Origin of the sequence: Bartonella sp. AU18XJBT (assembly GCF_028618595.1) — a bacterium.
Classification (GTDB): domain Bacteria; phylum Pseudomonadota; class Alphaproteobacteria; order Rhizobiales; family Rhizobiaceae; genus Bartonella.
This window is the reverse complement of record NZ_JAQITE010000011.1, coordinates 1-57,671: the sequence shown is the minus strand read 5'-3', so window position 1 is coordinate 57,671 and position 57,671 is coordinate 1. Positions and strand designations below refer to the sequence as shown.

51 protein-coding genes, 1 tRNA gene, 1 other RNA gene and 3 pseudogenes (2 of these 56 only partly in view) are annotated in these 57,671 nt (G+C 39.2%); 21 read left to right on the top strand and 35 right to left on the bottom strand.

From position 1 onward, the window contains the following. A protein-coding gene (locus PVV60_RS04870; protein WP_273723529.1) for a hypothetical protein crosses the window boundary here: on the bottom strand, position 1 shows a 1-nt sliver of it. It extends 674 nt beyond the left edge of the window; a 1-nt sliver of its 675-nt coding sequence is all that appears in the window; its start codon straddles the left edge of the window (only 1 of its three bases is visible, at position 1); the stop codon falls past the left edge of the window. Further along, on the bottom strand, positions 1–438 hold the 5' portion of the coding sequence (locus PVV60_RS04865; protein WP_273723528.1) for a hypothetical protein. The gene continues 15 nt to the left of window position 1, outside the view; 438 of the gene's 453 nt are visible here — the first part of the coding sequence; it begins with the start codon at positions 436–438; its stop codon lies off the left edge, out of view. Before PVV60_RS04865 ends, PVV60_RS04870 begins: the two co-directional genes overlap by 16 nt. An 856-nt stretch (positions 439–1,294) precedes the next feature. Beyond that, complete coding sequence (gene clpB, locus PVV60_RS04860) at positions 1,295–3,874, bottom strand: ATP-dependent chaperone ClpB (RefSeq protein WP_273723526.1); 2,580 nt, start codon at positions 3,872–3,874, stop codon at positions 1,295–1,297. A gap of 199 nt (positions 3,875–4,073) precedes the next feature. After that, the gene (locus tag PVV60_RS04855; protein WP_273723525.1) at positions 4,074–4,313 is read right to left on the bottom strand and encodes a hypothetical protein; all 240 of its coding nucleotides are present in this window, start codon (positions 4,311–4,313) and stop codon (positions 4,074–4,076) included. A 1,601-nt stretch (positions 4,314–5,914) separates the two neighbouring features. Next, on the bottom strand, positions 5,915–6,082 hold the full coding sequence (locus tag PVV60_RS04850; protein WP_273723524.1) for a hypothetical protein: 168 nt from the start codon (positions 6,080–6,082) through the stop codon (positions 5,915–5,917). A gap of 235 nt (positions 6,083–6,317) precedes the next feature. Next, positions 6,318–6,554 carry a hypothetical protein gene (locus PVV60_RS04845; protein WP_273723522.1) on the bottom strand — a complete coding sequence of 79 codons (237 nt, stop codon included), beginning with the start codon at positions 6,552–6,554 and terminating at the stop codon, positions 6,318–6,320. Positions 6,555–7,292: 738 nt separating this feature from the next. On the opposite strand from PVV60_RS04845, the gene PVV60_RS04840 reads away from it, so the two are divergent. The 4 genes and pseudogenes from PVV60_RS04840 to PVV60_RS04825 all read left to right on the top strand — a co-directional run bounded on the left by PVV60_RS04840 (position 7,293) and on the right by PVV60_RS04825 (position 9,959). Next, positions 7,293–7,664, top strand: coding sequence for a helix-turn-helix transcriptional regulator (locus tag PVV60_RS04840; protein WP_273723536.1), 372 nt, complete (start codon positions 7,293–7,295; stop codon positions 7,662–7,664). A gap of 381 nt (positions 7,665–8,045) precedes the next feature. After that, positions 8,046–8,417, top strand: coding sequence for a helix-turn-helix transcriptional regulator (locus tag PVV60_RS04835; RefSeq protein ID WP_273723534.1), 372 nt, complete (start codon positions 8,046–8,048; stop codon positions 8,415–8,417). Positions 8,418–8,757: 340 nt separating this feature from the next. Continuing rightward, a pseudogene (locus PVV60_RS04830) lies at positions 8,758–9,128 on the top strand (helix-turn-helix domain-containing protein). 441 nt (positions 9,129–9,569) lie between these two features. Next, positions 9,570–9,959 carry a helix-turn-helix transcriptional regulator gene (locus PVV60_RS04825; protein ID WP_273723532.1) on the top strand — a complete coding sequence of 130 codons (390 nt, stop codon included), beginning with the start codon at positions 9,570–9,572 and terminating at the stop codon, positions 9,957–9,959. 428 nt (positions 9,960–10,387) lie between these two features. Here PVV60_RS04825 and PVV60_RS04820 read toward each other — a convergent pair whose 3' ends face one another. Beyond that, positions 10,388–11,596 (bottom strand): MFS transporter, encoded by a 1,209-nt coding sequence (locus tag PVV60_RS04820; RefSeq protein WP_273723530.1) that lies wholly within the window; start codon positions 11,594–11,596, stop codon positions 10,388–10,390. Between the two features lie 252 nt (positions 11,597–11,848). Between PVV60_RS04820 and PVV60_RS04815 the strand changes: the two genes are divergently transcribed. Beyond that, positions 11,849–12,115, top strand: coding sequence for a hypothetical protein (locus tag PVV60_RS04815; RefSeq protein WP_273723521.1), 267 nt, complete (start codon positions 11,849–11,851; stop codon positions 12,113–12,115). Positions 12,116–12,255: 140 nt separating this feature from the next. On the opposite strand, the gene yacG is transcribed toward PVV60_RS04815, so the two are convergent. From yacG to PVV60_RS04785, 6 genes are all read right to left on the bottom strand, one after another. Continuing rightward, complete coding sequence (gene yacG / locus PVV60_RS04810; RefSeq protein WP_273723520.1) at positions 12,256–12,540, bottom strand: DNA gyrase inhibitor YacG; 285 nt, start codon at positions 12,538–12,540, stop codon at positions 12,256–12,258. Positions 12,541–12,561: 21 nt separating this feature from the next. After that, positions 12,562–13,254 carry a Maf family nucleotide pyrophosphatase gene (locus tag PVV60_RS04805; RefSeq protein WP_273723519.1) on the bottom strand — a complete coding sequence of 231 codons (693 nt, stop codon included), beginning with the start codon at positions 13,252–13,254 and terminating at the stop codon, positions 12,562–12,564. 219 nt (positions 13,255–13,473) lie between these two features. Then, positions 13,474–13,692: a translation initiation factor IF-1 gene (gene infA / locus PVV60_RS04800; RefSeq protein ID WP_004857577.1), complete on the bottom strand. Its 219-nt coding sequence runs from the start codon at positions 13,690–13,692 to the stop codon at positions 13,474–13,476. 437 nt (positions 13,693–14,129) lie between these two features. Further along, positions 14,130–14,252 (bottom strand): hypothetical protein, encoded by a 123-nt coding sequence (locus PVV60_RS04795; protein WP_273723517.1) that lies wholly within the window; start codon positions 14,250–14,252, stop codon positions 14,130–14,132. Between the two features lie 1,507 nt (positions 14,253–15,759). After that, positions 15,760–16,341, bottom strand: a complete 582-nt coding sequence (locus PVV60_RS04790; protein WP_273723515.1) for a disulfide bond formation protein B — start codon at positions 16,339–16,341, stop codon at positions 15,760–15,762. Positions 16,342–16,351: 10 nt separating this feature from the next. Next, on the bottom strand, positions 16,352–16,504 hold the full coding sequence (locus PVV60_RS04785) for a DUF5993 family protein (RefSeq protein WP_273723514.1): 153 nt from the start codon (positions 16,502–16,504) through the stop codon (positions 16,352–16,354). Between the two features lie 714 nt (positions 16,505–17,218). Between PVV60_RS04785 and purE the strand changes: the two genes are divergently transcribed. From purE to PVV60_RS04765, 4 genes are all read left to right on the top strand, one after another. Next, a complete protein-coding gene (purE, locus tag PVV60_RS04780) occupies positions 17,219–17,716 on the top strand; it encodes a 5-(carboxyamino)imidazole ribonucleotide mutase (RefSeq protein ID WP_273723512.1) in 498 nt (165 codons plus the stop codon). A 1-nt stretch (position 17,717) separates the two neighbouring features. Next, complete coding sequence (locus PVV60_RS04775; RefSeq protein ID WP_273723510.1) at positions 17,718–18,854, top strand: 5-(carboxyamino)imidazole ribonucleotide synthase; 1,137 nt, start codon at positions 17,718–17,720, stop codon at positions 18,852–18,854. 2,921 nt (positions 18,855–21,775) lie between these two features. Continuing rightward, on the top strand, positions 21,776–21,901 hold the full coding sequence (ykgO, locus tag PVV60_RS04770; RefSeq protein ID WP_013545486.1) for a type B 50S ribosomal protein L36: 126 nt from the start codon (positions 21,776–21,778) through the stop codon (positions 21,899–21,901). Between the two features lie 154 nt (positions 21,902–22,055). After that, positions 22,056–22,841 carry a tetratricopeptide repeat protein gene (locus PVV60_RS04765; protein WP_273723506.1) on the top strand — a complete coding sequence of 262 codons (786 nt, stop codon included), beginning with the start codon at positions 22,056–22,058 and terminating at the stop codon, positions 22,839–22,841. Positions 22,842–23,755: 914 nt separating this feature from the next. Here the strand turns inward: PVV60_RS04765 and PVV60_RS04760 are convergent. Beyond that, positions 23,756–24,430 carry a DNA polymerase gene (locus PVV60_RS04760; protein ID WP_273723505.1) on the bottom strand — a complete coding sequence of 225 codons (675 nt, stop codon included), beginning with the start codon at positions 24,428–24,430 and terminating at the stop codon, positions 23,756–23,758. A gap of 1 nt (position 24,431) precedes the next feature. Next, positions 24,432–25,454, bottom strand: coding sequence for a DNA polymerase (locus PVV60_RS04755; RefSeq protein ID WP_273723504.1), 1,023 nt, complete (start codon positions 25,452–25,454; stop codon positions 24,432–24,434). A 550-nt stretch (positions 25,455–26,004) separates the two neighbouring features. On the opposite strand from PVV60_RS04755, the gene ssrS reads away from it, so the two are divergent. The 3 genes from ssrS (at position 26,005) to PVV60_RS04740 (ending at position 28,418) form a co-directional block, all read left to right on the top strand. Next, positions 26,005–26,165: non-coding RNA, 6S RNA (gene ssrS, locus PVV60_RS04750), on the top strand. A gap of 807 nt (positions 26,166–26,972) precedes the next feature. Next, positions 26,973–27,578, top strand: coding sequence for a 5-formyltetrahydrofolate cyclo-ligase (locus PVV60_RS04745; RefSeq protein ID WP_273723503.1), 606 nt, complete (start codon positions 26,973–26,975; stop codon positions 27,576–27,578). Positions 27,579–27,596: 18 nt separating this feature from the next. After that, complete coding sequence (locus PVV60_RS04740) at positions 27,597–28,418, top strand: TIGR00282 family metallophosphoesterase (RefSeq protein ID WP_273723502.1); 822 nt, start codon at positions 27,597–27,599, stop codon at positions 28,416–28,418. Positions 28,419–28,788: 370 nt separating this feature from the next. Here PVV60_RS04740 and PVV60_RS04735 read toward each other — a convergent pair. The 8 genes and pseudogenes from PVV60_RS04735 to PVV60_RS04700 all read right to left on the bottom strand — a co-directional run bounded on the left by PVV60_RS04735 (position 28,789) and on the right by PVV60_RS04700 (position 37,608). Further along, positions 28,789–29,165, bottom strand: a pseudogene (locus tag PVV60_RS04735) (helix-turn-helix domain-containing protein). Between the two features lie 237 nt (positions 29,166–29,402). Next, on the bottom strand, positions 29,403–29,768 hold the full coding sequence (locus PVV60_RS04730; RefSeq protein WP_273723501.1) for a helix-turn-helix domain-containing protein: 366 nt from the start codon (positions 29,766–29,768) through the stop codon (positions 29,403–29,405). Between the two features lie 242 nt (positions 29,769–30,010). Next, positions 30,011–30,403 carry a helix-turn-helix domain-containing protein gene (locus PVV60_RS04725; RefSeq protein WP_273723500.1) on the bottom strand — a complete coding sequence of 131 codons (393 nt, stop codon included), beginning with the start codon at positions 30,401–30,403 and terminating at the stop codon, positions 30,011–30,013. An 871-nt stretch (positions 30,404–31,274) separates the two neighbouring features. After that, on the bottom strand, positions 31,275–33,158 hold the full coding sequence (gene traG / locus PVV60_RS04720) for a Ti-type conjugative transfer system protein TraG (RefSeq protein ID WP_404977293.1): 1,884 nt from the start codon (positions 33,156–33,158) through the stop codon (positions 31,275–31,277). A 61-nt stretch (positions 33,159–33,219) separates the two neighbouring features. Further along, entirely contained in the window at positions 33,220–33,387 is a 168-nt protein-coding gene (traD, locus tag PVV60_RS10745; RefSeq protein WP_273723498.1) for a conjugal transfer protein TraD, read from the bottom strand. Between the two features lie 1,252 nt (positions 33,388–34,639). After that, positions 34,640–34,906, bottom strand: a complete 267-nt coding sequence (locus tag PVV60_RS04710) for a hypothetical protein (protein WP_273723497.1) — start codon at positions 34,904–34,906, stop codon at positions 34,640–34,642. Between the two features lie 1,076 nt (positions 34,907–35,982). Beyond that, positions 35,983–37,278, bottom strand: coding sequence for a UDP-N-acetylglucosamine 1-carboxyvinyltransferase (gene murA / locus PVV60_RS04705; protein ID WP_273723496.1), 1,296 nt, complete (start codon positions 37,276–37,278; stop codon positions 35,983–35,985). A gap of 177 nt (positions 37,279–37,455) precedes the next feature. Then, entirely contained in the window at positions 37,456–37,608 is a 153-nt protein-coding gene (locus PVV60_RS04700; protein WP_015856869.1) for a hypothetical protein, read from the bottom strand. A 177-nt stretch (positions 37,609–37,785) separates the two neighbouring features. Here PVV60_RS04700 and PVV60_RS04695 point away from each other — a divergent pair. Further along, a tRNA-Thr gene (locus PVV60_RS04695) sits at positions 37,786–37,860 on the top strand. Positions 37,861–38,519: 659 nt separating this feature from the next. Here the strand turns inward: PVV60_RS04695 and PVV60_RS04690 are convergent. Further along, positions 38,520–38,705, bottom strand: a complete 186-nt coding sequence (locus tag PVV60_RS04690) for a hypothetical protein (protein WP_273723495.1) — start codon at positions 38,703–38,705, stop codon at positions 38,520–38,522. An 837-nt stretch (positions 38,706–39,542) separates the two neighbouring features. On the opposite strand from PVV60_RS04690, the gene PVV60_RS04685 reads away from it, so the two are divergent. From PVV60_RS04685 to PVV60_RS04675, 3 genes and pseudogenes are all read left to right on the top strand, one after another. Beyond that, positions 39,543–40,238 (top strand): hypothetical protein, encoded by a 696-nt coding sequence (locus PVV60_RS04685; RefSeq protein ID WP_273723494.1) that lies wholly within the window; start codon positions 39,543–39,545, stop codon positions 40,236–40,238. 187 nt (positions 40,239–40,425) lie between these two features. Beyond that, positions 40,426–40,848 carry a hypothetical protein gene (locus PVV60_RS04680; protein WP_273723493.1) on the top strand — a complete coding sequence of 141 codons (423 nt, stop codon included), beginning with the start codon at positions 40,426–40,428 and terminating at the stop codon, positions 40,846–40,848. A gap of 955 nt (positions 40,849–41,803) precedes the next feature. Next, a pseudogene (locus tag PVV60_RS04675) lies at positions 41,804–42,037 on the top strand (DnaJ domain-containing protein); the annotation flags it as partial. Between the two features lie 804 nt (positions 42,038–42,841). Here PVV60_RS04675 and PVV60_RS04670 read toward each other — a convergent pair. The 5 genes from PVV60_RS04670 to PVV60_RS04650 form a co-directional block, all read right to left on the bottom strand. Then, a complete protein-coding gene (locus PVV60_RS04670) occupies positions 42,842–43,606 on the bottom strand; it encodes a YqaJ viral recombinase family protein (protein WP_273723492.1) in 765 nt (254 codons plus the stop codon). Between the two features lie 804 nt (positions 43,607–44,410). Then, positions 44,411–44,587 (bottom strand): hypothetical protein, encoded by a 177-nt coding sequence (locus PVV60_RS04665; RefSeq protein ID WP_273723491.1) that lies wholly within the window; start codon positions 44,585–44,587, stop codon positions 44,411–44,413. A 23-nt stretch (positions 44,588–44,610) separates the two neighbouring features. Continuing rightward, positions 44,611–44,799 carry a hypothetical protein gene (locus PVV60_RS04660; protein ID WP_273723490.1) on the bottom strand — a complete coding sequence of 63 codons (189 nt, stop codon included), beginning with the start codon at positions 44,797–44,799 and terminating at the stop codon, positions 44,611–44,613. A gap of 2 nt (positions 44,800–44,801) precedes the next feature. After that, positions 44,802–45,191 (bottom strand): hypothetical protein, encoded by a 390-nt coding sequence (locus tag PVV60_RS04655; RefSeq protein ID WP_273723489.1) that lies wholly within the window; start codon positions 45,189–45,191, stop codon positions 44,802–44,804. Positions 45,192–45,503: 312 nt separating this feature from the next. Then, complete coding sequence (locus tag PVV60_RS04650; protein ID WP_273723488.1) at positions 45,504–45,821, bottom strand: XRE family transcriptional regulator; 318 nt, start codon at positions 45,819–45,821, stop codon at positions 45,504–45,506. Between the two features lie 417 nt (positions 45,822–46,238). On the opposite strand from PVV60_RS04650, the gene PVV60_RS04645 reads away from it, so the two are divergent. Beyond that, the gene (locus tag PVV60_RS04645; protein ID WP_273723487.1) at positions 46,239–47,309 is read left to right on the top strand and encodes a DUF1376 domain-containing protein; all 1,071 of its coding nucleotides are present in this window, start codon (positions 46,239–46,241) and stop codon (positions 47,307–47,309) included. A 125-nt stretch (positions 47,310–47,434) separates the two neighbouring features. Here the strand turns inward: PVV60_RS04645 and PVV60_RS04640 are convergent, their stop codons facing one another. Both PVV60_RS04640 and PVV60_RS04635 read right to left on the bottom strand, forming a co-directional pair. Beyond that, positions 47,435–47,596: a hypothetical protein gene (locus tag PVV60_RS04640; RefSeq protein ID WP_273723486.1), complete on the bottom strand. Its 162-nt coding sequence runs from the start codon at positions 47,594–47,596 to the stop codon at positions 47,435–47,437. A gap of 473 nt (positions 47,597–48,069) precedes the next feature. After that, complete coding sequence (locus PVV60_RS04635) at positions 48,070–48,213, bottom strand: hypothetical protein (protein ID WP_273723537.1); 144 nt, start codon at positions 48,211–48,213, stop codon at positions 48,070–48,072. A 113-nt stretch (positions 48,214–48,326) separates the two neighbouring features. Here PVV60_RS04635 and PVV60_RS04630 point away from each other — a divergent pair, with 113 nt between their 5' ends. Continuing rightward, positions 48,327–50,612 (top strand): toprim domain-containing protein, encoded by a 2,286-nt coding sequence (locus PVV60_RS04630; RefSeq protein ID WP_273723484.1) that lies wholly within the window; start codon positions 48,327–48,329, stop codon positions 50,610–50,612. Here PVV60_RS04630 and PVV60_RS04625 read toward each other — a convergent pair. The 4 genes from PVV60_RS04625 to PVV60_RS04610 are packed head-to-tail and all read right to left on the bottom strand — an operon-like array spanning position 50,603 to position 53,035. Beyond that, positions 50,603–51,163 carry a hypothetical protein gene (locus tag PVV60_RS04625; protein ID WP_273723482.1) on the bottom strand — a complete coding sequence of 187 codons (561 nt, stop codon included), beginning with the start codon at positions 51,161–51,163 and terminating at the stop codon, positions 50,603–50,605. The genes PVV60_RS04630 and PVV60_RS04625 overlap by 10 nt on opposite strands. Positions 51,164–51,222: 59 nt before the next feature. Then, a complete protein-coding gene (locus tag PVV60_RS04620; protein WP_273723480.1) occupies positions 51,223–51,906 on the bottom strand; it encodes a hypothetical protein in 684 nt (227 codons plus the stop codon). A 24-nt stretch (positions 51,907–51,930) separates the two neighbouring features. Beyond that, complete coding sequence (locus PVV60_RS04615; protein WP_273723479.1) at positions 51,931–52,557, bottom strand: hypothetical protein; 627 nt, start codon at positions 52,555–52,557, stop codon at positions 51,931–51,933. Positions 52,558–52,615: 58 nt separating this feature from the next. Next, on the bottom strand, positions 52,616–53,035 hold the full coding sequence (locus tag PVV60_RS04610) for a hypothetical protein (protein ID WP_273723477.1): 420 nt from the start codon (positions 53,033–53,035) through the stop codon (positions 52,616–52,618). A 237-nt stretch (positions 53,036–53,272) separates the two neighbouring features. On the opposite strand from PVV60_RS04610, the gene PVV60_RS04605 reads away from it, so the two are divergent. The 3 genes from PVV60_RS04605 to PVV60_RS04595 form a co-directional block, all read left to right on the top strand. Next, positions 53,273–53,842 (top strand): hypothetical protein, encoded by a 570-nt coding sequence (locus PVV60_RS04605; protein WP_273723475.1) that lies wholly within the window; start codon positions 53,273–53,275, stop codon positions 53,840–53,842. A 2,761-nt stretch (positions 53,843–56,603) separates the two neighbouring features. Continuing rightward, complete coding sequence (locus tag PVV60_RS04600) at positions 56,604–56,927, top strand: hypothetical protein (RefSeq protein ID WP_273723473.1); 324 nt, start codon at positions 56,604–56,606, stop codon at positions 56,925–56,927. 542 nt (positions 56,928–57,469) lie between these two features. Continuing rightward, on the top strand, positions 57,470–57,671 hold a 202-nt coding region (locus PVV60_RS04595; protein ID WP_273723472.1), incomplete at its 3' end, for a hypothetical protein.

Below are 57,671 nucleotides of genomic sequence, written 5' to 3'. Positions count from 1 at the left end.
CAGCCCATACTCTTCTCTAAAAGCACGCTCTCTTCGATCACACGTCATCGTAAATTTATGGGTATTTTCTCGTTTGTCCGGTATAGATGATGCTTCAATTTTTGGATCATTCACTTTAAATTGATCAACGCTTTCTCCACTTTTAACAGGTATCGAATGCTCACCTCTAATAGTATCAAAAACTCTCCTCTCTTGCTCCTCACTAAAAGAAATGCCTTGTTCAAGAAACATCTTTAATGGATTGGAATCATCCGGTGTTAACGACATATCCCGTATTAAAGACTCCAAAATTTCCTGTTGAAGATTATCATCACTTATTAACGAATCTTTCCTATCCTCATAGAAATCCTTTAAGCTTTCTGGAATATGCCGATTGTAACTCTTAACGTCCTTTGCGAACCAGCTGTTAATTATTTCCTTGTTTGTGGCTAATTTCATGAGATTATACCCCCGCTTAAATTTCAAATGATCCTTTTTATCAATAAATTCCAATACAGTTTTTATTAAAATTCTTGAAAAAAGTTCATTATCTGTTTCTCTTACTTACCTTAATATTTACCGCATTTTAGCTTATTGGTAAAAATAGACTAAATTAAGATATAGTGATATTTTTAATATACACCTCCACTTAAACTTGGCTTTATAACACGAATAGCGAAATTTTAACAAAAAACAGGTTAGAGCTCTTGTTTTTAAAGTCTTTATCTTGATTAAAAACAGCAAAGGAGCAAACTTGATTGTGCAGATAATCATGCTCCATTATCTACTCGCCACCAACATAGAGTTGCAATCAATCAAACAGTTTAAAAAAGCTTTTAGCAAAATTTTAAAGCAGAAACACGCACATCACCGAAAAAATGAGAGAGCCGTGCATTTTACGCATCCCCCACCCTTTGCTTAAACAGCAAAATTCCAATCCATCGTCAAAATATCTTCGTCTAAAATTCCCCATGCCACAGATCAGCCCCCTCAAAGAGCAATGTTTTACGGCGAATAAACGGCATTTCTCTTTAACGCTTTTACGCACAAAGCAATAAAGAAATAAAGCAATCCCGCTTGTGACTTCACTCATTACATTGCAAGAAAATAGTTTTCACGACAATCAGAAGTAAAAGAATCCTACGATATTCGAGAACGCTCATTTAACATGCAAAAACACCGACCACTCCCTTTGCTTTGCAATAAAACACCGCTGCCTCATCGTGAATTTTTCTAAATCAGCACGCCTCAAAGAGCGGTGTTTTATCGCATAATAGGATTATCACCGCCCTTTATAGCGTGAATTTCTCCACACTTAATCTTCAGGCAAAAATTCCAACCGATCTCCTTGTTTTGTAATTTTCACCGTTGTTTCATCGTGAACTTTTCCAAATAAGATATTTTCCGCCAGTGGATCTTGAATTTCTTTTTGGATAATCCGTTTAAGCGGACGTGCACCATAGAGAGGATCATAGCCCTTATCGGCAAGAAATTTTCTCACCTCTGGCTCAATTTGCAAAGTTATTTTGCGTTCATTGAGCAAATTTTGCAAATGTTCTATCTGGATATCGACGATCGCTTCCATATCGTGACGTTGCAGCCTTTGAAAGAGAATAATCTCATCAATACGGTTTAAAAATTCAGGACGAAAAGCCGCTTTCACGACATTCATGACATCATTTTTTGCTTGGTCAACGGTTTGCCCTTCAGGCAAAGCGGTTAAAAATTCAGCACCAAGATTAGAAGTCATAATCAGCAAGGTATTGCGAAAATCAACAGTACGTCCTTGACTATCGGTCAAACGTCCCTCATCAAGCACTTGCAACAAGAGATTAAAAATATCAGGATGAGCTTTTTCAATTTCGTCGAACAGAATGACCTGGTAAGGTCTTCTTCGTACAGCCTCCGTCAGCACGCCGCCTTCTTCATATCCAACATATCCAGGCGGCGCCCCAATCAGCCGCGCCCCAGCATGTTTTTCCATATATTCAGACATATCGATGCGCAACATAGCATTGGAGTCTTGGAAAAGGAAAGCCGCAAGAGCTTTAGTTAATTCGGTTTTCCCCACACCAGTAGGACCCAAAAACATGAAAGAGCCAAGCGGACGATTGGGATCTTGCAACCCAGCGCGCGCACGGCGTACAGCGCGAGAAACAGCTTGAACAGCTTCCCCCTGCCCAATCACACGTTTGCTAATTTCATCTTCCATACGCAACAGAGACTCCCGATCTGCCTCCAGCATTCGATCAACAGGAATACCGGTCCAGCGTGAAACAATCCGTGCCACATGTTCAGCAGTGACCGTTTCTTCAACGAGATGATTTTGTTGATCATCATTTTCAGCGATGCTCAATTGCTTTTCGAGTTCAGGGATAACACTATAAGCTAGCTCTCCAGCGCGTTGGAATTGTCCATCACGCTGTGCAATAGCCAAAGCATTACGTGCTTCTTCGAGTTGTTTTTTCAAATCGGCAGCATGCCCTAATTTCTGCTTTTCAGCCTGCCAAGCCGTTGTCATCTCAGCGGACTGTTGCTCCAATGTTTTCAGTTCTTCCTGCACATTTTTCAAACGTTCTTTTGCTGTTGGCTCGACATCTGTTTTCAAAGCTTCGCGTTCAATCTTCAACTGTAAAATACGCCGATCAACAGCATCGAGTTCTTCCGGCTTTGAATCAACCTGCATCCGCAACCGCGCCGCTGCTTCATCAATAAGATCAATAGCTTTATCCGGCAAGAAGCGATCCGTAATATAGCGGTTAGACAAACGCGCCGCCGCAATCAAAGCACTATCTGCCAAGCGCACTTTGTGATGTTGTTCATATTTTTCTTTAATACCGCGCAAAATAGAGATAGTATCCTCTAAAGAGGGTTCTGGCACAAAGACAGGCTGGAAACGGCGTGCAAGAGCAGCATCTTTTTCAACATATTTTCGATATTCATCCAAAGTCGTAGCGCCCACACAATGGAGCTCTCCACGTGCAAGTGCTGGTTTTAACAAGTTAGAAGCATCCATAGGCCCATCGGATTTTCCAGCCCCCACGAGATTATGCAATTCATCGATAAACAAAATGATCTGACCATTTTCAGCTTGCACCTCTGCCAGCACCGCTTTAAGACGCTCTTCGAATTCCCCACGATACTTTGCACCCGCGATAAGCGCTCCCATATCCAGCGCATGAAGCTGTTTATCACGCAAAGTTTCAGGCACATCACCATTAACAATGCGCAATGCCAACCCTTCCACGATAGCTGTTTTCCCCACCCCTGGTTCACCGATCAGCACAGGATTATTTTTGGTACGCCGTGAAAGCACCTGAATAGTGCGGCGGATTTCCTCTTCCCGCCCAATAACAGGGTCAAGTTTTCCCTCACGGGCATCTTTTGTCAAATCACAAGCATATTTTTGTAAAGCATCATATTGGCTTTCGGCATGGGGGCTTGTTGCTGTTTTTCCCTTCCGCAAATCATTAATAGTCTGATTAAGCGCCTGCGCTGTCAACCCTCCGCTTGTAAGAATATCAGCGGTTTTTGCGGTCTTTTCCATGATCAGTGCTTGCAACACACGCTCCACAGTCACAAATTGATCACCAGCTTTTTTCGCCAGATCTTCCGCCATATTAAAGACTTTTGCCAATGGCTGAGACAGATAGAGCTGCCCATTGCCCCCTTGCACTTTAGGCAAAGCCTCAAGAGCTTCGTTAAGCGCCTTTCGAATAAGCGTAAGATCACCTCCCGCTTTTTGGATCAGTGATGCTGCCAACCCTTGAGAATCGTCTAACAACACTTTCAACAGATGCTCCGGCAAGAACTGCTGATGATCAGAAGAGAGGGCACCACTTTGTGCTGATTGTAAAAAACCTTGCAACCGTTCGCTATATTTTTCCAAATTCATTTTTTTTCCTTAAATCTCAAGCCACCACCGCACTTTAAATTCCCCCAACATTCCAAAAAAAGAGACATCTTCAAAGGACCAACCACCCCCCACAAAACACCGCAAATGATGCCACATGAAGAAGAACCGTAGTGCTAAAAAGAATATGGGTTTTCACAAGCCCCATAGCAAGAGGGAAAGAAAGACACACTGTCATTATTTAAATAAAAACTGCAACTCCCCCATACCCCCACCCCACTCTTATCCACCCCCTCCCCTTGTCCATACGCATTCTCTTCACCCTCCATTCCACGCCCCCCTCTCTCCCCGTCACACACTTACAACTTAACACCCCTTTTACTCCCAACGTCCCCCTCCATTCACGAAAACTCTTCCCCCACCCCTTCTCACCACATTCCATACCATGACAAAAGCCCAACAAGCCCCCAAGCCTACACAACGCATAAATCCTCCACGACCTTGAACTTCCACTTCACTTTTACAGATTCACATTTTTACGCTTTTACACATTCACAGAATAAGCCAAATGAAAGCCCCCCCGCTGCTCTATAAACATGGGTCTGTAAAAACAATCCAGCCTCTTACATGACCACTCTATGAAGCGTTTCTAAAAAGCCCCAACTGATTACTTCGTATAGTTATCACCCACTCCTCAAACGAGCCGGTTTCACCAGACCAGACAGATAAGCCCACCCTCCTTAAACCAGACATTCTTCACGCATCTCTTCGCACCACCGCCTCTTAGACACACTCTTCTCTTATCCACCCCCTCCCCCCTTGTCCATAAGCATTCTCTCCAACCTCCACGCCCCCCTCTCTCCCCGTCACACACTTACAACTTAACACCCCTTTTACTCCCAACGTCCCCCTCCATTCACGAAAACACTTCCCTAATCCGTCTCACCACATTCCATACCATGAAAAAAGCCCAACGTGACAAAAAACACGCACAATATGAATTTGTGAATATTTCGTCTTTTTTGTAGATAGAATTACTTATAGATAACAATTTTGGCATCTAGGTAACAATTTTGGCATCACAGCTGAGTACATACTGTTAACATCATACACTTCAATTCCATTATATATATGTCCCCATTTCTTGATTAAAAAAACAAAGCCCACCTTTATATGCATTTCTTAATATCTCATCATCATTTAATTCTAAAGTAGGTGTTAAAAAAGTTGCTTTTGTAATTTCCGATAAATTGTTCATTACAGGGCTTGGTAAAGTATCGTATTTTTTTAAAGTATCCTTTTTTTAATAAAATGTCTTTTAACCATATCTTTTATGTTATCATCTTTAGCTTTTGAGAAATTATTTTTTTTAATCAGTCTTTTAGAACTTCTATCTTTAACAATATTTCTTTTTAATTTAGTTATTATATTTATTGTAGTGAATTAACTGATTTTCAGTTTCTGGATACGCTTTAAAATGAAAAGCACTATTTGAAATTAATTCATTATATTTATGGGCACGAACAGCAAAGTTTTCTTTTTTTGTTTAAACTTTTTTTTCTGCTTGCCATTTTTTTAATTCTCTGCTAGCTTCACACACATTCTTAGTAGTGACGGTTTCCGAAGGTGCGATTTCCTCCATCGCCCTTATACCTAATGAATTACTAAGATATGAACATGCATAATTTATATGTGGTTTTAAGTTTTGCATATCAGTTTTTTTGACATTGTTTCCCCAATGTTGAGAATTTTTTCCACTATTGAAGCCCTCTGTTCCCGCAGAGGGCTTATTTTATAATAATGTGACAAGTATAACTGTATCATCTATTTTTTCTTGTAATAAATTAATAAATTTTTCACCATTAAAACATCTGTTTAAAATTTCCATATCTTTAAACTCATAAGTTTTTTGTTTCTGGATTAGAAAATTGAACTTACATTCTTATTTTAAAGTCAAATCTCATTAGCAATACCGTGTATTTTATTACATAGTAAGCTCTATTATTGTTACTAGATTTAGTTAATTTTACTGATAAAATTAGACCCATATTTTGACTGGGGATTTCAAATTTAGAGACAATATCAAAAAAAATCTCGAATAGCTGTTCTTGCTATGACAAATAGAACTTTTTTATCATCAAAATATAGAACTGTTTGTACAGTATTAGTCTTTTTGTCTAAACGAGGAAATTCTGCTTTACCAGCTGAACAACCTGGTACTTTAAATTTAAAATCATCTTGACTATACATAAAGCACAAATCCCCGTTTTGCTTTTACAGATTCACATTTTTACGCTTTTACACATTCACAGAAAGAAGCCAAATAAAACTTCCACATCACCACTCCACACTGCTCTGCAAACAAGGGGCTGCAAACGAACAAAGCTTTTTTCCCAGTACCTTACAGTCTTCAGACATCCCCCTCAAACGACAGCACTTCATCAGGCTCAACAAACCAAACCCTGCCTCCTTAAACCGCCATCCTTCATCCCTTCGCACCACCACCTCTTAGACACACTCTTCTCTTATCCACCCCCTCCCCTTGTCCATACGCATTCTCTTCACCCTCCATTCCACGCACCCCTCCATTCACGAAAACAACTTCCCCAATCCATCTCACTACATTCCATGCCATGCCAAAAGCCCAACAACCCCCCAAGCCTACACAACGCATAAATCCTCCACGACCTTGAACTTCCACTTCACTTTTACAGATCCACATTTTCACGCTTTTACACATTCACAGAAAGAAGCCAAATGAAACTTCCACCCCACCCCGCGCTGCTCTGAAAACAATACTCAACAACCCAGCTTCTTACCCAACACCCCCACGCTCTTCAGGTCCCCCCCTCAAACGAGACTGTTTCACCAGACCAGACAAGGAAATCCAGCCTAAATATTCATCACATACTCTCACAAAAAACACCTTGATAAATTGATATGCCTGATATCCCCCCCCTATAAGCTTCCCTTCTAATCATGATTTCGGAGCCGCGTGAGAGAGACAAAACAAGCCGTTAGGTTCTTTTTGTCAAGGACGCCGTTAGGCGCCCGTAAGGGTCTCCTTGACACTAAGAACCAAGGCTTGTTTTGTCTCTCTCATTAAACGCGGGTCTGATCTCATGATTTTGGTGAGCGTTCCGGAGAGTTTGAGAGGCGGAAAGCCTCTCATTAAAAAATAAAGTTTATAAATAAAAACTATTTTTATTTGCCAATCTCCTGAAATTACTTTATCACTTAAAGTATAATCATGGTCGTCTACGCAGCGACCAATAGGGAAGACAAGCCCTAAGCTCTAGCGTAAAAATAAACCCGCTTTACGGATATCTTGAGATTCCGGGAGATTTTGCTATGTCCAAGTGCTTACCAGCACTAAAAGCAAAAAGCTGACTAGGGTTCAGTACCTTTAACTCCCGGAATACCAATGCGAGGGCGCTCGCAACCGGAGGGGGGGCTTGAAGTGCAAACCAAAAATCCAAATTTTATCGACATTTTGATAGGCAAAAGAATCCGTCACAGACGCATTGCAATAGGACTTTCCCAAAAAGCATTAGGAAGCCATTTAGGTGTCAGTTTTCAACAAATCCAGAAATACGAAAAAGGCTTCAATCGTGTAAGCGCAGGGTGTTTGCTAAAAATCGCCCAAAAACTAGATGTTCCCATGAACTTTTTTTATGCAGACATTGCTACAAAAGAAGATATCTCAACAAAAGACAATCACTCACACCATGATCAAGAAACATACAGCGAAAAAGAACACACCCTTTTAAAAAACTTTAGAGAACTCAAATCGAAAAAACAAAAAGCAATCTTGTGGTTAATTTCTGATTAAGCAAAAGCGCAACGATCAACGTTATTCCATTCATATCCCCCCCTTAAGTAAAATTCAAACCAGCACTCCACACCCCTTCAAAGAGCAATGTTCTACAGCATAATAGAATAGAAAATTTTTGATTTTTCTTGCCAATTTTCTGAAATTCCTTTATCACTTAAAGTGTAATTTTGATCGTCTACGCAGCGATCAAGAGGGAAGACAAGCCCTAAGTCCGAGCGTACAATTGAGCCCACTTTTGTGGGTATCCCGGGATTCCGGGAGATTTTGTTATGTCCAAGTGCTTACCAGCACTAAAAGCAAAATGCTGACTCGGACTCAGTACTTGTTACTCCCGGAATACCAATGCGAGGGCGCTCGCAACCGGAGGGGGGGCTTGAAGTGCCAACTAAAAATCCAAATTTTATCGACATTTTGATAGGCAAAAGAATCCGTCACAGACGCATTTCAATAGGACTTTCCCAAAAAGCATTAGGAAGCCATTTAGGTGTCAGTTTTCAACAAATCCAGAAATACGAAAAAGGCTTTAATCGTGTAAGCGCAGGGTGTTTGCTAAAAATCGCTCAAAAACTAGATGTTCCCATGAGCTTTTTTTATGCAGACATTGCTACAAAAGAAGATATCTCAACAAAAGACAATCACTCACACCACGATCAAGAAACCTACAGCGAAAAAGAACACACCCTTTTGAAAAATTTTAGAGACCTCCAGCCGAAAAAACAAAAAGCAATCTTATGGTTAATTTCTGATTAAGCAAAAAACGCGATTTATAATCCATATTTCGCACTTTTTTAAAAAGTACCCAATTTTATAGTCTTTGAGATTATTTTGATTTTTCTTGCCAATTTTCTGAAACTACTTTATTACTTAAAGGGTGAGTTTGGTCGTATACGCGACGATCAATAGGGAACTGAAAGCCCGAAACCTCGATACATAAGAATGAACCCACTTTTGTGGGTGTCCCGGGATTCCGGGAGATTTTGCTATGTCCAGGTGCGATGAGCACTAAAAGCAAAATGCTGATTCGAGGTCAGTGCTTTCAGGCTCCCGGAATACCAATGCGAGGGCGCTCGCAACCGGAGGGAGGCTTGAAGTGCCAACTAAAAATCCACATTTTTCGACATTTTGATAGGCAAAAGAATCCGTCACAGACGCATTGCAATAGGGCTTTCCCAAAAAGAATTAGGAAGCCATTTAGGCGTCAGTTTCCAACAAATCCAGAAATACGAAAAAGGCTTTAATCGTGTAAGCGCAGGGTGTTTGCTAAAAATCGCCCAAAAACTAGATGTTCCCATGAACTTTTTTTATGCAGACATTGCTACAAAAGAAGATATCTCAACAAAAGACAATCACTCACACCATGATCAAGAAACATACAGCGAAAAAGAACACACCCTTTTAAAAAACTTTAGAGAACTCAAATCGAAAAAACAAAAAGCAATCTTGTGGTTAATTTCTGATTAAGCAAAAGCGCAACGATCAACGTTATTCCATTCATATCCCCCCCTTAAGTAAAATTCAAACCAGCTTCCCCTCAAACAACAGCACTTCATCAGGCTCAATAACTCAAGCCCTGCCCTCAAATATTCTAGCACACCACGCCCCCTCAAAAAGCAATGTTTTACGGCACAATAGAATCGAAATTTTTGATTTTTCTTGCTAATCTTCTGAAATTACTTTATCACTTAAAGTGTAATTTTGGTCGTCTACGCAACGATCAATAGGGATTAAAAACCCGAAGACTTGACACATAAATTTATCCCGCTTTGCGGGTATCCCGGGATTCCGGGAGATTTTGCTATGTCCAGGTGCTTTAGCACTAAAAGCAAAAAGCTGAGTCAAGTCAGTGTTTTTAACTCCCGGAATACCAATGCGAGGGCGCTCGCAACCGGAGGGGGGCTTGAAGTGCAAACCAAAAATCCAAATTTTATCGACATTCTGATAGGCAAAAGAATCCGTCACAGACGCATTTCAATAGGACTTTCCCAAAAAGCATTAGGAAGCCATTTAGGTGTCAGTTTTCAACAAATCCAGAAATACGAAAAAGGCTTTAATCGTGTAAGTGCAGGGTGTTTGCTAAAAATCTCTCAAAAACTAGATGTTCCCATGAGCTTTTTTTATGCAGACATTGCTACAAAAGCAGACATTGCTACAAAAGAAGATATCTCAACAAAAGACAATCACTCACACCACGATCAAGAAACCTACAGCGAAAAAGAACACACCCTTTTAAAAAATTTTAGAGACCTCCAGCCGAAAAAACAAAAAGCAATCTTATGGTTAATTTCTGATTAAGCAAAAACGCAACGATCAATATATCCCCCCCTGCGTAAAATTTCCCATACCTGATATCCCCCCCCAAAGAGTGATGTTTTACAGCATGATAGGATAATTCACGCGATAGTTCGTTTTCTGTTTCCTTTATCACTTTAAGTCAAGCTGCTTGAGGATCAGCAGCTGGGGTTTAAAGTGTGACTATTCGTAGCAAAGCGGAGTTAAACAAAAATGACATCGTTACTCAAAACCATGCCCCCGATTGCGTTTACGAGACAATGGAACAGTATCGAGAAGGCAAAGACTAGACAGAACAAACATATGAGCGGTTAAGTAAAAATCAAAAGATTGAGCTTATAACGTTGAAAAAGCGCCCGATGCTGGATTATCTCCACGCCCCCTGAATCTCAGAAAAATGATTTAAAACACATGTTTCGTTGATGAGCCAATCATTGAGAATGAATAATGGACAAAGAACGGTTCACAAATATCCTGATACCCAATAAACAGAATAATCCACTCAATCCAGAAAAAAGGAACAACTGCCCAGCCGAAGTGTGACCTAAAACAAACGCTCCAACAAAGGGAGCCACCAACATAGCTAAATTTTGTATAGACTGAACCCATCCAGAAGCCAACCCAATCTGTTCATTGAAATTGGTGACCAGATAAACATTAGAAGATATGGAAAAGTAAGCACTCACCATTCCAATAAGGAAAAAACAGAACAATAAAGTCTCAATACGGAGTAAATCCAAGTAAAAAAAGCACACAGAGATCAAGACAAAACAAACCATTGTCGACATTGCAGGCATTAACAATTCCGATATTTTTCCTGTAAGGGGTTTATGCTTTGATTGTTTCACACTCCAAAACCCATAGAGAAAATTACCGATTGCCGAAGCCGATACCAGCATCCCAAGAGCTTGTTTATTCATTTTCATTGCACTAAGAATAACGGGCAACTGATTATTCACCATAAAGACCATGGCAAAATACACAAACATTACCGCCACATAGGCATACCAAGTTGTCCCATAAAGCCTCTGCTGTGCTTGCGTGGTATTCGCTTTTTTTATTCTTCGCGACGAGACAAGTTGTGCACCAAGACAACAAAACACGATAAAGCCTAGCAATGTCAGAAATCCAGAAAACAATAAAGTATATGTATCTGACAAAAACACAGAAAGCGTACTCCCCAAAGCAGGTCCTATCATCTTCGCCATGCTATTGATCATATTAAGCACAGAATAGTAACGAGTCCGTCCGTTTTTAGGCACAGAATTTGCACTGAGAACGGAAATTGCAGGCATAGCAACACTATTGAATGTCGCTCGAACAACTGCCAGTATAATAAATCCTTGCAGACTCGTCACCATCAATAAAGCAACAGTGCATAACGCCCGTAACAACAACGATGCACGCAACCAATGTATCATATAACGGCTACCTACCAACATTCCAATTGGCTTAGACAAAATGATACCAGGTAATAATGTTGCCGCTCCAATAAAAGCGACATCATATTGATTAGCTTTCCAGATGAACACAGATACGGTTAAAATCACGATATAATCAATCCAGCCCCCAAATGACACCATGCCATTACCCAGCAAAAGCACCAACAAGCGATTTTTTATTGCCCCGTCTATTTGCACCAAAACACGCCCCCCTCTTTTCCCTTAGAAATACTTTAGCAAGACTAATGAGATGATCAATTCTTGCCTCACACCCTCAAAGCATTATCGACCTTTCTGCAACAAAGCACCAGCAAGCGATTGTTTGTTGCCCCGCCTATTTGCACCAAAACAAGCGCACCTCTTTTTCCTTAGCAATATTGAGGAGATGATCGATTCTTGCCTCATATCCTCTAACCAAGCCGCTAATAATCCAGCCCTTGGAATCCATTTATGTTAATCCCACGCGCCTCCCCTTCAGCTCCCACACAAAAAACACTTGAGCGTTCTCTCCTAAAGAGAACTCTTTATTCTTCTTCATCACTTTTCTGTGTTAGCAAGACTGATGAGATAATCAATCTTCCCTCACACCCTCAAAGCATTATCGACCTTTCTGCAACAAAGCACCAACAAGCGATTGTTTGTTGCCCCGTCTATTTGCACCAAAACACGCCCCCCTTCTTTTCCCTTAGCAATACTTTAGCAATATTGATCGGATGATCAATTCTTCCCTCATATCCTTTAACCAAGCCGCTAATAATCCAACCCTTGAATCCATTTACGTTAATCCCACGCGCCCCCCCTTAAGCTCCCACACAAAAAACGCTTTAGCGTTCTCTTTTCAAGAAGAACTGCTCCCTTTATTCTTCTTCATCACTTACTTGTGGTGGGGGTGGTAAAATATAAGCGCCTGAAAGCCAACGATTAAGATCAATGGCTCGGCATCGTGTGGAACAAAAAGGATAAGAAGACTTTTGTGACATTTGACCACAAATAGGACAAGGATGCGGAGGACGAGTCTCTTTTTGAAAATTTGGCTCTTTTTTTTCTTGGCGCCCCTTTGTCATCTGCTCCTTCATTAATTTTTCTTCTGTTCCTTTTTTTTCATTTTGGCTTTTCTCTTTTTGTTGCTTTTCACCTTGCATTAATCTTGCCTTAAAGTTTTTCTAATGCGTTTCTTCAGCCCAGTGCGTGAAAAGTGGATAGTGATAAGCAGTCAAGAGATCTGCTGTTTCAGCCAAAGGCAAACCCACAACATTAGAATAAGAACCAGTCATATGGACGACGAAAGCACCGGCTTTTCCCTGAATAGCGTAGCCACCTGCTTTCCCTTCCCATTCACCAGAAGCAAGGTAAGCCTTCATCACGGCAGGGGTTAAGCGTCTAAAACGGACACGACTTTCAACCAATTTTACGGTTATTTTTCCACGTTCATTGAGCGCACAAACGGCGCCATAAACCTTATGCGCCCGCCCAGAAAGGTATCGTAAACATTCATAAGCCTCGTCTTCACCCTCTGGTTTGGGAAGAATGGTGCGCCCCACAGCCACCACCGTATCAGCAGCCAAGATAATGATTTTCTGTTGAGGTAATTCTTCTTGACCATTCTGATTGTACCAGCGCAAAATTTCTTGGGCTTTCAGCGCTTTTTCTTTTGCCAAACGTTTGGCAAGATTTGCAGGATGTTCTTTTAATTTTGGCGTTTCATCAATATCGCTTGCACAAACCTGCTGCGGATCAATCCCTATTTGTGCCAAGAGCGCCAAACGCCTTGGCGAAGCGGAAGCAAGCACCAAATGAATTTCTTCTGTAAGAGCATCTGCCAAACGTTTTTCCCCCCACTCTCTTATATTTTTCATTTCCACCCCTTCACAATCGACTTCCCTCTCGCCCCCCTTTAAGCGCCCCCTTTTTAAACGCCATTAATCTCCTTTATTTTTTCCGCATTGATTTTACAGTTTTTCAAAGCCACCCAAACACTCACTTTTTTCACTCATGAAAAGCAAGCTAAAGAACTATTAAAAAATAACAGAAATAATATGATGCTTTTAGAAAAAAGTGCAAGCCACCCCCTTAGGCTACTTATAGCGATATGTAATGCGCCCTTTTGTCAAATCATAAGGTGTCATTTCCACCATGATTTTATCACCTGCCAACACCCGAATACGATTTTTCCGCATTCTACCAGCGGTATGCGCAATAATTTCATGATCATTTTCTAATTTTACACGAAACATTGCGTTCGGTAAGAGTTCAGTAACGATACCAGAAAATTCTAAAACTTCTTCTTTTGACATAAACAAACATTTCCTTTAAAGTGCACATTTTTGTTAAGCTGTGCGTTATTTCCAGCGTTCATACCTTATTTTCTTAAGTTTGTGAATAAAAATTCCACAAAAAGGGAAAGGTTTTTAAAGTTTACTCTCTCATGTTCTCAAAAAACATCACCCACCCATTGAGACTGAAAACTTTCTCTCTTCAAATTTTACCCGCCCATTTTCTCTTTTACCCGCTAATTTTCTCCAATTTTTATGATGATCTTGGTTTCAGAGTGACAAGAAATTGCGCTCAATTTTCTCGCCCTCAAGCGTTTTTCCCAACGCCTCTGACGGATCCCTCTCCACGACTTACAAACAATCATCATCCATCCAACTTTCCCTCACCTTCCGCCTTCCACATCCTAAACATACGCTCCACACCTTAAACATACGCCATTTAGATAAATGCAAACACCTCACCCACCCCACAAGCCCCCTCCTTTTTTCAAAAACATCCTCCATTCTTCACGCGGCCATCCACGACATCCTTCACCACCCCACACGCCACCTCTATGCATTTCCCATACAACCTGCCCCATTTTTCCTCTCTCCACACATTTCCTCTAAGCCACTCCTTCCATTTATATTACTCTTCACCTTGAAAACGCGATCCCTATACATTCCGTCTCATGAACCACAACGCCCCTAACGACATAAACCCTTTTCCTTTTTCACGAATATACGTTTTCACGCTTTTACATATTTACAGAAAGCAGAAAATCTGTAAAAAATGCATTACACAATAACGTTTTCAACAACTGTCATTAAAATCTTGCCCCTTATTTTCATTTAAATTCCCCTATTTTCACCTAAATCATAGATATACCCCCCCTATTATTGCATTGACCAGCATAAATTTTTTCGACAAATGCTAGCGATCAAAAAAGTTCATAAGAAGCATTTTACGACTTTTAAAAGAATCTTGCCCCAAATCCAGTGCTTTCTTGTAACGGACAAGAGTACATTTAATTAATTGACTATAAGAAAATTTGAAATGAGAAAACCTTTTCGTTTTTCTCTTTCACTATCTACAATGATAACTCATCCTTATAAGTCAGTATTTTTTCGTAATACAAAACGCGCCAAAAGGAATATACTTGCGTTACATATTTACACGCTTGTTTTAAAGACAGCTCTCACAACGCTCATCACACCCATTTCGAGAACACTATCCGTAAAGGAATAGCCGCCATGAAGGGTATAATATCCATTCAGCCTCCCTTTACGTTTATGAAGGAACACACCGGCACCATCACAAAAACTCTGCCCACTCCCAATGTTGCGGACAACCTTCTATTCGAGAGATAATTCATTAAAGGCATGCCTTTCTTATACAGTTTTGCCCCACATGGTCCTCCAGCTCATGATGTGCAAGTAAGTAATTTTAATAATTCAATATGAGAGAACTGATGATGAGAAATTTTTATTATATTCAGCGTTGTGATTCATGTTTAAAAAGATGTTTTATCATTATAAATCAATATACTAACAAAAAAGAGGGTCGCATCAAAACACTTACCTTTTTTTAAAAAAGGCTTCACACTGAAAGAAATTATCTAAAAATTAGATAAAAAAAAAGGTTTGCTTCTAACAAACAAACCTTTGTAGAAAATTATTTAGATAATTTTCAAAATTTTATATTAATCCCTCTCGAAGCAGTCAAGACGCTTTAGAAGCACCAAAATGAATACAAAGACTTATTTAATACAACGTTAAGAAAAATCAAGAATAAAAAATTTTTATAGTTAATGCCCCATAAAAAACGAGGTTTCTTAACCCACGCAGCTCAACAATCTGGGGCTATTCTACAAACGCCTCCGACCAATCCCCTCATCTCCCTCAAAAGACAGTATAAAAGGTTCACAGAGCAAGTCTTAGCTAGAAAATATCAATCGCCAGCGTTCATAAAAGCCAGTGTTGGTATAAAGATCAAATTATCGAAACTCTTGCTGAAATGTCTTCCCAATCAATAAAAAAGAAGCGGATTTTTTAAACATTTCCGCTTCTTTAACAATAAAAATTATGATGAGGGATTATTAAAAAATTTCAAGATTGTGAAGGGAACCAATTTGATAACAATTCATACCTTACAGGATCATCGGCACATTGTCCACCACCACATTCCAGTATAGTAGAAATCAAATTTGCCGCAATCAAAAACACAAATAAAAAACTTGCCGCTTTACTCAAGAATGGGAAAGGAGAAAATTCTTTGAACTTGTGTGCCAATTCGCCTAAAATCATGACAAATGAAACAGCAAGGATACAAAGGACAGAAATAATGAAAGCCCAAGTATAAAAATGCAATCCAAAGAACGTTGAACCATATCCCAAATCATCAGGCGTTATATGCAAAAACACTTGCCGTGCTGCAACGGCACTCGTTACCATACAACCAAGAATAACCATACCATAATGAGTATTTTTCACCTTATGGTGAATATTGAGCAAGAACCCACAACCTGCCAGCATCAATCCAACGCGCTGGAGCAAACAAAGGGGACAAGGTAACTCAAACTTCACCAATTGATAATAAAAAGCCACCACCAAGACAATAGATAACCCAATGAGTCCTAGCGTATTCATAAAGATGACGAAGTGAGGATTTTTTTGTTCAACGTGTTCCATGGCTATTCTCTCAAAAAGATAAATTTAAAGTAGAAGTTGCGTGATGATTGAAAGTGAAAAGAATGACAACGAATAAAATTGCCCACAAAGCATAACTTATATTTTTTTTGCCATACATAGACGTTATTGCAGTCCCTAAAGCGATTAAAAATGGAAGAAACATAGCTTTTAAATCTCCTTTACATCCGTTGTTTAACTCTTAATTTACTTCAGCGTTCACCATATTAGAAAATTGGGCAAAAAAGAGACAATAGATTTATTATTCACAATTCATCATTCACTTTATATTTAAGTGAAAAAACAAAGAACTCTATAATTATTCTAAAAAGACATCAGACCGAAAGAACTGATCACTATCTTCTCTTGTATCAACAATATCAGTAACTATAAAGATCATCCCCCCATACATGAAAAATCGCCTTAACAGCAAAATTAAGCAGGCTTTAAAACTGACAGATATACATCTCTTCTTTATTGTAAGCAATATTTAAAAATTACCACTATATTTTACATAATATGGATACAGTATTTATTTTAGCAAATAAAAAACGAATAATTTTTTTGAAAACCTTACAACCAATGGCTTTTCCCTAATGTATTTTTTCCTCTTATCTTAAATAAACGACAATGCTGCAGCTCAACAGCCTCATGGTGCCCCCTTAATAGCTCTTCCTCAAAATTGATCCCCCCTTAAAAGAAATGCTTCATAACCTTCAATACTTTAATTTTTTAACTCTCGAAATTCCCCTTTAAATTTTTAGCTTTCCATCTTATTTGCAAAATAACTGTTTCTCTGTCATCAATTGGCTTTGCAAAGAGACTATAAAACTTTTAAAAAATAATGATAAAGAATCGCATTGAATCAAAAGGATGGAGAATGATGAAAAAATCATGTGATGTCGCGATTTTAATGGGGAGCCAATCGGATTGGCAAACGATGTGCCATAGTGCAGATATTTTGACGAATCTTGGTATTTCTCATAGTTCGCATATTGTCTCAGCACACCGAACCCCTGAACGCCTTTATCAATTTGCAAAAGGAGCAAAAGAAGTAGGGTTTAAAGTTTTAATTGCAGGTGCAGGGGGTGCAGCGCATCTTCCTGGTATGCTAGCAGCCCTTACGCCTCTTCCTGTCTTTGGCGTTCCAGTGCATTCTCATTCTCTTTCTGGTCAAGATTCTTTGCTTTCAATTGTGCAAATGCCAGCAGGGATACCCGTTGGCACATTAGCAATTGGCAAAGCAGGCGCAATTAATGCAGCACTTTTAGCCGCAGCCGTTATGGCCATTTATGATCATGATCTCGCCCAACGATTACAAGATTGGCGTCAACAACAAACAGCTAATGTCGCCCAAACGCCTGTAACGGAGGTTTAAAATGGTATCGTTTTCCAACACCACCCTAGCCAACACCACCCCCCCCTCACCTAACATGTTACCTCCAGGCAGCGTCATTGGTTTAATCGGCGGCGGACAGTTAGCACGGATGCTCGCCATAGCGGCCGCAGAATTAGGATTTCGAACCGTTATTTTTTGCCCTGAAGCCGATTGCCCAGCCGCTCAAACAGCAAACAGCCATATTGTTGCCTCTTATGACGATACATCAGCTTTAGATCATTTTGTTTCTCAGTGTGATGTTGTCAGCTATGAATTTGAAAATCTTTCGCTTCAAACGGTTCAATATGTAGAGAAAAGTAAGCCCGTTTATCCTTCTTCCAAAGCATTAGAGATCACGCAAGATCGACTGTTTGAGAAGCAATTTTTGCGTAATCAAGGGATTGGCACTGCCTCATGGTATGCTGTTGACGATTCTTCTTCTCTTCTTTCCGCTCTCGATTCCTTAGGGGGACGTGGTCTTTTAAAGACGCGTCGTTTTGGTTATGATGGAAAAAACCAGATCAAGCTTGACCACCCCGATGAACAAACCCTTGACGAAGCCTTAAGGACTTTTCAGGAACAGCCTTGTATTTTAGAAGAAATAGTTCCTTTTTTATCGGAAATTTCGGTTCTTTCTGCTCGCACAAAAAAAGGGGAACATATTTTTTATGATTGCCCAGAAAACCAACACAAAAACGGGATTCTTCATAAATCCTTTGTTCCATCCCATATTCCACTTGACGTGCAAAAAGCAGCCCAAGAAATCAGCCTAACAGTCATGAATGCCCTCGATTACGTTGGTGTTCTTTGTATTGAGTTTTTTGTCTTAACGGATGCTCATCTTTTAGTGAATGAACTTGCACCGCGTGTCCATAATTCTGGTCATTGGACACAAAAAGCATGCATAACTTCACAATTTGAACAGCATATCCGTGCTATTTGCGGACTTCCCTTAGGCAGTCCCTATCGCCATAGCGATTGCCAAATGACAAATCTTCTTGGTAACAATTTAAGCACGTTAAAATATTTTCTCACACAAGAGCACACCTCGACCCATTTATATGGCAAAAGCACTGTTCAACCCTACCGCAAAATGGGGCATGTCATCCAATTAATGGGACCAGCCAACAAATCTTAACACCCACATATAAAAACGTTTTTTCACACGTTTCCCCCAATGAATTGAAACACAACCTCTCTCCCCACACAGATCAACCATTCATACGGCTCAACAAGCGCGCCTCAACCCTTCACCCCTCACAACCCCACCCAAAACTCTGCCCCCTCCTACAAGCCCTGATCTTTCAAAAACACCCCCTCATCCAACCATCGCCCCCTCGGTCCAACACCACCCTCTTCTCCAACATGTTACCTCCAAGGCATCATTATTCCCCCATGATAGAGGCAGCCCCTTCATTTTGCTTTTAATCCCAATCTTTAGGAAATAAGACTGATCAATTACGCCCCTAGATACCAATCCCAACGATTGCGCTTTTATTGTCTCTAGCCTCTCTTCTTACGTTTATTTTTGCACAAAAGCATCGTTTTATTTTCTCATAAAATCGCTGTAAAGAGGTAAAATGTATAACTCCACCCAAACAACTCTCGAGAATTCGTCCCAATATTGGCCAGAAGATACCCCCCTCCAGCATAGCAATTTTCTTCTTTCTCCTCTCTCTTTTTTTCTTAATGGATAGAGGACATTCTCCTTTCGTTCATCCGCTCAACATCTTTCTCGAAAAAGTTTCCTGAACTTCTCTCCAACGGCTTAAATGGCTTCTTTACAGATCCATTTTTCTTCTCTCACGCCCCCCTCTCTTTTCAGCGCATCCATTTTTCCACCTTTAAAGCTTGTTAAGACAATAAATTATAAGGCGCATCACCACCGTATAATGCGCATTGGTTTTATGGCATATCTTTATTGCATCCCGCAGTTTTTTATGAACTCCCTTACCGTAAACGCACTTTATTTATGCATACTCTATTTATGCATACTCTGTAATCACCCCCAAAAGACTGTCTGTAACTCTCTATCCTGCTCAACAATAACATTCATCAAAACCATCAGCCCCACACACTTCACGAAGTTCCAACGATTTTTCGCGCTGCAAGCTTCTTTCAAGAGCAGCTAATAGCACCCTTAATTGACTAAGTATAAATGTTTATTTTATTATCCTGATAAAGCTAAATTATACTTTTTAATACTATTATTTTAATACTATCATTGCCTTTAAAAGGCTTATTGTGCGAAAAAATACTTCATTTCTAACAAAAATGAAAATAAAGAAGCGCTTTTAAATGAGGCACAATCTGTTCCTCCCCAAAACGTAAAGGGGGGACATTTAGACATATGTTGTTCCTCTTTCTTTTAACCTTTCGTAAACCCATTGTTCTCGTAACGAAAATCCTGTCGATAATCTTTTTATTAATGACAGGAATTCTTTGTCTAACATACCTCGCGGTAGGAAGAGAGTCATTGCCCCTATTGATCGGGATACCAATGATGATTACGTCAGCCCTCTTTGGCATTAGCAACATGTATATCAATTGGTATTATGACATACTTTTATTACGTCTATCACCAGACAATGTGAACCTTTCACTCTTTAAATAAACATCATCATAGACCTCCCTTGGGAAGGTCAAATTTTTCTACAGCATGGATATTAAAAGGAATTCAAACTATCCACATTCAAGAGCCAAATTGTATTCTCAGTATACTGGCTCTCTCACCGGATAGTTTGAATTCCCATCCGTTTGACAATATCCAGCAATCCACCCCACGTAGAAATCCACCTAGAAATAATAGGGTTGCAAAGAATCATAAGCTATTGCCCTCAAAGAGAAATTTATGCACAATCTTTCACTCTAACAACACAGATTTAATCCCTCATTAAAAGAGCCAAGCGCTTCGCTCCGTTCTTAATCGCCACGTAAAAGATATCATTACAGGATATGATTACAGCACGAAGCTTATCCATTCCCAAACATTCTCTCAGCCCTCACGTAAAATAAAAAGCCTCAAACAGAAAACACTTGTGTTACCAATTTACGCGCTTATTTTAAAGAAATACTTATTTAAAGAAACACTTATTTAAAGAAATACTTATTTAAAGAAATACTTATTTAAAGAAATACTTATTTAAAGAAATACTTGGCCAATGCACATTGCCACCACTTCACACCCCCTCATCATAGAACATAAAAGCTCTCGGGTAATAGCTTAAACATTCATAGCACACCACCCTCTTCAAGCTTATGAAGTGTAAACGCCAGCCTCATCACACCGCTTGCCAGCTCCCAATGTTGCAACTCTCTCTTGCACTTGAAAGGGTTCATAAAAGACCGTTTTATTCCTTGACCTTCAAGTGTTTTCAGCCATACACCAATCCCGCTTGTGATATGCAAGCAGCAAATGCTATGAGATATAAAGATTTACACTGAGAAAATCTCAACTCTACGCGAGGCTCTTATTTGCTCTAAACAATAGAAATTGATCCTTAACAATTCATCCCATTTGTCTTCATTATGCGGTTTATTTTCTAGGTTTTAAGAATATCATCACACACACTAACAAAAACACCTCATGGTATAAATTTTACATGCCCCTTACTAAACGATAATATTTTACGGAAAAACAAGATTATTTTCTCACAAATGAGAAGCTTTTCCTTATTTCCACTTTTTGTGCTTCTTTTTACGAGAATATTTTTACTTTCAAGGTAACCATTAACACAGCATAAGAAATGTATAATACACCCTTGACAAGAATAAGACTTCTTGTTAGATCTCCCTTACTTTTTTGCAATTTTCACTTATTTGTTGTGCTAATGAAGTGTTAATGCGTACCTTAAAAGTACGCTTTTCTTTTTGTGATCACAGTGAAAAAGTGTATCATGTGATGTTATGATGCAAGTACAATGCCGCAATGTAATGTTCATTGAGTGAGCAATATATTGGGGTTGTAATATTGTATTTTTGTGTTTTAATATTATATCATAGTTGTTTTAATGTTGTATCATAGTATTGTGTTACGTAAACTGTTTAACGGTGAATATGATGAAAATTAAAAATTCGCTTAAAGCACTAAAGGAGCGCCACCGTAACAATCGTTTGGTGCGTCGTAAGGGTCGTATTTATATTCTTAATAAAACGAATCCACGTTTTAGAGCGCGTCAAGGTTAATTCTTTTGGTTAATATTTTTATGCCTACTGTTTGTAGGCTTAAAAATTTTTTCTTAAGATTTTTTTGGTTACGAGTCCATTGGTTATAAGTCCGTTGATTACAAGTCTAGTATTTGATAATATTTGGTGATTTATCTTTTGGGGGCTTGTTTTTATGGATTATTCTATTTTTTTAAAAACCTTTCGATTTTTTCAGTCGCGTTTTTTCTGTATTTTCCAGCACGTGTTTTTTCTCCTTTGTGTTGGCATATTTTGTTTTGTTCCCTCTAGCTATGGGCAAAATCCTCCTTCGCTTCCTGAAGATCGTCCTTCTCCACAATCGCTTTTACCGTTAGATGATCTTATTCCCAATTCTCCTCCGCCTTCCTCAATGCCCTCTGATTCTGATTTGTCTGCGATTATTCTTGAAGATCTTGACAAAGATCAGCTTTCCCACGTTGACAGAGTAAAGCAACGCAAAGAAGCCGAAATTTTACGTTTACTGAAAGAGTTGAAATATTGTGCTGATGTTTCTCAAGCAAAAAAGATCAGTCAACAACTTCAACTTTTATGGTCCCAATCGGGGAGCGATACAATTGATCTTTTAATGTCATGGGCTGAAAATGCGATCAGTAGCGACGATTATGGACTTGCACTTGATTATATTGATAATGCTCTTGCACTTTTACCTACTCACGCTGAAGCTTGGGTAAGACGTGCTTGGATTCACATTCAACTAAACGATTTCAAGCTTGCTATGCTTGATCTCAACCATGCTCTTGAACTTGAGCCGCGTAACTATATCGCTTTTTTTGAACTTGGCGTTACCATGGAAGCAACAGAGCGTCCAAAACTTGCTCTTAAAGCTTATGAAACAGCATTAGAGTATTACCCACAAATGCGTAGAATTCAAAAGCGCGTACAAGCTCTGTTAGACGAACAAGCACCTCAATCTCTTTGAACCCATTCAAGAACGAAACGCTCTACGCATCCTTTCAAACTTGGCTAAGACGCAAGCCTTCTCCACATTCCACTCAATAAACTAAAAGCCCCCTGCTTATAACCACACTCTCAAACACCCACCCCACGCAATTGCCCCCACTCCATGCAATTGACAGTGTCTTTTTTGAATTTTGACCTGTTTTGTATTGAAGGCTGCGTCCAAACACTTTCAATATACTCCCTACAGAATTTCTCTCATAGCAAGAAAACGCTGCACGCCTTGGTCCTCTCACACCGCCTCTTTTTTCACTATCCCTCCATCATGGATAAAAAGATGATAAAACACGATCCTCAAAAAATATTTTTTGAAAAAAACTTAAAACATCGCTTAGCACCTCTGATAAACTATCATCATCTGTTTTTTTATTTTTATGAAACCCATAAGCAGCACATACCGTATCAGCTCTCCTCCACCCCTCAAAATTGATAAAACAGCACTGAAATATGGCTTCACAAGGCAAAAACTTCAAAGACGCAACATCAAGTTAAACAAACATTCTTGAATAAGAAACATCCCCTTCAAAGCTCCCCCAAGCATTTCCCCGAAACATAAAAATCAAGCGATTGCCAATGAATATCCTCCCCACACCTCAAAGCACGAAGTTTCTTAACCCGCTCCGATCTGTAAACAATCCGAATTCTAGCAGACTTCACTTGGTTTCCCACGTATGGGATTTCCTTAAACTTAAGGCTCGACAAACAGCCTTAAGGACATTCACCACACACATTAAAAACATTGAACCTATCAAGGAGGCAATCTTATATTGCCAGTAAATAACGGGTATGTTACGCTAGAACAAGATAAAATTTAATACCCTCACGCCTTTCTATGCACGTTTTCATCTCTCAGTATACTTACTTTTCCTATTTTCTTTAAATTGGAACAAATCTTTCTATTGGATATAGACCACCAACACCCATTTTAAAACCTGTCATTTTAACTCTTTTCCCAAGTTGAAAGTCATCCAATGACTTGATGTGAGGCGTTAATTTGTCAGAAGGTATATATGGGCAAACTGCTTGAAAAGTATTATCTTCAAATTGCAAACAATATCGACGACGAGCTAAATATTTAGCTGCTATAATTTTCTTTTTATTTTCTAATTTCCAAGCCCCTATTTTAGAGGGATGAATATCTAATTCTTTAGCATTTTCAGTTTTAAAACAATGGATACTATCGGTGTCACAATAGATAAAATTTTCAAGTCCAATTTTGTAAATAGACTCAATTAAAAACATACGAGCATAGCTTGCAGCAAATAAAGCAATTGGTAAATAACCACATTTTTGGAATATTGTTTCACCCCAAATAAATCTAAGGACATCATTTTCAAATTCGATATATCTTTTAATTCTATGAGGACGTTCAGCCATTTTTCCACATAATGAATTAAGAAACATTTTTCCTATTCTGCTGATTGTTTTATCTGAAGAATTTTTCAATTCAAAAAATTCATCAATATAATCAGTAAAAAGGTCATCTCTTGCTTGAAAGAGATAACCATCTAATAACTCCAAATTTTGGTAATGATAAGATTGTTTAAACAATTCAAATTCTTATGTTAACATGAATATTTTTTTTATGTTCGCATTCGTATTCAGATAAAATTTGTAAATATTCAACACCCCCAGATGATGATTGTGTGTTATTATTTAAAATAGGTATTTTGTTTTCTCTTAATTCTGCTGAATTTATATAAAATCTCTGAAGACCTAGAGGATGTAAGTCATTAGTTTCAATTTTACCTTTTTTATAAAGAGGTGCCCCTATAGGTAATTGTTTTAACATCATAGCAGGGCCCATACTATTGACATCATAAATTTCAATTTCTTTATTTATGAATTTACCCATATATCTATTAAAAAAACAAAAACTACCGTCATTTGCTTTTCTAAAAATATAATCATCACCTTCTTCTAAAGATGGGAATAAATATGTTTCTGCTTTAATTTTTGTAAATTTTTTAAACATTTTTTCTGACCATACAGCTTTAGCATCAGCTGCAAAAGTCATTTTATTTCTTCCCCATTGGAGTCTTTTTTTGAGAGCAATGGCTAATCCCTTGCTTTCATTCACACAGCAATCGATATCATTTTGATGAATAATAACATCATCAATGCACTCAAAGAGAGAAGATCCTCTTTGTTTTAAATCGGTAAAAGCTGTTATTATGTCTTGCAAAGGGACTAAAAATAACTCTAATGCATCGAATAGATAAACTCTTTTTGATTTATTTGATTGAAATGCAAGTTCCGATCTAAGAACTCTATCATTTTGCGAGATAAAATCATAAAATTTAAGTGTTATAAGATCATTTTGATTAAAATGACACCAACATCGAATAATAGCATAATCATAGTTTAGGTTATAAGCATAAAATCTTGTACTGTTTTCTATTTTTTTCACAAATTCTAAAAAAAGTCTAACAGGATCACCATCGTTTATTGTAAAAACAGTGATATCTGTTAGATCTTCAACATTAACAATTGCAACCATATAGGGCTTAACAGGTTCTTTAATTGTCGCCTTGAAAGCAAAAGTATATAATTTTCTAAAGTTGATAAGTCTCATGTTTCCTCCCTCTTTAGATTTTTTTACCTCTTTATTTTTATTGTGTTTACTTCATTCAAAAGACAAAAAATATTTATCTTTTACTATATTTCGCTCTTCACGAACACTCTCATAGCCTTCGCCCCGAGATTGGTGATGCCTTTTTTACACTTAGAAAATCATAGAAACGAAAAGCATTCACAATTTGCCCTCAAAATTGATAAAACAGCACTGAAATATGGCTTCACAAGGCAAAAACTTCAAAGACGCAACATCAGTTAAACAAACATTCTTGAATAAGAAATATCCCCCTTCAAAGCTCCTCCAAACATTTCCCCAAAACATAAAAATCAAGCTATTGCCAATAAACCGTTCTACATCACTCAAACACCCACCCCCACTCATATTTTGTGCTTTTTTACTTTGAATAAAGCATTCTATATATCATACAGCCCTTTCTAGCAGCCACCAGCAAGGTTATAAAAACTCTCTTGAAAAACTTTATGAAAAATAAGAGACTGAGGTTATTTTATCTCTAGCAGAAGATCTGAAATTGTTTTATATTAAGGAGGGTGTTCTGCGCTTCTCGACAGGAAATAACGTATTCCTGAGACCTTAGTGATCTCCAAGGGAGCTGTCCCTGATCAAGCCCGTGGGCTTTTTCATATGGCGCCCACCTATTTGTATAGGTTCCCGGGATCAACTTTTTCCATCGGCTGTTGTGGATCACCCTTTTTACCGGATCACCCTTTTTACCTCAATAAAATTCCCCCCCAAAAAAAATTGAGAAAGTCCTTCTGCATAAGCCTCTGTTTATCTATTTTTGTCTATGAAGCTCTCTTTTCTATGAAACAAAATGCAATATGCTCTTTTCAAGAAATAAAAATCACGAGAGGCTTTATTTTATAAAACAGACAGCACTTACAAAAAAGCCCCCTCTATGAATCTACTTTATCCCTTCGCATGACAAGCAGCGCAAAAGCGGTTTATCGCACCAAGATACCCTAACACAAGAGCGCACACTCTTTCCATGAGCGCACCTCTTGTCCTAACAGAGATTTACAAAACGCCAACAATGGATAAAATGCCAACATCTGATAAGACAATTGGCAAGACTTGGCGAGATAATGATACAAAATCCCCTCTGTGAATCTACTTCATCCCTTCGCATGACAAGCAGCGCAAAAGCGGTTTATCGCACCAAGATACCATACCACAAAAACGCATATTTTTTCATGAAGCACAGCTCTTGTCCTAACAGAGATTTACAAAACACCAACAATGGATAAAATGCCAACATCTGATAAGACAATTGGCAAAACTTGGCGAGATAATGATACAAAATCCCCTCTGTGAATCTACTTTATCCCTTCGCATGACAAGCAGCGCAAAAGCGGTTTATCGCACCAAGATACCGTACCACAAAAATGCATATTTTTTCATGAAGCACAGCTCTTGTCCTAACAGAGATTTACAAAACGCCAATAATGGATAAAATGCCAACATCTGATAAGACAATTGGCAAAACTTGGCGAGACAATGACACAAAATCCCCTCTGTGAATCTGCTTTATCCCTTCGCACACAGCAGCGCAAAAGCGGTTTGTCGCGTCGTGATGCTCTTTTAATAGAAGAGCGCACACTCTTTTCGCAGCGTGCTTGTTGCCACTTTATTGAATATCTTGAAAAAAAGGGAACAGATTTTTCACGCCTCATTTTGGCAGGCTATTGGCCCATTAAATCGGAAATTGATCCGCGTCCTTTACTGGATACTGTAGCGTTACGCGGTGGGCATTTAGCCTTACCAGCAGTGCTTGATTCCACCACCATGATTTTCCGTGCATTTTCGCCCAGCACAACTCTAGAGCCCATGCGCTTTGGCACCTTTGGTCCCAGTGCAGACAATGGCGTTGTTATCCCCAATAATATTCTTGTTCCGCTTTCTGCGTTTGATCGTCAATGTCACCGTCTTGGCTATGGAGGTGGATATTATGACCGTGCGGTTGAAGCTCTTGAAAAACAAGGGCATAAAATGACATTATGGGGCATAGGATTTTCATGTCAGGAGGTTTCCTCTATTCCCGCAGCAGAACATGATCTACAGGTCCAGGGCATTTTTACAGAAAAAGGTTTCTTAAAATATTAAAATATGATTAAAGCGTCTATGCGTTTTTTATTTTTAGGTGACATTGTTGGTAACACAGGCTGTAAAGCTGTTTTTGAACACCTTCCTCAACTGATTAAGAAGTGGCAGCTTGATTTTGTTGTGGTAAATGGAGAGAATGCCTCTGGTGGTTTTGGTCTCACACAAGAAACATATCAAGATCTTTTGATGACCGGTGTTGATGTTGTCACCACAGGCAATCATGCTTTTTCTCACAAAGAAGCATTACAGTATGCCCATGAGAGTGATCGTTTTTTACGCCCTGCCAATTTTTCGAAAGAAACTCCCGGAAGAGGTGCTGGTATTTTTACGGCAAAAAATGGCGCCCGTGTTCTTGTCGCCAATCTATTAGGCAACGTTTTTATGCCGTGCAAAGTAGAAGATCCATTTGAAACAGCGGAAAATATTCTGCTTGCTTGTTCGTTGATGGAGCAAGCCGATACGGTTATTTTTGACTTTCACGCAGAAACGACAAGCGAAAAGCAATGTTTTGGCCATTTTCTTGACGGTCGTGTAAGTGTTATCGTTGGCACGCATACGCATATTCCCACGGCTGATGCTCAGATCTTAGAAGGTGGGAGCGCCTATTTAACAGATGCAGGCATGTGTGGAGATTATAACTCATCTCTTGGAATGGATAAAGAAGAACCCTTACACCGTTTTCTTTATAAGACGAAGCAAGATCGTTTTGAACCGGCATGTGGTCCCGCCACCCTTTGTGGTTTAGCGGTTGAGATTTCAGATCGCACAGGTTTAGCAGAAAAGGTCTCAGCTGTACGGATTGGCCCTCACTTAAAGCCTGAAGTTCCAGATTTTTGGTAGCTTCTTTTAAGCCGTCCCTTTGATGACAACTCTCCACTGTGCGCCCTTTGGATGATCACTCTCCAATGTTTCCTTTTGAGAACTCTTTCTGGCAAGATGATTTTTCAACCCCTTCCCAAATCCCTAAAAACACCACACCCCCAATTTGCCAAACACAGCAACTTTTCTAACACAAATAAGTCACTCTTTTAAAAAGGGAAAAAGTCCCAAATTTTTCATGATTTTTAAAATGACGAGAAGGAGGTTCTATTTGGACATTTCTGCGGGGGGGGGAGGAGAAATGTTAACCCCCTTCTCTAAAAAAGGGTTTATAGAATAATTTATTATTTAGCAAGAGCATCTTTAATTTTTTCTTTATTCTAACGAAAAATTAATCTTTTTCCTTCTGTTTTTTAGGTTTGAGCTCTCTAAAACTTTTCAAAAGGATGTGCTCTTCTTTACTTGCAATCCCTTCATCACAAGGATCTAAGGCGTTTTCTTTTGTTGAGAGAGCAGCGTAAAAAATGAAATGGGAACATTGAGAATATCAGCAATTTCTTGCAAACGCCCCGCCCCTATACGATTAGAGCCTTTTTCATATTTTGGGATTTGTTGAAAAGTTATTCCTAAAAAGCTTCCTAATGCCTTTTGAGAAAGCCCCATGGCAATGCGTCTGTGACGAATTTTTTTGCCTATCGAAATATCGTTAAAGTGTGGATTTTTAGCTTTCAATTCAAGCTCCCCTACCGGTTGCGAGCGCCCTCGCATTGGTATTCCGGGAGTCAAAAACACTGAGTTCAGTCAGCTTTTTTGCTTTTAGTGCTCATCGCACCTGGACATGGCAAAAACTCCCGGAATCCCGGGAAACCCACAAAAGTAGGCTAATCTTATGTACTGAACTTTAGGGGTTTTGAATCCCTCTTGATCGCTGCGTAGACGACCAAAACATTCTCTTACCAATAAAGCAATTTCAGGAAATTAGCAATAAAATTTAAAATAGTGTTTTTATCTCATGAGACAATCAAACACAAAATTGCTTTCTGTTTCTATGTGCTCTTCTTTACTTGCAATCCCTTCATCACAAGGATCCAGGGCATTTTCTTTTGTTGAGAGATCAGCGTAAAAAAAGGAAATGGGAACATTGAGAATATCGGCAATTTCTTGCAAACGCCCCGCTCCTATACGATTAGAGCCCTTTTCATATTTTTGGATTTGTTGAAAAGTCACACCTAACTGGCTGCCTAATTGCTTTTGTGACATTCCAATCATTGTTCTTTTAAAGCGAATTTTTCTACCTATCGAAATGTCGTTAAAGTGTGGATTTTTAGCTTTCACCTCAAGCTCCCCTGCCGGTTGCGAGCGCCCTCGCATTGGTATTCCGGGAGTTGAAAGAGCTGAAACTTGACTCAGCCTTTTGCTTTTAGTGCTAAAGAGCACCTGGACATAACAAAAGCTCCCGGAAATCCGGGATATCCATAAAGCTGGATAAATACGTGTCTCAAGTTTCGGGTCTTTCATTCCCTGTTGATCGCTGCGTAGACGACCAAAACATTCTCTTACCAATAAAGCAATTTCAGGAAATTAGCAATAAAATTTAAAATAGTGTTTTTATCTCATGAGACAATCAAACACAAAATTGCTTTCTGTTTCTTAGGTTTGAGCTCTCTAAAACTTTTCAAAAGGATGTGCTCTTCTTTGCTCGAGATCCTTTCATCACAAGGATCCAAGGTGTTTTCTTTTGTTGAGAGATCAGCGTAAAAAAAGGAAATGGGAACATTGAGAATATCGGCAATTTCTTGTAAACGCCCCGCCCCTATACGATTAGAGCCCTTTTCATATTTTTGGATTTGTTGAAAAGTCACACCTAACTGGCTGCCTAATTGCTTTTGCGACATTCCGATCATTGTTCTTTTAAAGCGAATTTTTCTGCCTATCGAAATGTCGTTAAAGTGTGGATTTTTAGCTTTCACTTCAAGCTCCCCTGCCGGTTGCGAGCGCCCTCGCATTGGTATTCCGGGAGTCTGAAAGTACTGAGTTCGAATCAGCTTTTTTTGCTTTTAGTGCTAGAGAGCACCTGGACATAGCAAAAACTCCCGGAATTCCGGGATACCCACAAAAGTAGGTTAATTTTATGATCGAACTTTAGGGCTTTCAGACCCTACTGATCGTTGCGTAGACGACCAAAGTCACACTTTAAGGTATAAAATAATTTCAGGAAATTAGCAATAAAATTTAAAACAGTGTTTTTTTGTATTTTTATAAGAGCCCTCCACCTCTCTTTTTGATTAAATTATATATGAACGAAATGAGCGCTATTTATTTAAACAGTATAAGATCATACTCAGGAGGTGCTAGACGTATTCGCTAGACGTATTAAGAGTTTTTCATAGGCATCATGAGCAAACAAGCAAAGAAATATAAGGATAACAAAACCAATGACCATTGCTGTTTAGTGTTCATAGGATGCTGCTCCTGCCGTGTATCCGAAAAAAAGAAAAAATAGGAATAAAGTCAAGCCACCAGCAAAGAAGTTTAAGAAAGCAAAAACTGGTTTACGAATAAATACTAGAATAAGGAAGATTGCGTAAAACAACCTTTTAAATATCGCAGCCAATATTCTACATTGTTTTAAATATCCAAACGAATATTCTACGTGTTATGTTGAACGCACTGCGCATTATAGTTGAAGCAATGCTCTATTTTGCATTTAACCTTTCTTCTTTGGTGTTTTGTCTTCTTAGCAGAAAGATCGCTCATGACTCCCCCATTTTCAAGCCATTATATTATAAAATATGTATTATAAAAATGATTTATCTCTAATTATATCATCCAAAAATACAACAATATTTTATTCATTTTAACTAAAAAACAGGTGCTTTATCGAGAAGAAAAGCTATTTTCATTAGTAAGAGCTGTTAAATCCTTACGTCTAAAATAGATAGAGCGTCCACAACGAACAGGTGGTTGCCCTTGCATAAGAATAATCTGTTCGTCTTTTCGCATTTCTTGTGTTATTTCATGTGGATATATTAAAGGTCTATGCTGGGTACTTATATTCTCTGTCCCTCTTGTATGGAATCCTCCTAGAAATTTGCTTGAATTTTTCACTTCGACAGTCATTTGACCACATGCCTTAGATATATTTTCAGCAGTTTTAATATCTTTTATTGCGGCATAGCTTACAAAGGCACAATTTTCAAACCATGTCATAACGCCTGACGAACCGAAATAGCGTTCTATTTGATCTACAGACTTGTAAAAAAGCATGAGAGATATACCATATTTGCGTCCATGATCACGTGCTTCTTCTAAAATGTTCATATATCCTAAAAGATCAGCATTATCTAAAATAAAGAGCGCTCTTTTTGCATAATTACCATTAGCGGCTTCCATAACTCTGAGAAAAGAGCCAACAAGGATACGCCCAACACCTGGATAAGATTTTAAAATTTTTGAGGGGATATTTAGAAAAATATCAATATTTCCCTTTGTTATATCGGTAGTTTTAAAATCATGACCACTGATAAGGTTTGCATAATTAGAGAGTGAAAGCCATTGTATATCTTTTGCAGCAGTAGAATAGACATCTGAGAAAATTTGTTCAGCCATGTTTGTAAAAACGCCAAGGGTTTCACGAATAAATTGCGATGGAGAATTTGATCGTATAGATTGCAATTTTCCAATCACGGACGGTTCTGGCATTGACATGATCGTGTGAAGGGTTTTTAAGTTTTTTTCCTTTACTGTGTATTCATCAGAAAAGACAATATGCGCAAGAAGCCCTGTTAACAAATTATGTGCCTGAGATGTAGAAAATTGATCAGTCGACGTTGATTTGTCGTTTTCAGAAAGAAGGAGTCTAGCAACTTCAACCAAACCCGCTTCTCTTTCATAAAGGGGAAGATTTTCATCTAACAGCCAATCTAAAGGATTAAAAGTTTTTGTTGAAGAACCATGAGGATCAAGAACGTATACTTTTCTTTTTGACAGCTCCCTTGTTTTTTTTACCATTGGAGCGATTTCAGTTGAAGGGTCAAAAACGACCAGTGGACCGGAATATTTGAGACAAGTTGGAACAACATTACTGGTTGTTTTATAACTACCAGGACCAGCAAAAAAGAGCATATGGGTTGAATCAAAATTAAGTTTGTATGTTAACAATGGCTGTCTACCACCTTTTCCCCATGTTGTTTTGTCGTTAGGATTAAAAGGGACATCTTTAACAACATCTTCGTCGACTCTATAGCGCTCTCCTATGACGACTTCGCCATCACGAGGAAAAATCTTTTCAAGGCGTTTCATATCCATCCATTGAACACCACCGAAGATCGTATTTTTTGAATTTTTCAAAGGTGAAGCTTTTGCCAAAGAAAGCTTCATCGTATAACCAAAGATAACAATGCCAATAATAACACCCCCCAAAACCATCCTATCAAAAAATGGGAAAACATCCGCCCATGTCATATTATCTTGACCTACATAGGGACTAAGTCTGATACATTCATTTGCACTATAATAAGTTGCAAACAAACCAAAGATGATCATGGACGAAATAGTGATATTTTTTCTGGTATGCTTTTTTTGTAATAAGATGAATGAAGAACATGAAAGTGCAATAAGGATTAAAATATCCAGTGGCTTTGATCTTACAAACCAATAAGCATCAGGCGTCGTTCCATTTTCTGTAATTTTATTGATCGTTATATTGACCAAAAAAGTTACAATGATTGAAAAGATGAGTGGCAATGCTAAAAATATAATCTATTTTTTGTCTAATTTATTGACCATTTTCCCCCCGACATATCAGAAAAGTCTTCTCGTCCTATTTTTTTGCAATCTTTGTATTTTTTGAATTTTTATCAAGTTTTGAAATGTAAAGCAAGCCTCTTAAGATAAAAGACTTATCTGCCTCTCTAAGACTGGCTTTTATAAAAAGCGCCCCTAAACTAATTTTTTCAAGAGTTTTTCTAAAGTTTCTTTGATGCTTCACGCACTATTTAAATTTCTTACTTAACTCTTTTACTAAACTGTATCGGCTTCTTAACAGAGCCCCCCAATAACAATATGCATTAGGGTTCACTGAAAAAAAAGCGCGATTTATCATATTTTGCCATAAAACATTGTTGTTTAGAACCGTGATATAAGGCATGTAAAACTTTACATATTAAGTGTTTTTAGAGTGTATAATAAATGGGCATGGCTTGCCCCGTAGAGCCTTCTTAAAGTGAACCACATGAGTGGTCAGGAGTAGGTCAAAACCCCCGCCGACAGAAAGCCAAACTTTTTACAGAACAGCCCTTTAAATCAGGAATATGCGTCCTTTAGAGCGAAAGGAAATCAAAGAAGGATAAAGGTGACATGACAAAAAAAACAGCGGTTCCATTGCTAAATTTTTAAAATTTACAACCGTTTACAAAAGTACAAAAAGTAAATGAACAAGATTTAGATACGATAGAACAAAAAAATGATTTTATGACACGTTAACGCGTCATAGTGTAAAAGCGAAACAGGATAGTGAACGTAAACGGCGTAATTTAAAAACAGCACGATTAACACTTGCACTTGAACCAACAATAAGTGGTCGTTTTTAGTCATTAGCTGATAAACGTAATGAAAGTTATGGTGTTTCTTTCATCGTCTTATTGAAGTCTACATAAATAATAGTCACACAGAAGATACATAATAAATATTTAATAAAACAGCTGAAAATATTCCACAACCAACTTTATTCAGCAAAAGTTGACCACAATTCACTACGTATCATAATGGACAACTCTCGTTATGAAAAATTATTATTTTATGAGCTTACTTGCTCGTATAAGTTGGTGACGACAGCGCTATAGAGGAACGTGTTCCCCAAAGGGATAACACACGAACGGGATTACACGTTAATGCGTTGGATTTTTGCGCCACAACCACAACGGACTAATTTTTCCTCTAACCTCTCAAATCCCACGATAAAAATCCTCCCCGCCCATATAACAAGACAAGAGAACCGCAATCACAAGAAAAACAAAGACAAGAAAAAAGCGCGCAAATTAGACGTCATAATGAGTCCCCCTTGCAAATTCTCTGTTCTATAAAATGCGATTACCCTCTCACCCACAAGCTTTATCGACACTCCATTCACAATGCCATCCTCAGCTTTTAAAGAATGAAGCGACTTTTTTGTTATGGTCGTCTTTTATAGGTTTGCCATATTCATTTTTTCGTCAATTAAAGAGATGACATCACTCTTTTCATCAGTGTCCGTGTCCAAGAGTTCGACTAAACTTCCATGGATTACGAGATTCTAAAGGATTACACTCCGGATTCTTGTCATGTACTATACACCATTCTATATAAGCAGGGTCATTCTGAAAATCTTCTGGAGCATCATAAAGAACTTTTTTTTCAAGTTGATTTACACCAGACTTTTTCCATGTATCTGCAATCGCTTGAGGAAACTGAGCTTGATAACATCCAATCATAATCAATAAAGCACTCAATAATTTAAAATTCTGCTTCATTTCATTTTCCTTGAATACTATAAAATACATAAATTATTTTAATAGCATATTTTTATATTAAAAAACAATAAACATTGCAAATATTTACTATCATTTTGAATACATCTTTTTCAATACTTTACTTTAAAATAATAATACAACGAACCAAAATAAAAGAGCTTTAATATAATAATTCTGACAGCAAACGCGCTCTCCGATCTTCTCATTTTATTATAATATCCTGCTTGTATAAGACATTTTTCAATCAGAGCATTCGCATTTATAGTGAAGCCTTTATGACCCAAAATCCATCTCCATAAAAGCTTAGCATATTATATTCTAATCGTGCTTTTTTTGATCTCAAGCTGATCTGCATCTAGCTTTCCTCCCACATTCACAGTCTTTTCCCCACATTCAAAGTCAAGGGTAAATCTGGAAAACATCCAGCGGTACTTGATAAAGTTATACAACGCAATAACTTCAAGATTTTCTTCATTTTTCCTTTTTTCAATGGACTTATTTATAATAAGACAGCTCTGGAGTTTATTTATCTCTGTTTTTTAAGACAGTTTAGAACTAAAATATGGGATAAAAAAATAATTCCCCACAGGTAAACGAAAACAAGAATGTGTAGATTAAAAATAATCCCGAATTATACATAAATCTTCTACCATCATGAAATAAGATTATTTTCAATAAAACAATCTCCAACTCCCATTTTGACAATCCGAAAAGTCTTTTAAAACTTTAATGCGATAAATTATTATTATTCAATACACGTATCTGGTTTGTAATCTTGCACGCATTGCTCAGCCCCGTGTCATGAGCGCCATAAACAACACTTCGACCATGATACAGTCTTTATTTTGTTTATGAGCCCCCCCCCTTCTTTTATGCTCGCTCATAAAAACTCCAGAACTATGAGATAAGCCCCGCATTTATTGCAAGGCTGAACAACCCTTAACCCTTGAGATCAAGCCCCCCAAAAAGCATTGTGCTAAAACGCCCCCCAAAGCACACCTGAAAGCACGCCGCCAACAACATCCACCCTAAGCAACCTCTCCAAAGTCATTCTTTGGGGCATATCTTTGAAAGATTTACACGCTGATACGTTGGATTTTTGCGCCACAACGGACTAATTTTTCCTCCAACCTCTCAAATCCACGATCAAGATGATAGACACGATTGACGATTGTTTCTCCCTTTGCTGCCAATGCTGCAATCACAAGAGAAACAGAAGCGCGCAAATCCGTCGCCATGACAGGAGCCCCTTGCAAATGCTCTGTTCCATAAACGGTTGCCCTCTGCCCATCAAGCTTTATCGAAGCCCCTAAACGATTGAGTTCTTGAACATGCATAAAACGATTTTCGAAAATCGTCTCTGTAATATGCGCAATGCCTTCAGCCCGTGTCATAAGCGCCATGAATTGCGCTTGGAGATCGGTTGGAAAAGCAGGATAAGGTCCTGTTTTAATATCAACGGGCATAATTTGGGTGTTCTTTGGATTTCGCTTAACATGAATTCCTTGAGGTTCTATTTGAATCTCAAGTCCTGTTTTTTGGAGCACCTTAAGCACTTTTGTGAGATGATTAGGATTTGCATTTTTAAGAAAAACATCTCCCCCTGTCATAGCAACAGCCATTGCATATGTCCCCGCTTCGATTCGATCAGCAATAACGCGTATTTTTGTTCCTTTAAGTTTTTTAACCCCTTCAATTGTAAGCGTTGTTGTTCCTTCACCGGTTACTTGAGCCCCCATAGCATTCAAAGTTCGAATAAGGTTTGCCACTTCTGGTTCACAAGCCGCATTCTCAAGAACAGTTGTTCCCTTTGCCAATGTCGCCGCCATAAGCAACACATGTGTTCCACCAACAGTGACCTTAGGGAAACGATAGTGAGCACCTTTTAACCCCCTTGGCGCTTTTGCATGAACATATCCATTTTCGATCGTAATCTGTGCTCCTAAAGTTTTAAGTCCATCAAGGATAAAATCGACAGGTCTTGTTCCGATAGCGCACCCTCCAGGAAGCGAAACATAAGCCTCTAAGCATCGAGCAAGGAGAGGGCCGATAACCCAAAAGCTTGCGCGCATTTTTTTCACCAGTTCGTACGGCGCCCGTGTTGTCGCTATTTTTTGCGCAGTAAAATGAATTGTTCTTGAATTGACACACTCATCGTTAAACTCTTGTCCATCAACGGCATATCCCACCCCATGATTATTGAGAATACGAATAAGCAGTTCGACATCGGCTAGATGAGGAATATTTTCTAAAGTGAGCGTTTCTTCTGTCAAAAGCGCCGCAATCATAAGAGGCAACGCAGCATTTTTTGCCCCTGATATAGGAATTGTTCCTTGAAGTTGTTCTCCCCCAACAATTTGAATAGAATCCATCGTGTTTTCCCTCTTTTCCTTTGTGCCTACCCTTCCAAAGGATTTTCCCCCTTCGGGAAGTTATGCTTTATTAATCGTTTTAGAACGCATTCTAAATATGAGAACAAATTATTGAGAAGTTTGGTTGCAAAGCTTCATTAAAAAACATTTTTTTTGCATTTTAGAGCTTTTTGCATTTTAGAGTTCTGTTTGCGCTCTTTGTCGGCTTTGCTCTTTTCGACGTTTCAGGTTTTGACGCAATTGTTGCGCTAATCTTTCTTGACGCCGTTTTGCTTTTTCATCTTGATGATTCATTTCATTTTGTTTTTGTTTTTGATGCATTTGTGTCATTGCGCAACCTTTTAAACAGTGTTGAGCTTCTATCCAAGCAACTCATAACCTTAAATATTTAAGCATATAAGAAACATATGTCATGACATAAGATACGTTTTCTTGCAAGAATATACAAATGTTCTCTTGCCTATTTTCTGACAATATGGCACAAGACAGCGCAAAGATTGAAAAGGGGCTGCGGTAGCTCAGTGGTAGAGCACTCCCTTGGTAAGGGAGAGGTCGAGAGTTCAATCCTCTCTCGCAGCACCATTTTATTCTTCTTTTGCCTCTCTCTTCTTGCCCCTATAAGCCTAAATCTTTTCCTCCAACCTCCATCGGCTTCATCAAGTCCCCTATCCTTTAAACCATGCGCTTCAATGGCTTAAAAATCAATGGCTCCAAAATCAATGGACTGAATGACGCACTTAATCTCCAAAATGCTTTATGAGCGGCTTTTGAAATTGACACACCCCAAAGAATAATCCCTCTCCCATTACCTCTCCCTTTTTCTTGCATCCTCCTCTTTCTTTCCCTTAAGAACACTCCTTCTCTTTGCCAAGCCTCACTATTCCCCCTCTTGGCACCCTTACCCCTTTTTAACATTTTTATTTCTTGAATATTTTTTCCCCACAAGCTCACCCCGCTTGTAATATGCAGACAAACGATTTTACTTGATTCAATATAAGAGAATTTAAATAAGAGGTATAAGAACATCTCACACTATTTCAGGCTCTCATTGAAATTCAAATTGAATCTCAACAATAAATTATTATAAACTCATTGTTTGAACACATCCCGTTGATATCCTTAAAGTCCCCCACCCCAATCATCTTATCCTTCTCGCCTCTCTATCCACCTCAAACAGTACAAGCATTCCCTCTAAAAATTAGAATAAGCTTCATCGATCCTATTCGTCATTTACAACAGATCTAACAGAGCCATTTCCAGAACCTCCTCTCAATAAAGCTTTCAATAAGCCACCACACGGCTCCTATATGCCAGCCACCCCATACGCCAAGAAAATTAATAGCCCGCCTTTTCGAAGAAGATCCCTCATTCCCAATTGTATCCACTATATTTTCCACATTCTCTAAGCCACCTCTTTCAAGACGCATCTTTTTTATACGAATACTTTAATTGATACCGATAGCGTTATTCCTCTTGCAGAAGAACAAGAAGAGCAAAAAATTCTCTTCCCCTCTATTCTATTGAAAACAATCACCCCTCTTCGCTTACAGTTCACAAGCAGAAAGATCCATATGGCGTGAAACCTTCCAAGAAAAGCCTACCCTTTATGAAAAATCCCCCCGCAGTAAACGAGATTATGAATCATCCCAAGAGCTAAAGCCCAAACCGCAATCTTGAGAACAAGCCCCAAATAGTACCAACTTACTTTTTCATAAAGTCAAAGATGAGCTGCGCAATATTGATAATCTACATTTATAACTTACGCGGCTTTATTGTTACCCCTCACGATACCATTCACAAGCTCCAGCATGAAATGCACAAACGCCGATATGAAATGGACATGAAATGAGTATAAAAAGAGCTTAGAGCAAGATGTTTCTTTAAAACAAGCGCGTAACTATGTACAACAAGTATATTTCATTGAGAGCATTTTGGATATTCCCTATTCCCGCCTAGGACAACCATTTTGGTGACAGAACCTCCCTTATATTTACTGCACATTTTTTACTGTCCCTGTCTCCTCTGTTCTTTGTCTTCTCCAAAAAAAAAAGTCTTCTCCAGCGGATAAAACCCCGCGTGTGCGGGGTTTTATCCTGTACCCACCCTTATTTAGATACAGTATAATCACTATCGCGGTTTTCATTAAATACGTTTTTGCCTATATTTTCAACAAAAAAATAACACATATTGATTTATTCAACAAGAATTATTAAAAAATTAAAATGATTAAATTATTATTCAAAACGTACGTCATAACATTTATAATGTTTTTTTCTGTATCCCTATTATTAGGTTGTACCCAAGTAAGCGACCTTCCTGAATACGATAGGCTTTACCAAAAATATGTCCATGAAAATTACACTCGTTTAGAATATTCTCAGAAATTAGAAAAAGCAAAAAAAGAGGTAGAATATTTAAAAGCGTATATGGAATGGACTGTAGACATACCCCATGACAAAAGTCAATTTTGGAGGCATTTAATAACATTGCCCAGTAATCCTCCAGAATTTAATATTTTTAAACATTATCACATATTGCTTGTTTTTTGTGGACGCTTTTTTGATTTATGGCAAGGTGATAAAACGATACTCACACTTACATTTAACGACTTACCAACAAGACTTAGGGCTTTTAAAGCTAACGGGATGAAATACCGGAAAAATTGGGATTATATAGAAAATATTTTCCTCAAGGCAAAGTTTGAAACAAACTTTGATGATCCAATGTTTGCGTACGCAGAAAAATTTTTGGATTCTCCCAATGGCATTAGTCGAAAAGAACAAACTCTTCAGACAGAACTGCTCATAATAGGCAATGAACTCACGCGTTTTAGAAATACAGCAACAATGTGCGTTATGGCTAGAGAGGTATACCTTGCAATGATGCCCAAAGAAAATGTAAAGCCACCCGTAAGATATAGCACTTTTGAAAGATGGACGCAGTATCTAAAAAACCTTTAAACGAACAATAAAACGCCTTTCAAAATACTTCTAAAGAACCATTAAGCCCTCTCACAATGACTATAATCAAGCACAAAAAGGGTATAAAAAACAATGTTAATTAAACAATCTTTATTGAGAAACGTCTTAATTATTGCCCTTTTAACAACGCATCTTTTTTATTCTTCAAAGGGATATACTTATTCGAATGAACTCTTCTCTTCAAAAGAAATTACAGAAAGAGAGAGAGAGATTGTTCCGCATTTTCCTCGTTAATGGAAGTCGCTGGTGGTCAGAAAAATTCTACCAAATTCTCTGGATAGAAAAAACATTTTTTTTGGAAAACAAGTGGCGGTCATCGCAACCGCTCTATGAAAAACATGTCAATATAATAAAAAAACGACATCATGTATTTAATGCTCTGTGCAGCCTTATAGAATTAGAAATAGATGCAATGCGACATGTGAATGAAGCAAAACACTCTAATGAGCATACCCATCTCTCAAATCATATGAAACACATAGAGACATATCAAGAGCGTATAGCTAAAAACAAGAAAGAACTTGAGAAACTTGATCATGAAATTGAGATCTTATACAGAGTTATCATAGAATATACAAAATTACCATAAACTTTGATCTATTCATTCCATAATTTGATGAAAAGTGCTTCTCAACAAAGGGTATCCTGCATTTTCAAGCATTTTGAACTATCTATCGCCATCTTTAGATACAAAGTGCCAAAATACATACAATTTATTGTATTTTACCAACATAAAAATAACACATATTGATTTATTCAATAGAAATTACTTTATAAAAGCTTGTTAGAAACAAAAGACAATAAATACCCTATGTTTAAACACTTTATTTTATTTGCTACAGCAATAAGCGCTGTTTTATTCACGCACAATACAACCCATGGTTGGGCAAAAGACGATTTTTTTGTTGGAAGTCCTTCTCCAATCAATTGTATTTCCAAAGAATATATAAAACAAAAAATAGAAAAGAAGATATTGAAAAAAGAACGTGAAAGATAATGGTTAGAGCTTGAAAAATTTTCTGTTAGTGCTTGTCCAAGTAGAGAGTTTCCTGTTTACCCTGTTTTTTTATTATCGATTGTATTTCAGAGGAAGAACTAAAACAATGTCGTTTTAATAAAGATAAAATAAATATAATAAAATTATTCATGCAATGGTTTATCGTAGGATTCATCATAACAACGATAATGTCCGTTCCCATTAGTTTACTTTGGCGTTTTAGATTTAAGGTTCCTGCCTGTTTATTTACAATTTACAATAATGACAACCTTATCTATTATTACTGTCCCTTTATATTTGATTTATTGTCTCTCTTTTAATCTATTTTTGTAAAAAATACTTCTAAAATATTAAAAACACCCTGCTTTTTCAAGCGTTTTAAACTGTATCTCCCCTCATTTAGATACAATGGCCCCAAGTACAGCCCCGCCATTCAATACGATCTTCACCATACTTTAAACATAAGATAATACCCATTGATATATTCAACAAAAATCAGTTAAGCTATCCTATAAAAATAAAAGCCATACACAAGTAGCAGTATTTAATGATAGTAAATGAAGACGATTATTATGGAATTCTTGGTGTAAGCTACGAATGCAACGATAAACAAATAAAATCTGCTTTTCGTAAATTAGCTCTGCAATACCATCCTGATCATAATTCTAGTACCGAAGCTAAACAAAAATTCAGAAAAATTCTTGAAGCCTATGAAGTTCTTAAAGATCCTCGAAAGAGAGCTGCTTACAATCAATTCTATCACAAGACTTCTGAAAACAATCACAAGACCTCTGAAAGAGGTAGAAGCCAAAAGAACAGAATAAAAGATAATATTAATAATATCAAGCGTGTTATTTTCATTATTTGTGGAATAACGCCTCTAATTTATGGTACAATTTCGCTCTTTACGTGGAATATACCACTAGGAATAATAAGTATAGGGTTATTAATTCTCGTCAGTATAAAAGGATATTTGGTAAAGATTGGTAAATTGATATTCTGGCTCATACTCATACAACAATTTTTACTGTTTACCAGATTGGTATTGAAAATTATCTCATGAAAATGCTTTTGAAGAATATTAAGAGTGCCCCCACTGTGAATTCACAAAATGTGGTCATTTTTGATTTTTTATAACAAGGGATTGTCGAGAGATATAAAGATTGTAGCGTCTCTATCCGTTCTTTCCCTATTCTCCCGTTTTCCCCAACCCTCTATTTTCTTCCACAATCCGCCCCCACCCTTTCCCTTCGCAAAGCGCCTGCAAGTTTCTCATCCATAAGCTCTTTTCTTCCCCCCTGTCTCATATCAACCCCTCAATTCCCCCTCAAGAACGAAAGCATAACGCGCACCATGATCACCGCCATAAAGAAGCACTTGGACCCTTTCATTGTGCTTCCCCAGCACGCACCACAAAAGCACCCAAAATCACACCTCCATACCTCTAACAAGCACGGCCGTACTTCCCCCCCCCGCCAAACATCTTCCCCCATTTTTCAGCATGCTTTACGGACCACTCCAAGCTCTTTACTTGTGTGCCCAGAAAACACAAAAAACAGCTCTTTTCCCCTTTGAACGTACCTTTTTATAGAACTTTGCCTCTCCTCAACGCTGCACACGATCCCCCTCTTGTCCGCCTCATTCTTGTTTTGCCCTCCAGCAAACGCTTTGTCTTCATTCCAAGCCCCCTTTTTTCCCCCTCCTTCAAAGCAATTTCTGTCCTTATATGAAAATCTGTCCCAATACTCTTAATTTGCTGTACCATCTTCTCCAAAGCCTCATTAAAACGGCTAATTTCATTTTCCAGCTTGCAAATATACGCTTCATCACGATAAGCACGTTTAATCAAAGGTGGCATATCAGGCCAATAGAGCATTAAATCCACCCATTCGCGTTGAGAAATCCATAATCCTCCTTGACATTGTGCTTTATGTTCTTCTGGAAAACTCTTTTGCATGAAATGAGGAATTAAAATTTCAGGTTTTTTTGTTTTAATTTCTAATAAGCCATTTTTTCCCACAAAAGCATCAGGAGAAAATCCTTGTCTGCGATCATCTGCCAAAACAAAGCCAATACATTCAGGTTCTGTATATGTCAGTTTCCCATAGAGCTGTCGTGCGATTGGTTCTAATTCTGTCCCGCGTCGCTGAGAAACCGTTGTTCCTTCCTCAACGGTTTTTCCTGTAATTCTTTCTCCTGCCAATTTCATCATCACACTCTGATACCGTGACGTTTTTTGTCCCTGCTTTTTTTGTGCCATAACCATCTCAAACAAAGAAGCCGTAATCAAACCATTACGCACTTTCAGCCATTCTTCTGTTCCCTGGATACAATCAATAATGATTGGCATGATCTTTCTCCCCTTCATTTTTAAAGTGTTTTTTGCAATATATCCCTCTTTAAAGCATTCACCTTTTTTAAGCTGTTTCCCTCACACGGACTAAAGATGACAACATCCTTCAATGCATCCTTAAATATCATGACCAAAAAAACACAAGAACTGCTGCCCCCCCTTAAACACGCAAACACAAAAGCTCCCAAAATCACCCCTCCATTGCCTCAATCCCCCAATGAACTAGCCGCCACCTTTTCCCCTCGCAAAGCGCCTGCAAGTTTCTCATCCCTAAGATTTTTTCTTCACACCCCCTGTCTCATACCAGCCCCCAAATTCCCCCCTCAAGAACAAAAACATAACGTGCATCACGGTCACCGCAATAAAAAAGCATTTGGCCCTTTCATTGCGACCCCCAGCACGCACCACAAAAGTTCCCCCCCCCCCGTATTTCAACGTCTAAACATCTGTCTCACTTCTTCCGTCAAACATCTCTCCTTTCATTTTACAGCATGCTTTCATACCCCTCCAAGCTCCTTACTTGTGTGCCCCCAAAACACAAAAAACTGCTCTTTGCCCCTTTGAACGTACCTTTTATAGAACTTTGCCTCTCCTCAACGCTGCACACGATCCCCCTCTTGTCCGCCTCATTCTTGTTTTGCCCTCCAGCATGCTTTACGTATCACTACAAGTCCACTGAATGACTTACCTGCCCCACCCCTCCATTGCCTCAATCCCCCAATGAAACAGCCGCCACCTTTTCCCCTCGCAAAGCGCCCGCAATTTTCTCATCCCTAAGATTTTTTCTTCACACCCCCTGTCTCATATCAGCCCCCAACTTCCCCCAACAAGCCCTCTTGACTCCACACCGACTTTTCTCATGCCCCCTACATTCTTTTCCTCATATCGACCCCACAAGCTTCTCCCAAGCTCCCCCCCCAGAACGAAAGCATAACGCACATCATGGTCACCGCCATAAAGAAGCACTTGGCCCATCATTACGGCTTCCTTTTTCAATCTAGCTATTGCACGACGGAAAAATCATGGCGGTAATATTCTTCCCCCAATTTTTTTGCCACAGACTGAGCCACCTCTGGTGATATGAAAAGAATAGCGTTGTGTTTTTGTGGTTCGAGTCTGATTAAATTTCGCGTATTTCCAGCATAATAAAGTGGAATCCCTTGATAAGAAGTCATAAGATAACTTGGCATGTTTACCACCAATAATCTGCCAAGACATCACATGGACGTAAACGATGCTGTTTTTCATAAGAGCCATAGAGATTATCTTCATAATCGCAAGCGGCTCTTTCATTTAAACAAGCATGATAAGCTTCACTATTCAAAACGAAGGGCTGCAATGGTGTATTTTCTTCATTTATTTCATGATTTTCGACATAAAAATCAGCGAGTTGTTCCGTAACATCTTCAGCATGAGAAGTTGTCAGATCGAGTCGTAAAACTCGATAAACAGTTTCACATTCTTCAATCAGTTCGAGCACTTCTTCGATTTCGTCGATTGGTCCTTCATAAGTATTAGGATTTTCATCTTCGCATAAAATGATAATGATTTCATCCTCTTTAACGAACGGAATATTTTTCATGATTTCCCCCTTTAGATAGTTGATAAAGCATAGCCTTGTCTTGACAAGACTAAATATAGCGTTAGTCTTATCTCCTCTATAGGAGAGATGTCAACCATTTTATCCTTCATAAAAGATATATTTTAAATCTCTGCGGGGTTCAAATGACAGATGTAAATAAAAATCTATTATTCTTTGTTCCTCTCATGTCCCTTTGTTGTTCTCTATTTGTTCTTGCCCGATTGCAATTATAAACACACAGGAGAGATAAAATGAGTGATATAATATTAATAAAATACTGGAGTCGTCTTGATTCAAAAGCACAGAAGGAAGTTATTTTGCAGCTTCGTCAACGGGTCGCCGCAAAAGAGTCAAAATCGCTTGTCTCTCTTGCGGAGAAAGTTTTGAAATAAGCTCTATAAATTCTTTATCTTCAGGGCTAGCCCCTTTACCGTAAAGAATATAATTCATACTGATATTAATTTCGTGACAAATTCGCGAAAGAGATTCGATTGTTGGTTCTTTTCCTTCAGAAAGAATAGAATGAAGGTATCCCGCACCTTTACCGGCAGCGAGGGAGATAGATCTTTTGGACCGCCCACTTTTTTCCAAAGCGATTCTTAATCTTTGACGCCAACCATCGATATTCATAATTCCACCATATAGCGCGTCTTTAAAAAAAAACACGCCCTTTTTACAAAACGGGCTTGCTTTATCCTCTAAAAAGGATAAAATTAAGGAAACAAATTTTACTTTTTAGGGGGGAAAACTTTTTATTTTTGGATCATAAAAATACTTTAACCACCCAACAGGATACAAAAGACCACCTTCAAAAGTTGCTGCCCCAAAGCAGATACATTGAAAATATGTGGTACTCTTTATTTTTTCCATCACCGCAATCTTAAATCGTAAATTTGCATGCGCTTCAAGCACAGCCAATCATTTATAAGCGTCGTAAAGAAGCCTCTCGTTATCATCGAATAGAGCCAAACAAAATACAAGTTAAATCCCTAATTGCGCTTTTATCATCAATAAAAATGTATAAAAAAGAAGAAAATAGATTACACTATGAAACACACTAATCAACAAGAAACTCCTCATTATGAATCGTCTAGGCTTCCGTATGTTTGTTGGTATCAAAATGACTTTCTAGGAGGTGTTCGTGGAATGCGCGCACACGAAATTGGAATCTATACGATTCTTCTCAATGAAATGTATGCACGTGGTCGTCCTCTAGAAATATCGGAAGAACGTTTAGCGCGTCTTTGTGGTTGTGACAAGCGAACTTTTGTTAATGTTTTAGAAATGCTCATCCAAGAGGGTAAGATTTTAAATTTAGCCAATGGATTATGGAACAAGCGTTGTGAAAATGTTTTTCAAGAGCGTGAAAAATTGCTTGAACAAAAATCTTTTGCGGGTCGTTCTTCGGCAAAAAAGCGCAAAAAAATCAATGCTGAGATTCAACAACTGCTCAACGAGAGTATAAAAGATGCTGCACAAAGCTCAGAAGCTCAAAAGACAGAAGAAAAGAAAACACCTTACGGTGTTTTAGAAAAGAAAATTTTGTTTGATGAGACAGAACCTTGTTTTTCCTGCGAAGAGAACTTTGAACAAAGCGATCACCCATCCCCCTCATCGGCTCTTGATTCTGCTCTCCCTTCCCCACCACAAGAAGAAGCGGAGCAAAAAAACGCTTCCCCCTCAAACGCTTCACAAGGCGATTTCGCCCCTGCCCCTATTGCACAAATTGTCACGGGGGAAAAAACAAAATCCGCCACCACACTCCCAGCCAGCAATCTTCCTGTATCCAGCCCGCCTTCTTCCAACAAAAAAACCACTGCCTCAGTTGCCAAAGGGCACCGTCTTCCTGAAGCTTGGCAAGCAGACATCAAGGCGGCAGTTTCAGAAGGTTTGAGTGAGAGCCAAGCCCATTGGCAAGAAAAGAAGTTTCGCGACTATTGGCAAGCCAAAAGCGGCAAAGAAGCGCTCAAAGTAGACTGGCAAGCCACATGGCGCAACTGGTTTCGCCGTGAGATCGAACGGCTAGAACAGCAACAACAGAGAAGCTCCTCATCTTTCACCTCTGAGAACAACGACACGCTTTACCGCAGTTTGATTAACTATAGCGACAATTTTTGACATCACAAGAACAACGTATTTTTCAAGCACGCGAGGGGATAAAAATGTTTCAAAAGCATAAAAGAAACCACAAAACCAACACGGAACAAAACAAAGGGCGGCAAAACAACAATGAAATAAGCTCTTCATACAGCAAAACGAGTCAACATCACCCATTTTGCTCTCATAACAAAAGCACTCGCCCTACACGCCTCATCTCTTGCACGCAAAGGAACACAAACGCTCTCCAGCCTCTCTGTATCCAGCCTGCCTTCTTCCAACAAAAAAACCACTGCCTCAGTTGCCAAAGGGCACCGTCTTCCTGAACATTGGCCAGCGACATCAAGGCAGCAGTTTCAAAAAACTCAATGAAAAGCAAACTCTTTGGCAAGAAACCACCCCAACACACACCCCAACACACACCCCAACACACACCCCAACACACATCCCAACACACGCACCCAAACAAGGACCACAGCATGCACAAAGCCTCAGGCATATTCACCCCGCTCTTCTTGCCCCCTTCCTCCTTTACCCAAGACACCACTTCCCATGCTCTTGGCAAGCACACATCAAGGCGGTAATTTCAGAAACTTTCAATGAAAAGCAAACTCTTTGGCAACAAACCACCCCAAACACACACCCCAGCACACATCCCAACACACGCACCCCAACAAGGACCACAGCATGCACAAAGCCTCAGGCATATTCACCCCGCTCTTCTTGCCCCCCTTCCTCCTTTCCCCAGGACACCACTTCCCATGCTCTTGGCAAGCACACATCAAGGAGGTAGTTTCAGAAGGTTTGAGTGAGAGGAAAGCCCATTGGCAAGAAAAGAAGTTTCGCGACTATTGGCAAGATAAAGAGCGACAAAGAAGCGCTCAAAGTAAACTGGCAAGCCCCATGCCCCCCAAAAATGCTCCATATCCCCATAAGCCCCCCAATAGCCCCAATACCCAAAATAAGCCCCAAAATATCACTTACGGAATTTCACTATCAAATCGAACGGCTAGAACAGCAAGAATATAACGAATGACCATGAGCACAATTTTTGAAATCAAACAAAAACTTATCTCACAAGCCGATAGAATAGCAGAAATGCTTCTTCCCCAAGGGCATAAACGAGGCAACAACTGGATTGTAGGCAACACACGTGGTGAAGCGGGTCAAAGTTTATCAATTTGCTTAAGCGGGAATAAAGCAGGACTTTGGTATGACTTTGCAGAAGGCACTGGAGGAGATCTTTTAGACCTTTGGTGTGAAGTCAAAGGCATTAGCCTCTCTCAAGCATTAGAAGAAGCACGCGCAGCTCTCAATCTGACACGCCCCAAACCCTTTATGGTCCCTCATCGTTCCTATCGCCGTCCACCGGTTCCTAAAGGGCAGACCCCGCAAAATCTCGTAAAAAACTATCTCCACAAAGAACGCCATATTCCTCTAGAGGTTATAAAGCGTTACCGCATAGGAGAAAATGGTGACAAAATCATTTTCCCCTTTTATAAACCCAATGGCACCCTTGCTTTAGTCAAAGAACGGCTCGCGCAAGCAGGAGCAAAAACCAAACCAACCTCCTCCCAATGTGAACCGATTTTGTTTGGTTGGCAAGCCCTTTGCCCCACAAACCACGCCCCCCAGCACACATCCCAGCAGGCACCCCAACAGGCATCTCAGCACACACCCTCAACCAACCCCACCGCCACGCACACACCTCAGCAGGCACCCCAACAGGCATCTCAGCAGGCGCCTCAACACACCGCCTCAACCAACCACACTGCCACGCACACATCCCAGCAGGCACCTCAACACACCGCCTCAACCAACCACACTGCCACGCACATACCCCAGCAGACACCTCAGCACACACCCTCAACAAACCCAACCTCCACGCACTCACCTCAGCAGGCACCTCAATACACCGCCTCAACCAACCCCACCGCCACGCACATACCTCAGCACACACCCTCAACCAACCCCAGCGCCACGCACATACCTCAGCAGGCGCCTCAGCACACACCCCAGCAGGCATCCCAACACACCGCCTCAACAGATCATGCTTCTACAAATGCATCCCAGCATGTGCCCTTAATGGAGTGCGCGCCTTTCCCCACACTTTCTTCAACAAACCGTACAATTGTTATCACTGAAGGAGAAATTGATGCGCTATCCTTAGCTGCCTATGGATATCCGGCGGTTTCTGTTCCCTTTGGAGGAGGCAGTGGAGGCAAACACAACTGGATTGAAAATGAATTTGATCATTTAGAATCTTTTGAAACGATTTTTTTAGCCACCGATATGGACCAGCCTGGAGAAGAAGCAGCCCATGAAATTGCCAGCAGGCTTGGGCGTCACCGTTGCTACCGTGTACGTTTACCCCGCAAAGATGCCAATGACTGTTTAACCGCAGGGATTGATAGAGCCACCATAAAAGCCGCTTTTTCCTCAGCACAAAGCTTTGCACCAGAAGGTTTAAGGCGCGCCTCAGACTATAAAGATCAAGTAATTGGGCTTTTTTGGCCAGAGCCTGAAAAACATCTTGGTTATACGGTTCCCTATCCTAAACTGAAGGACAAATTACATTTCCGCCCAGCAGAATTAACGCTCTGGAGTGGTGCGAGTGGTGCAGGCAAAAGCCAATTGTTATCAGACTGTATTCCCCATTGGATTGCGCAAAACAGTCGCCTTTGCTTAGCGTCTCTAGAAATGAAAGGAGAACAATCGCTCCGCCGTTTAACCAAACAAACGGGTGGCTTAGAACAGCCTACAAAAGAGACGATCGAACGGATTCTTCATTTTTTAGACGATGGGCTTATTCTTTATGAACATGTTGGCAAATCAAACGTTGACACCTTGCTTGATGTGTTTGACTATTGCCGTGCGCGCTATGGCTGCGATCAATTTATCATCGACAGTTTGATGCGGCTTGGCATTGCCTCTGATGATTATGCAAAACAAGAACAAGCCGTTTATAAAATGGTGGATTGGGCTGTTTTAAACAATGTACATATTCACCTTGTAGCCCATGCCCGCAAAGGCGGTCTGGATAAAGATATTCCCAGCACAGAAGACATTAAAGGCGCCTCAGAGATTGGTGCCAATGCCTTTAACATCATCACCATTTGGCGCAATCGATCCTTAGAAGATAAAATCTTTGCCGCCTCTCTAGCACAAGAAAAAGCAGATTTAGCCAAACGCCCCGGCGTCATTATGAATATTGCCAAACAACGTTCTGGTGATTTTGAAGGCAAAGTAGGGCTTTGGTTTGATCCACAAACCTACCGTTATCGCTGTTCTTTTGAACAATCATTCCCTCGACGTTATCTGTAATGCTCCATAAACCCCACTCTCTTAAAAAACGTCTCCGCCTTCACACGCGCACGCCTTGCTCCCACATAAACGACAGGAAGGATAAATCCACAAATGATAAAAAACACCCAATCCTTCGAGAACCAAAGCCATCTCAACCCCATATGCTCTGCTCCCAAACGCAAACAAAAAAAGATCGCTCCAACAACGGCGCAAAACACCAACCCCTTCAATAACCACAAACAACGCGTCAGCACCCCATCTTGCCGCCGCCTCATATGCAAAATCAAGAACCACTCCAACAGTGCAGCAAAAACAATCCCTATCAAGGACAAGAGTCCCCACGGTATGTCCATACTCTCCATTCCCTCAAGAGCCAAAAAAAGGACGACTCCTAAAATGCAGTAAAACAACACTTCCTTCAAAAAGAGGGAAATACCAAAAATACAATAAAACGCCACCCGCCACCAAGGAATATCGAAGCGATTGGAAAGCCTATAAGTACAAATAACAACAACAATAAAAAGGTAGGAAAACACCAACAACAGCAAAAAAAACAAATCGTTCGACATCAAATACCCCTCACAGCAAGCACATTAAAGATCATACCCATAGAGAAGAAAAACACCACCTACCTCAAGAACCAAGCCCATAGAACACGCGCAGACCTTACACCATGATAAATCAAAGGAAGGGTAAATCCACAAACGAAGAAAAACATCCCATCATTCGAGAACCAAAGCCAGCTCAACCCTAGATTCTCTGCTCCCAGACGGGTAAAAAAAAGGATTAGTGCCAAAATGCAGCAAAACAGCACAAAATTCAAAGCACGCAACAACCTCTGTAAAACCGTATCACTTTGCTCGCGTATAAAGAACCCCAAGAGCACTTTCAACAATACAGACAAGAGCAATCCCTTTAAGAATACCGCCCTTATGCTATCCATATCTCTGACGCCCACAGCAGCAAACCACAGGATAAAGCCCATCATGCAACAAAACATAACCGCCTTTACGAACACTTGCCCCGCCACAGGCATGCTCTTGACGCCCAGATGCACCAAACCAAGGACAGTTGCAAAAATGCAAGAAAACACCGCCCCCTTCAAGAGCAGCTCCCCATCAACAGCGCGACGGCCCACGCCCACATAAACAAAACCAAGATAGGAGGCGATAATGCTATAAAACACCACCCATCTCCAAAACATCCACCCTATAACAGAGCGACGCTTTGCTCCCTTATAAATAAAAATCAAGGCCAGAGCAAAAAAGCAGAAAAAACCCAACAACAGCCAAAACATCAAATGGTTCGACATCAAATACCCCTCTCAGCAAGAACATCAAAGACCACGCCCGTGGGAAAGAGAAATGCTCATTCTTTTTAAGCACCACCCCAACAGAACACGCACACACCGTACCCCCTCCAGAGCAAATAAAGGAACAAGTCCAATAGTGCCCAAAAACACTCCATTATTCGAGATCACAAACCAGCGACCCCCCATATGCTTAGCGCCCACATGCGCCAATCCAACAACAGCTCCAACAACGCAGGAAAACACCAGAAACTTCAAAAAAGACACCCCACGCGATATCCCCTTACGCCGCATCCTCATAAGCAAAACAAAGGACAGCTCTAGCAATGCAACAAACACCGCTCCTATCACTAAAAACTCCCACGATATATCAAAACGCTTCGCTCCCTTATAAGCAAAGCCAAGAACCACGACAGCAATGGTGCAAAACACCACAGCCTTCAAAAACACGCCCCACGATATAGTCCTACGGTCTGCTCCCACAACAATAAAACAAAGGGTCGCTCCAGCAATGCAAGAAAGCTCCACCCCCTGCCAAAACACCTCCCACGTCATAACCGGTCGCCCCGCATCCTCATAAGCAAAACCAAGGACCAAGCCAAAAATGCAGAAAAACGCCAGTCCCTTCAACAACATATCCCGCGCAACCACCATACGCCCCGCTCCTATATTAAGTAAAAATCAGAGACCATGCCAAAAATGCAGCAAAAGATCAATCCTTTTCAAAGAATGAAAGCCTAAACCCAAGACACCTTGCCCCTAGACCAATAAGCCCAAGAATAACGCCAAAGACAACGCCAAAAAGAATGTTAAACACCCACCTGTTTGAGAACCATACCCAAGTCAAACCAAAATGCTCGGCTTTCTTATAAATAAAATCAATGACAGCAGCAAAAATGAAGCTCAACAACACCATCTTGAAGAACAAACCCTTTTTTACACCACGCCGCTGCATCACTTCATAACCAAACATAAGGAAAATGCCGGGAGTGCCATAAAATACCACAGCCCGTAAAAATACTCCCCACGTCATCCCCAACGCCTTCATTTCCATATAAATAGACACAAAGACAACAACCACAATGCAGAAAAACACCAGTCTTTTCAAAGACAAAACACCGCGCAACATCATGCCACTCCTCCATCATGCCACTCAAGGAAAATCCACCATGCAACAACTCCCCCCTCTTTTCAAGAACCAAATCCATGGGGCTCCCCCCCGTACAAGCGCAACAGTCCAAGTCACCCCAAAGAGCGCATACCCACACGCACACTCCAACACATGTCTTCCTCTCATCCCCCTCTTTTGCCTAAAGCAAGCAACATTTTTTAAAAACGAGAAGCAAACGATAATTTTTAAGGAGATACCATGAACCACCAAGAGAAAAAAAATACGCAAACCTGCCCGCTTGATCATCAAGATAGAAGAAAGCACATTGGTCATTTAAAGACGCAAGAAATTGCTGTTGAAACGCGTAATCCTTATTTTCAACCCCATCATCCAGAAAGCTCTAGCAATCCGCGTACCATCAATGCCATTGCCAATGCACAAAGCAGTCCCATTGCACTTTTATATGCGAAAGGACATCTCAGCAAACCCCAATATAAAGCGGCAGAACGTTTTTATTTTTACTGGCGTCAAAGCCAAGCCGATCTCCACATGAGCCTTGACTATACCCGTGAAAAAGTTTCCTGTAGCCAAGGGTACACACACCCCATTGAACGTCAAATAGAAGCCTCCAATCATCTAAGAACAATCAAAGTACAACTTGGTATTCTTGGCTATTCACTGCTTGAACGCGTTATCGGCCATGGACAATCAATCAAAGAATTAAGTTCTTCAAAACGCAAACAAAATTCCCTTGCCGATCATTTACGAGATTGTTTAGACTTGTTAGCATTCCATTGGGGATATGCAAACCATAAACATTCTGAATAATCCCCTCCTCACCATTTTAAGCTGCCTCCCATGTTGCCCACCCCCTCTAAAGCCCCCCAACCACACGGGCTCAACCATAGAGCAGCTTCCCCACCTTTTCTATCACCTCGCTCCCCACACCCAAAAGGACAATACTTCCCCCACACACATATACTCAAGATGCACTCCGCAACCTTAAGAACAAAAATCCTTCCCCCACATCAGTCTTGTCATCATGAGATACTCTTTATTCATTTTTATTGAAGAATAAATTTTGTTCAAGATGCTTGCATACATCATAACATCTTTAAATATAGTTTAATTAATATCGAGTATCAAACTAAATATTCAATTGAAAAAAGCATTCATTAACTTTAAACACAAAATAACAAAATTTCCTTTTGTAAAAGTATTTTTTATATTGATATCTTTTCAATTCTCTGCTAGTTATATTGTAGTAGGCTTTTTAAATATGGATTTGTATATTTAATACAGCCTTTTAAATTTATTTTTTTATATGTCCTACTACCCAATGTTAAAATTCTCCTACTTTTAGTCCTCTGATTACAACAGAGGACCTTTTTTTATAACTGTACTTTTTTATAACTGTATTGTCTTCAATCACTCTCTTACGAGCTTTTTATATTCCTCCATAAGATCTCCCCGCAAAATAGATCATTCTTTTGTCAAATTGGCTTTCCGTTCCCTCCTCAAAGAACAAAGATTTAACCCAAATCTGATCGACAAACAGCTTGAATACACGTCACTCTTGGCTTTCCATTCACTCTTTGTTTTCTATTCAGGGATTTTCAGCTAAACTCAAAGCGCAATACGAGCAAGCTCTGCCCTAAAGATCCACCCCACCCTTTAAAAAAAAACACTTAAAACATATCCAAAGCGGCGGCTTGCTTCATATCAGCAAACCTCAAATGACAATGTTTTACGCCATAACAAAATGACTTATATTTGATAACTTTCTTTACCCTATATCCCACCAACAGGTTGATGTATAACGACGACATTTTGATTTATAATTATCATCGCCCGTTATTCATATTAAAATTAAGCGACCCCGAGTATCATAGGGATTCTCTCATTTCGAATTTATTTCATGTTGCATCAATCAACACCATATCTTTTACACGTTAAAAACATCAGAGATATATGAAATAACACACTTCGAAGATTTCGAATATAAAGAATCAAAATGCCTCTTATGAACAGGCTCAAGAGCCAAAAGCTGTTATCCCATGAGGTGCTAAAATAGTATGATAGTGCTGGCTTTTCCCCTTATGCGATTTGAAAAAAGGGCTGATCCACTTCACAAGAGATTTATCCAACAACCCCCATTCAACAACATTGTGATGATAAGACAACATGATGTTTTTAAAACAAGGACGTAAATGTGCAACACAAGTATATTCTGTTTGAAACATTCTGTTTTACGCGACTCACGTAAAAACCCATGAGAAAATGAAATCCCCACGAGAAAAATCTAAAGCATAGAGGATAAAAACATGAAGCAAGCGTGATTCCATTCCGCTATTGCTCTTTAACTGTCAAACCAAATAAAAAAAATAAATCCGAAAAGACGGAGTTTTATCTATAGCACTGCATATTCTTCTCAAATATGTTCATCTTCCTATCTTAAGAGATAAACTAAAAATATACACAACATCTCTCCTAATATCCCCATTTTCTAGCATCTCTCAAGAATCAAAGGTTATACAGCTCATTTTGTCATATTATTTTGTCATATTATAAAGCACTTTATAAAGCACTGTTCTTGGCGGTGTTGAGACAGTTAAAATAATTGAAATGTGTAGCCACCGCCATTAGCAAGCTAAAAACACAAACTGTTGAAAAGCCGTGCAAATCTTGTGTAAACACAAAAAAAACAAGAAAAAGGCACAAAAATATCTTAATTTTTATAAAAATACCCAGCGTCTTTTACGATTGTATTGACGAACAACCCTGATCACATAATCATCTTAAATATTGAGAATAAAAAATGAATAGCCCTAGCAAATACAGCAACCTACCAATATAAAATATAAAAACAAATCTTTTGGTTATCTCTGTTTCTTATAGAATATACCTTTCCCTATGGATGTACTCTAGTCTCCAAAGAGTGCATTTAATCCATGGAGAGGATGCACTCCGCCTTCAAAAGAGTGCATCCTTCCCCTCAACGGATACTGCCAAACCCTCAAGGCAAGTATCCAAACTGTAGAGGGTGCACTCCAGCCCTCAAAAAGAGTGCACCCTTCCCCTCAACGGATACTGCCAAACCCTCAAGGCAAGTATCCAAACTGTAGAGGGTGCACTCCAGCCCTCAAAAAGAGTGCACCCTTCCCCTCAAACGGATACTGCCAAACCCTCAAAGGCAAGTATCGAAACTGTAGAGGATGCACTCCACACCTTAAAAGAGTGCACCCTTCCCTTCTCGGGTTTTACTCAACTTTCATCGCATCTCATTTTTATGAACCCTCATTTTTATGAATCCTTGGTCAAAAGTACAAAAGAGAAGTTTGCTAGCAACTATTGTATCACCCACCTTATGGGCTTCCACTTGCCTACAGAGCTTTCAAACTTTTTTACGCCTTCATAAAATCGAATCTGAAAGAATTCATTAAGGCAATTAAGGGTAAATTTTGTCAAAATATAGACAAACTTTATTCTTTTTTGTGATTGTTGTATTTTTACTATAGTTATTTAAATCGAATTTATATATGATACGTATCGATATTTATTTATCGAAATAAATATAGGAGAAAAAACTATGAATATCAGATATTTTTTCATAGCGGGGGCGATTACAAGTGGTTTAGCTCTTGCGATTCAAAAATCTGATCGTATAGTCAATAAAGAACCCTCTCCTATTGTTGCACCTTATACTATTGAGAAAACAAATTTACAGTTTGTTAAACAAGTAAGGGACACATCGGATACATTGAATATACTGAGAGTCAGTAATAGAAGCGCCTCAGAACAAGCATCAATAAACGATATATACGAGAAAGGAAAAAGTTTATTGAATGCAATAGCTGGTTTTTTAGGATCCATTATTATATATTTTATACAACTGGTTTCCACTAGAGTATAAGATACAAAAAGTTCTTAAAATAAGGTTATATACATTTTGTGTATATTGTAAAATTTAAATAAAAAGGCCCTTTTTAAATGGGGCCTTTTTTAGTTTAACTGTTCCAATGTTTTAATTTAATTTTTCCAGTGTTTTTATTTTTATTGGCTAAATACCACCGCCTTCAAAATGACATTTTTACCCTTCCTCACATCTCAAATGACAAAGGCGCTCTCCTTAAGCTCCTCCCCATAGTGCTTTAGTCGACGGATCTTCCCTATAAGTGCTTTAGTCAATGAGACTCCATAGTCCTTTTGTTCTTTTTGTTCTTCCAAAAAATTACTCTATTTTCAAGAAAAAGCCCCTGCAGCCCCTACGTCATCGGATTTACTTCCAAATATCCATAAAGCAGACTTGAAAAACACAAAATACCATAAATTTTTGTATCAATATCACCATACTAAAACGCTGTTGAGGCTTAGCAAGTGCTGCTTAATTGGCAAAGACTGCTTAAAAAGACAAAAAAAACATCTCAAAGGCAAAAGAGCTTAACACTGCCAAAAATGACATTTTTTACCCTTCCTCACATCTCAAATGACAAAGGCTCTCCTCTTAATCTCCCCCCCAAAGGCGCTCCCCTTAAGCTGCCCCCAGAGTGCTTTAGTAGACGGACCTTCCCCATAAGTGCTTTAGTCAATGAGGCTCCACAGTCCTTTTGTTCTTCAAGAAAATTCTCCTATTTTCAAGAAAATGATCCTGCAGCCC

Bases quoted from the DNA above. Each gene is read 5' to 3' on its own strand.
- PVV60_RS04670 (WP_273723492.1), bottom strand. From the start codon at position 43,606: ATGCCAATCATTATTGATTGTATCCAGGGAACAGAAGAATGGCTGAAA.
- PVV60_RS04615 (WP_273723479.1), bottom strand. From the start codon at position 52,557: ATGGTGGTTGCGCGGGATATGTTGTTGAAGGGACTGGCGTTTTTCTGC.
- PVV60_RS04620 (WP_273723480.1), bottom strand. From the start codon at position 51,906: ATGTCGAACCATTTGATGTTTTGGCTGTTGTTGGGTTTTTTCTGCTTT.
- PVV60_RS04755 (WP_273723504.1), bottom strand. From the start codon at position 25,454: ATGAGACTTATCAACTTTAGAAAATTATATACTTTTGCTTTCAAGGCG.
- PVV60_RS04605 (WP_273723475.1), top strand. From the start codon at position 53,273: ATGAACCACCAAGAGAAAAAAAATACGCAAACCTGCCCGCTTGATCAT.
- PVV60_RS04815 (WP_273723521.1), top strand. From the start codon at position 11,849: ATGTTAATCCCACGCGCCTCCCCTTCAGCTCCCACACAAAAAACACTT.
- PVV60_RS04845 (WP_273723522.1), bottom strand. From the start codon at position 6,554: ATGTGGATCTGTAAAAGTGAAGTGGAAGTTCAAGGTCGTGGAGGATTT.
- PVV60_RS04655 (WP_273723489.1), bottom strand. From the start codon at position 45,191: ATGAAAAATATTCCGTTCGTTAAAGAGGATGAAATCATTATCATTTTA.
- PVV60_RS04710 (WP_273723497.1), bottom strand. From the start codon at position 34,906: ATGAAGCAGAATTTTAAATTATTGAGTGCTTTATTGATTATGATTGGA.
- PVV60_RS04795 (WP_273723517.1), bottom strand. From the start codon at position 14,252: ATGGGGCAGGTTGTATGGGAAATGCATAGAGGTGGCGTGTGGGGTGGT.
- PVV60_RS04775 (WP_273723510.1), top strand. From the start codon at position 17,718: ATGGTATCGTTTTCCAACACCACCCTAGCCAACACCACCCCCCCCTCA.
- PVV60_RS04690 (WP_273723495.1), bottom strand. From the start codon at position 38,705: ATGCGTCTTGAAAGAGGTGGCTTAGAGAATGTGGAAAATATAGTGGAT.
- PVV60_RS04785 (WP_273723514.1), bottom strand. From the start codon at position 16,504: ATGTTTCTTCCATTTTTAATCGCTTTAGGGACTGCAATAACGTCTATG.
- PVV60_RS04805 (WP_273723519.1), bottom strand. From the start codon at position 13,254: ATGAAAAATATAAGAGAGTGGGGGGAAAAACGTTTGGCAGATGCTCTT.
- infA (WP_004857577.1), bottom strand. From the start codon at position 13,692: ATGTCAAAAGAAGAAGTTTTAGAATTTTCTGGTATCGTTACTGAACTC.
- purE (WP_273723512.1), top strand. From the start codon at position 17,219: ATGATGAAAAAATCATGTGATGTCGCGATTTTAATGGGGAGCCAATCG.
- PVV60_RS04685 (WP_273723494.1), top strand. From the start codon at position 39,543: ATGTTTTTTTCTGTATCCCTATTATTAGGTTGTACCCAAGTAAGCGAC.
- PVV60_RS04665 (WP_273723491.1), bottom strand. From the start codon at position 44,587: ATGATGGGCCAAGTGCTTCTTTATGGCGGTGACCATGATGTGCGTTAT.
- PVV60_RS04765 (WP_273723506.1), top strand. From the start codon at position 22,056: ATGGATTATTCTATTTTTTTAAAAACCTTTCGATTTTTTCAGTCGCGT.
- yacG (WP_273723520.1), bottom strand. From the start codon at position 12,540: ATGCAAGGTGAAAAGCAACAAAAAGAGAAAAGCCAAAATGAAAAAAAA.
- PVV60_RS04740 (WP_273723502.1), top strand. From the start codon at position 27,597: ATGCGTTTTTTATTTTTAGGTGACATTGTTGGTAACACAGGCTGTAAA.
- PVV60_RS04610 (WP_273723477.1), bottom strand. From the start codon at position 53,035: ATGATGTTGCGCGGTGTTTTGTCTTTGAAAAGACTGGTGTTTTTCTGC.
- PVV60_RS04600 (WP_273723473.1), top strand. From the start codon at position 56,604: ATGAATATCAGATATTTTTTCATAGCGGGGGCGATTACAAGTGGTTTA.
- PVV60_RS04680 (WP_273723493.1), top strand. From the start codon at position 40,426: ATGAACTCTTCTCTTCAAAAGAAATTACAGAAAGAGAGAGAGAGATTG.
- PVV60_RS04850 (WP_273723524.1), bottom strand. From the start codon at position 6,082: ATGTATAGTCAAGATGATTTTAAATTTAAAGTACCAGGTTGTTCAGCT.
- PVV60_RS04700 (WP_015856869.1), bottom strand. From the start codon at position 37,608: ATGACACAAATGCATCAAAAACAAAAACAAAATGAAATGAATCATCAA.
- PVV60_RS04660 (WP_273723490.1), bottom strand. From the start codon at position 44,799: ATGCCAAGTTATCTTATGACTTCTTATCAAGGGATTCCACTTTATTAT.
- PVV60_RS04625 (WP_273723482.1), bottom strand. From the start codon at position 51,163: ATGTCGAACGATTTGTTTTTTTTGCTGTTGTTGGTGTTTTCCTACCTT.
- PVV60_RS04650 (WP_273723488.1), bottom strand. From the start codon at position 45,821: ATGAATATCGATGGTTGGCGTCAAAGATTAAGAATCGCTTTGGAAAAA.
- ykgO (WP_013545486.1), top strand. From the start codon at position 21,776: ATGAAAATTAAAAATTCGCTTAAAGCACTAAAGGAGCGCCACCGTAAC.
- PVV60_RS04730 (WP_273723501.1), bottom strand. From the start codon at position 29,768: ATGCGAGGGCGCTCGCAACCGGCAGGGGAGCTTGAGGTGAAAGCTAAA.
- murA (WP_273723496.1), bottom strand. From the start codon at position 37,278: ATGGATTCTATTCAAATTGTTGGGGGAGAACAACTTCAAGGAACAATT.
- PVV60_RS04745 (WP_273723503.1), top strand. From the start codon at position 26,973: ATGACACAAAATCCCCTCTGTGAATCTGCTTTATCCCTTCGCACACAG.
- clpB (WP_273723526.1), bottom strand. From the start codon at position 3,874: ATGAATTTGGAAAAATATAGCGAACGGTTGCAAGGTTTTTTACAATCA.
- PVV60_RS04630 (WP_273723484.1), top strand. From the start codon at position 48,327: ATGAGCACAATTTTTGAAATCAAACAAAAACTTATCTCACAAGCCGAT.
- PVV60_RS04725 (WP_273723500.1), bottom strand. From the start codon at position 30,403: ATGCGAGGGCGCTCGCAACCGGCAGGGGAGCTTGAAGTGAAAGCTAAA.
- PVV60_RS04635 (WP_273723537.1), bottom strand. From the start codon at position 48,213: ATGGAGCATTTTTGGGGGGCATGGGGCTTGCCAGTTTACTTTGAGCGC.
- PVV60_RS04645 (WP_273723487.1), top strand. From the start codon at position 46,239: ATGAAACACACTAATCAACAAGAAACTCCTCATTATGAATCGTCTAGG.
- PVV60_RS04790 (WP_273723515.1), bottom strand. From the start codon at position 16,341: ATGGAACACGTTGAACAAAAAAATCCTCACTTCGTCATCTTTATGAAT.